Annotated in this window: 32 protein-coding genes (1 of these 32 running past the window's edge); 11 read left to right on the top strand and 21 right to left on the bottom strand. The window is 64.3% G+C overall.

Going from position 1 to position 57,671, the window contains the following annotated elements:
* Nucleotides 1-229: 229 nt before the first annotated feature.
* From F0185_RS26190 to F0185_RS26180, 3 genes are all read right to left on the bottom strand, one after another.
* Nucleotides 230-625 (bottom strand): hypothetical protein, encoded by a 396-nt coding sequence (locus F0185_RS26190; RefSeq protein WP_167229493.1) that lies wholly within the window; start codon nt 623-625, stop codon nt 230-232.
* On the bottom strand, nt 622-18,474 hold the full coding sequence (locus tag F0185_RS26185; protein WP_167229490.1) for a hemagglutinin repeat-containing protein: 17,853 nt from the start codon (nt 18,472-18,474) through the stop codon (nt 622-624). The genes F0185_RS26190 and F0185_RS26185 overlap by 4 nt, the downstream gene beginning before the upstream one ends.
* Before the next feature lie 72 nt (nt 18,475-18,546).
* Nucleotides 18,547-20,334, bottom strand: a complete 1,788-nt coding sequence (locus tag F0185_RS26180; RefSeq protein WP_229477193.1) for a ShlB/FhaC/HecB family hemolysin secretion/activation protein — start codon at nt 20,332-20,334, stop codon at nt 18,547-18,549.
* A 498-nt stretch (nt 20,335-20,832) separates the two neighbouring features.
* Between F0185_RS26180 and F0185_RS26175 the strand changes: the two genes are divergently transcribed.
* Nucleotides 20,833-21,519, top strand: a complete 687-nt coding sequence (locus F0185_RS26175; RefSeq protein ID WP_167229488.1) for a hypothetical protein — start codon at nt 20,833-20,835, stop codon at nt 21,517-21,519.
* 99 nt (nt 21,520-21,618) lie between these two features.
* On the opposite strand, the gene F0185_RS26170 is transcribed toward F0185_RS26175, so the two are convergent.
* From F0185_RS26170 to F0185_RS26135, 8 genes are read right to left on the bottom strand one after another with little or no spacing between them, the layout of a single operon-like run.
* On the bottom strand, nt 21,619-23,019 hold the full coding sequence (locus F0185_RS26170; protein ID WP_167229486.1) for a GH1 family beta-glucosidase: 1,401 nt from the start codon (nt 23,017-23,019) through the stop codon (nt 21,619-21,621).
* The gene (locus F0185_RS26165) at nt 23,016-26,099 is read right to left on the bottom strand and encodes a discoidin domain-containing protein (protein WP_223164582.1); all 3,084 of its coding nucleotides are present in this window, start codon (nt 26,097-26,099) and stop codon (nt 23,016-23,018) included. The genes F0185_RS26170 and F0185_RS26165 overlap by 4 nt, the downstream gene beginning before the upstream one ends.
* On the bottom strand, nt 26,096-26,908 hold the full coding sequence (locus F0185_RS26160; RefSeq protein WP_167229522.1) for a carbohydrate ABC transporter permease: 813 nt from the start codon (nt 26,906-26,908) through the stop codon (nt 26,096-26,098). Before F0185_RS26160 ends, F0185_RS26165 begins: the two co-directional genes overlap by 4 nt.
* Before the next feature lie 17 nt (nt 26,909-26,925).
* Complete coding sequence (locus tag F0185_RS26155) at nt 26,926-27,804, bottom strand: carbohydrate ABC transporter permease (protein WP_167229484.1); 879 nt, start codon at nt 27,802-27,804, stop codon at nt 26,926-26,928.
* Entirely contained in the window at nt 27,801-29,075 is a 1,275-nt protein-coding gene (locus tag F0185_RS26150) for a sugar ABC transporter substrate-binding protein (RefSeq protein WP_167229482.1), read from the bottom strand. The genes F0185_RS26155 and F0185_RS26150 overlap by 4 nt, the downstream gene beginning before the upstream one ends.
* Entirely contained in the window at nt 29,072-30,514 is a 1,443-nt protein-coding gene (locus F0185_RS26145) for a glucoamylase family protein (RefSeq protein WP_167229480.1), read from the bottom strand. Before F0185_RS26145 ends, F0185_RS26150 begins: the two co-directional genes overlap by 4 nt.
* 13 nt (nt 30,515-30,527) lie before the next feature.
* Complete coding sequence (locus F0185_RS26140; RefSeq protein WP_167229478.1) at nt 30,528-33,404, bottom strand: TonB-dependent receptor; 2,877 nt, start codon at nt 33,402-33,404, stop codon at nt 30,528-30,530.
* Between the two features lie 30 nt (nt 33,405-33,434).
* Nucleotides 33,435-34,472 carry a LacI family DNA-binding transcriptional regulator gene (locus F0185_RS26135; protein ID WP_167229476.1) on the bottom strand — a complete coding sequence of 346 codons (1,038 nt, stop codon included), beginning with the start codon at nt 34,470-34,472 and terminating at the stop codon, nt 33,435-33,437.
* Nucleotides 34,473-34,703: 231 nt separating this feature from the next.
* Between F0185_RS26135 and F0185_RS26130 the strand changes: the two genes are divergently transcribed.
* The 5 genes from F0185_RS26130 (at nt 34,704) to F0185_RS26110 (ending at nt 43,597) form a co-directional block, all read left to right on the top strand.
* Nucleotides 34,704-38,486, top strand: coding sequence for a GH36-type glycosyl hydrolase domain-containing protein (locus tag F0185_RS26130; protein WP_167229474.1), 3,783 nt, complete (start codon nt 34,704-34,706; stop codon nt 38,484-38,486).
* A gap of 1 nt (nt 38,487) precedes the next feature.
* Nucleotides 38,488-39,609: an ABC transporter ATP-binding protein gene (locus tag F0185_RS26125; protein WP_167229472.1), complete on the top strand. Its 1,122-nt coding sequence runs from the start codon at nt 38,488-38,490 to the stop codon at nt 39,607-39,609.
* Nucleotides 39,610-39,847: 238 nt separating this feature from the next.
* Complete coding sequence (locus F0185_RS26120; protein WP_167229470.1) at nt 39,848-41,419, top strand: FAD-dependent monooxygenase; 1,572 nt, start codon at nt 39,848-39,850, stop codon at nt 41,417-41,419.
* Nucleotides 41,420-41,639: 220 nt separating this feature from the next.
* Nucleotides 41,640-42,614: a DMT family transporter gene (locus F0185_RS26115; protein WP_167229467.1), complete on the top strand. Its 975-nt coding sequence runs from the start codon at nt 41,640-41,642 to the stop codon at nt 42,612-42,614.
* Nucleotides 42,615-42,637: 23 nt separating this feature from the next.
* On the top strand, nt 42,638-43,597 hold the full coding sequence (locus tag F0185_RS26110; RefSeq protein ID WP_167229464.1) for a beta propeller repeat protein: 960 nt from the start codon (nt 42,638-42,640) through the stop codon (nt 43,595-43,597).
* A gap of 64 nt (nt 43,598-43,661) precedes the next feature.
* Here F0185_RS26110 and F0185_RS26105 read toward each other — a convergent pair whose 3' ends face one another.
* The 5 genes from F0185_RS26105 to F0185_RS26085 form a co-directional block, all read right to left on the bottom strand.
* Nucleotides 43,662-44,399, bottom strand: a complete 738-nt coding sequence (locus tag F0185_RS26105; RefSeq protein WP_167229461.1) for an AIM24 family protein — start codon at nt 44,397-44,399, stop codon at nt 43,662-43,664.
* Nucleotides 44,400-44,402: 3 nt separating this feature from the next.
* The gene (locus F0185_RS26100; protein WP_167229458.1) at nt 44,403-45,044 is read right to left on the bottom strand and encodes an AIM24 family protein; all 642 of its coding nucleotides are present in this window, start codon (nt 45,042-45,044) and stop codon (nt 44,403-44,405) included.
* Between the two features lie 50 nt (nt 45,045-45,094).
* Entirely contained in the window at nt 45,095-45,712 is a 618-nt protein-coding gene (locus tag F0185_RS26095; protein WP_370664068.1) for an AIM24 family protein, read from the bottom strand.
* Nucleotides 45,713-45,828: 116 nt separating this feature from the next.
* The gene (locus tag F0185_RS26090; RefSeq protein WP_167229452.1) at nt 45,829-46,020 is read right to left on the bottom strand and encodes a hypothetical protein; all 192 of its coding nucleotides are present in this window, start codon (nt 46,018-46,020) and stop codon (nt 45,829-45,831) included.
* A gap of 178 nt (nt 46,021-46,198) precedes the next feature.
* Nucleotides 46,199-47,179 (bottom strand): SMP-30/gluconolactonase/LRE family protein, encoded by a 981-nt coding sequence (locus F0185_RS26085; RefSeq protein ID WP_167229450.1) that lies wholly within the window; start codon nt 47,177-47,179, stop codon nt 46,199-46,201.
* 149 nt (nt 47,180-47,328) lie between these two features.
* Between F0185_RS26085 and F0185_RS26080 the strand changes: the two genes are divergently transcribed.
* From F0185_RS26080 to F0185_RS26070, 3 genes are all read left to right on the top strand, one after another.
* Nucleotides 47,329-48,141 (top strand): EcsC family protein, encoded by an 813-nt coding sequence (locus F0185_RS26080; RefSeq protein ID WP_167229447.1) that lies wholly within the window; start codon nt 47,329-47,331, stop codon nt 48,139-48,141.
* A 108-nt stretch (nt 48,142-48,249) separates the two neighbouring features.
* Nucleotides 48,250-49,308, top strand: a complete 1,059-nt coding sequence (locus F0185_RS26075; protein ID WP_229477192.1) for an alpha/beta fold hydrolase — start codon at nt 48,250-48,252, stop codon at nt 49,306-49,308.
* Between the two features lie 48 nt (nt 49,309-49,356).
* Nucleotides 49,357-49,539 carry a hypothetical protein gene (locus F0185_RS26070; RefSeq protein ID WP_167229444.1) on the top strand — a complete coding sequence of 61 codons (183 nt, stop codon included), beginning with the start codon at nt 49,357-49,359 and terminating at the stop codon, nt 49,537-49,539.
* Nucleotides 49,540-49,780: 241 nt separating this feature from the next.
* On the opposite strand, the gene F0185_RS26065 is transcribed toward F0185_RS26070, so the two are convergent.
* Nucleotides 49,781-50,761 carry a chemotaxis protein gene (locus F0185_RS26065; RefSeq protein ID WP_167229516.1) on the bottom strand — a complete coding sequence of 327 codons (981 nt, stop codon included), beginning with the start codon at nt 50,759-50,761 and terminating at the stop codon, nt 49,781-49,783.
* Nucleotides 50,762-51,238: 477 nt separating this feature from the next.
* Here F0185_RS26065 and F0185_RS26060 point away from each other — a divergent pair, with 477 nt between their 5' ends.
* Nucleotides 51,239-53,083, top strand: coding sequence for a sensor domain-containing phosphodiesterase (locus F0185_RS26060; protein WP_223164581.1), 1,845 nt, complete (start codon nt 51,239-51,241; stop codon nt 53,081-53,083).
* Here F0185_RS26060 and F0185_RS26055 read toward each other — a convergent pair.
* Nucleotides 53,040-54,266 (bottom strand): PQQ-dependent sugar dehydrogenase, encoded by a 1,227-nt coding sequence (locus F0185_RS26055; RefSeq protein WP_167229441.1) that lies wholly within the window; start codon nt 54,264-54,266, stop codon nt 53,040-53,042. The genes F0185_RS26060 and F0185_RS26055 overlap by 44 nt on opposite strands.
* A 279-nt stretch (nt 54,267-54,545) precedes the next feature.
* On the opposite strand from F0185_RS26055, the gene F0185_RS26050 reads away from it, so the two are divergent.
* Nucleotides 54,546-56,117, top strand: a complete 1,572-nt coding sequence (locus tag F0185_RS26050; protein WP_167229438.1) for an oleate hydratase — start codon at nt 54,546-54,548, stop codon at nt 56,115-56,117.
* 38 nt (nt 56,118-56,155) lie between these two features.
* Here the strand turns inward: F0185_RS26050 and F0185_RS26045 are convergent, their stop codons facing one another.
* The 3 genes from F0185_RS26045 to F0185_RS26035 form a co-directional block, all read right to left on the bottom strand.
* On the bottom strand, nt 56,156-56,635 hold the full coding sequence (locus tag F0185_RS26045) for a GNAT family N-acetyltransferase (protein ID WP_167229435.1): 480 nt from the start codon (nt 56,633-56,635) through the stop codon (nt 56,156-56,158).
* Between the two features lie 10 nt (nt 56,636-56,645).
* Entirely contained in the window at nt 56,646-56,975 is a 330-nt protein-coding gene (locus F0185_RS26040; RefSeq protein ID WP_167229432.1) for a DHCW motif cupin fold protein, read from the bottom strand.
* 177 nt (nt 56,976-57,152) lie between these two features.
* A protein-coding gene (locus tag F0185_RS26035) for a Crp/Fnr family transcriptional regulator (protein WP_229477191.1) crosses the window boundary here: on the bottom strand, nt 57,153-57,671 show its 3' portion. It continues 300 nt past the right edge of the window; only the last 519 of its 819 coding nucleotides appear in the window; the start codon falls outside the window, past its right edge; its stop codon occupies nt 57,153-57,155.

Genomic DNA, 57,671 nt, shown 5'->3' with positions numbered 1-57,671 from the left:
ATCGAAATGCAAGACCGTTGCTTCGTCGATTGGATGCAAAACGCCAATTCAAGGAATAGAAAAAACGGCCCAGATTTATTTATTAAACGTGTTTATGACCAGGCGAGACATAACACATAAGTTCACTTCCTTTGACAACTTTGTCAAATGGAAGTATCCACGAAACTCAGGTTACCTCACTGCTTCGCTGGTGTACGTTTATCCGCGCTGATCCTATGCGCCGCTCGCCTCAGCAATTCGCGTATTTTCCAAGCTCAAATTTTTGAATGAGCTTGCTTGCTTTTTCTCGTCGCGCTGGGTCACTTTCGCTCTGCCTCATGAGTTCATCGTAAAGTCCTTTTCCAAACTCATCATAGGTGTACAGCGCAGCCTCCTCATCACCCGGCTCACAATCGCGGTAGCTGACAACCACAAAGTCAACTGGCAGATCTTTTCCGTTTGGCAAGAAATCAAATTCGACGCAAGCTTGGTGTCCGGCTGACCGGTTTTTAAAAAGCAGGTCCAGCACCAAATTCATGCCAGGCATCTCAAAGAAATGCAAATCATCCGACACCACAATCGATAGTGAAAAATTTAATAGCTGATGGAGTTTCTCATTTCCATAAGCGTATTTGTAGATTTTCATGGCCATACTGCTCCTCCAATCGGATAGGCTGTTTTCACGTTCAGAACTCCATTTACCCCTGGACTAACGATAACTTTCCATTCTAACCCCCCAACCCTCACCGTGACCGGTCCAGTCACACCTGTAACGGTCGCCTGATTAATGGCAGATTGACTAGCTGAGCGCGCCATGCTTGCCATGTCAGTCGGAGTATAAACCTTGGGATCAAATACAGTTTTGGTAGTCTCGGCTTTCCCAGGAAGATTATATTTCACTTCGTAAATTCCATCGGTACCGGGAACCTTCGTAGAACTAACCTCCGTTCCGCCATTCTTGACCAAGGCATCTTTGAAGGCCGCCATATCATGAGTGCCATAAATGTTCTTTCCTTGAGTTAAGCCACCTTCATCGAGTAAGTGAACATCCACGGAGCTATTTCCTAACCGCATAGTCCCTTGCGCATTAGGTGTGAAACTCGCCGGTGGTGCGTAACCATCATACCCAATTCCTGACGAGCCAGCAGGGCGCGCACCACTTCCTACAGGCGCATCAGGCAGCAGAATGTCAGGAATCGACGTGTTTGCAGTCGAACTAGTAACAGCTCCCCCATTTGCTCCCGTACATTTTTGCGAACAATTATGAACAAACGCACTTTGCTTTCCCGCAAAATAGGTATGGAAATCCGCAACAGTAAAATTATATGTTACTTCAGAACGTCCCACGGTAGTTAGCGACTGCACTGTTAGCTTACCATGCTGAAGACTTTCGAGTTCCATACCCAGTTCGAGATTGATGGCGTCAACCCATCCTTTACCTTTTACCCAGTAAGGATGATTATCAGTGACGTCCATGCTTTCGTTAACGCCACGGGGGTCCTGCGTCACCAGCCTATATAGCGGTTTTGCCTTGGTCACCATCAATTGCGTCACTGGCTTGAGCTCAGTCGCTCCAGTATCGGAATTTCGGGCATAGACCAACTGGCCCACCTTGATCTGCTCGATTGGTACTGTTCCAGACGCAGAAACCACAGGCGTTCCAGCCGGGAAGCAACAACATGCGTCTGCGACCGTCTCACCTGCTTTGCTTCCTGGCCCCAATTTCGTGTCTGCGGTAACAGCGTTAGCAAGTCCCGCTTCTGCCGGAATCGCCACTTCGGCAACGCGAGTAGCAGCGCTTGACGCCTTCCAGAAAGCGGCCAGAGCGCGGGCAGCACGGGCAGCGGCAGCGACAACGCCGAGTACAGTACTGGCAATTTCTATCCGTTTTTCCGCCGCGCGCTCAGCAGCTTCTAGGTATGCCGCTGTTGATGGATCCTGGATTGCGCGGGCGATCGAATCACCTGCAGTACAATTGACGGCTGGACATGTACCCAACAGCGGGTGATACGCCACACCATCAACAGTCATTGTTACGCGAGTTAGTCCTTCTGGCGGAGGGGGCAACGACAATGGGTCGAAATACACCGGTCCAAGTGTTAGCACGTAGGGACTGGCTGCACCTCCTGTATAGGATTTAATAAACGAAATCAGTGCATTGTCAGGACGCGTTGGCGGTGCTTCCATCACAACCGTGTTGTCCATTTTTCGCAAAACGATCGATGGGTCGGCATTTGATACCTGCTGGATCGTTTGGCCATCCTGTATATTCAGACCATTTACAAACGTCTCCTGAAACCCCTCGTACCTGACGAGGACCCCGTTTTGGTCTTTCAAACCGCCATATCGAAGCGCTTCTTGAATTTCCTTTTCGGTATAACGGCCACCGCTGAGTTGGGCCAGTTTTGCAGCAATTTTCTTATCACCAGGATGCAACTGACGGTTATTTGCGTCGATCATTTCAGCGGTGAAACCTCCCTGCAGGCCCGCAAGCAGGGTGCTGTTGCCATCCGCCCCATTCGCCGCCGCTGCTGCGGCCCCCACCAGCGCCCCACCAATCGCCGCGCCAGTTTCCTGATAGGCATTCACAAAGCTAGCCCGTTCCGGCGAGCCCAGGACCAGGCCGAGCTTGTCCGCCGCGGCTTCGCCGCTCGCCTCGCCAACTTGCTGGCCCAGGTTACCGCCAATGACACCAGCGCCATTGCCTAGCGCACCGCTGGCTCCACCCGTGATGCCGCCAACAATTCCCTGGGTCGCCGTGTGCAGGCCGACACGATAGAGTCCGTTGTCGCCCCAGTTCGCCGCCGTTGTCAGCGCGTCATTGGCCTTGGCTGTAAAGGCAGCCGCCGCAACCGGGTCGTTGTTCGCAGTGGCATTGTCTGCCTGTCGCAAGTACTGTCCGGCAAGCGTTTGCGCATCGTCAACCTGTTGCGCTCCGATGTCGCCCACCTTCTTCGCAATCAATGGCGCAACTTGCTTCGCCATATCGGTCAGCGCCTTGGTGATCTCCCGCTCGCTTTGCAGTTGCTTTAGATCGAAGATTTTGTCGATCGTACCGGCGCTGTTCGCCGTGTCCCGATTCAGGCCAGCGACGGTATCGCTCGCGCTCGTCCCGGTCGCTGCCAACTGACCCTTGTCGTCCGTAATGACAACCGTACCTGCACCGATGGCGCTCTTCGTCGTACTTGCGGCATTGTCCCGTTGGGCTGGGGTCAGGTTGCCCGCAATGTTGCTCTTGATCGTGCTGCCGGCGCTCGCACCGCTGCTGTACGACAGATTCAAGCTGTCGCTGTCGTAGCTGGCCGCGTTATTCAGGTCCGACTGCGTCAGCGTGCCCGTGGTCAGCTTGTTCTTGTCGGCGCCGGCGGCACTGGCAATCACCCCACCGACCAGGTTGGTATTTTTCTTGACCGTCACGTCGAAACCCTGCGTACCGGCGTACATGCCGGACTGCTGGTTCACGCCCGCGAACGTGCTGTCGATGGTCGACCTGGCCACGTTCACGCTGCCCGAACTGGACCCCAGGCAGAACGGCGGCACGCAAATGCTCACGCTCGCCCCGCTGCTCGTCTCGCGGCTCTTGTAGTTGTCGATATCCTGCACGCTGACAATGTTCAAGTCGCCGCCGATATTGGCCACCACCTTGTCGCCCTTGACCTGGGCGCCGTCCAGGGTGGTGTCCTTGCCGCTCTTGACGGTCAGGACATTGCTTGCCGTGACGTTCGTATTCTGGTTGGTCGTGGCGTTGCCGTTGGCATTGCCACGCGACTGCCCCGCCGCCAGCTCCAGCGTAAAGCCGTTCTGGGTGCCGCCTAGCCCGAAGCCCACGCCAATGGATGCGTTATGGCTGGCGTTCTTGCTGTCGTTGGCACTGGTGTCCTGCGCGCTGGCCAGCGTGATGTTGCGTGCCGCTTCCAGGGTCACGTCTTTGCCGCCCAATACAGCGCCATGCGCAGTGATGTCGCCGTTCAAGGCCTTGCCATCGGCATCCTTGCTGCCGTCGCCGGTGGCAGTGATGCTCAGGTTCTGCCCCGCGCTGACGCTACTGCCCTTGTTCTGCAAGGCGCTGTTATTCGTCGTGCTGTCGCTGCTGCCGCCGCCAACGCTCACCGTTGCCTTGATGGTCGCCTGGCTCGGCGACGACGCCTGGGTCACCGTGGAGAAAGCCACAACACCGTCCATGCCGGTGCCGGTGCCGGTGCCGGTGCCGGTGCCGGTGCCGGTACCGGTGCCGGTGCCGGTACCGGTGCCGCTGGCACCTGCAGGCGTCGAGCCAGTCATGCCGGTGCCGTTTGCAACGGTAAGGGCCGCCTTCAGCGCGTAAATCCCGGCCAGCTTGTCGTTACCCTGTTGATCGTGCGCGGCAGCAGCCTGCTTGATGGCATTGGCCGCGTCCATCGCATACCCGGACAGCGCCACCGTCACGCCGAACTGGCTGCTCTGGTTGGCCGCCTTGGTGCTGACCTGATCCACGCCCGGGTCCAAAATGACGTTTTTGCCTTTGATGTCCACGTTGCCTTCGGCACGCAAGTCACTGCCGCGCACGGCGACGTCGTCTTTCGCCGTCATGGCCAGGTTGCCGCCCGCAGCAATCCCGCTGCGGATGGTGTTCTGCTGGTCCTTGCGCGTATCGAGCGTGTCGTTGCTGCGCTTGACGCCGACGGTGTTGGCCGAACCATTGCCGCCCAGGTCGCCCAACTGCATGGTGCTGTGCGCTTCCTTGAGCACGGTACCGTCCTGGCCGCTGACGATGTCGATCTTGCCGTCCTTTGCGGTCAGCGCAATATCGCCTTTGGCCGTCACACCACTGCCCTTGACCAGGATATCGCCCTTGTTACTGACCAGTTCAACACTGTTGCCGTTGATCAGGCTGGCTTTCTGCCTGGTGCTTGTTTCATCACCGCTGTCGCTGCTGCGTTTCTGGTTGTATGGCGACATGGTCACGCCACCGTTGTTCGGCCCGCCATTGATCGACCGCGTCAAGTCGCCCAGGCTCGGCCCGGCCAGGCTGAAGCTCGACGAGTTTGCCGTGGCCGCGCTGCTGTCGCGGCTGTGGTCGGTCGAAGCCTCCACCGTCACGTTGCGCTCCGCGCTCAGCTTGACAATGCCGCCGCCGGTGATTGTCGAACCGCTGACCAGAATGTCGCCGTCAAGCGGCTTGCCATTCGCCCCCGCCACACCGTTGCCGGTGGCCGTGAGGCGAATATTGCCGCTTGCGGTCAGGCCGCTGCCGGACTGGGTCTCGGCATCATGTACCGTGCTGCTGCTGGTCTTGCTCTTGCCGAAAGTGACCGCCACTTGCGGCGCGGTCAGGCTGCTGTCGGCCAGTTCGGACAGCGTGCCGTTGACACGGCCGAACTTGCTGTCGTTTTTCTTGATGTCCTTCAGGTTGCGCATCGTATCGAGCGGCGTGCCCACCAGGGCCATGCCGACGCTCTTCGATGCCGTATCGACCGCACTGGTCTGGTGGACCTTGTCCTTCCCGGGAATGATGGCGATGTTCTGCGCCGTGATATCGATGTTCCCGTTGAGCGTGGTGCTAGCGATATCCGGGCGTCCTGCGATCAGGTCGCTACCGGCAATGGTTGCATTCTTCCCAGCAATCAGGGATATGTTGCCGCCGGTGGAGCTGAGCACGCTGCCGGTGTCGCTCTGGTTGACATGCGTGCCGTCTTCACGGGTTTTCACGGTCGACGATCCGGCACTGAAGCCAATGCCGTTCTTCGCGCCAGACAAGCCCGACTGCTTGACCGTTGTCGCCGCGCTGTAGGTACCCGTGCTGGTCGCGGCCAGGACGTTGATGTCCGCGCCCGCCTTGACGCTCAGGTTTTTGTCGGCAAGTACCGACGAGCCGATCACATTCACGTTCCCCACCGCGTCCTTGCCGTTGCCGGCAACGATGGCGATGCTGCTGCCTTCGATACTGCTGCCCTGCGCCTGCTGCGCGCTCGCTGTACTGGAACTGGTCGTCGTCTTGCTCTTGACCATGTTGCCGCTCTTGCTGTAGCTGTCGTTCAGGCTGTCATGCTGGGTCGTGACCGTCTGGATCTTCACATCGTTATTGGCCAGCAGCGTGACCGTGCCTTCCAGCGCTGACACATTGCCCGCGTTCAGGACCAGATTGCCGGTGTCGACCCCGGCGACCGGCTTGCCGTCCTTGTCAATTGCGCCCGTCGGCGTGCCGGTGGCGCTGATGGTGACGTTCTGGTTGGCGCGAACGATACCGCCGCTCAGCGTTTCGTCGTCCGTCATGATGCGGTCATAGCGCTTGCGGCTGGCCGTTTGCGCATCGATGAACGTGCGGTCCTTTACTGCGGAAATGGCAACGTTGGCGCCGCTGATGCCCACATCGTTGGCCGCTTCAACCCTGCTGCCGCTGAGCGTGGCGTCGCCGCCCGCCCTGATGGCGATATTGTTCCCGGCAGTCAGATTGCTGCCGATGTTGGTCACGCTGGCCTCGTTGGTATAACCGGTCCGCCCCTTGGTGTTGCCACCCAGCGGCACGAATAGTGTGTGTTTCTCCGCTACACCGGCAATATCGATGTTCTTGCCGGCCAATACACTCAGATTGGCGCCAACGTCGACCTGCGCAGCGCGGGCCGTGAAATTGCCTTTGGCATCAATCAGCACATTGCCGCCAGCAATCGTCGCAACGCGGTCGATGTTGGTGCGGCTCGAGGTGCTGGTGCCGTTGTTGCCGACGGTATCGATGCTGCGCGTCTGCGTCGTGCTGGCCACGGTAATGTCGCGGCCGGCACTGAGCGTCACGCGGCTGTCATCGGCGGCGCTGCCGTCGACACCCTTGTTGGACAAGCCTGCAATGCGCCCGCCGATATTGGCGATATCGTTGGTCGCCTTGATATTGATCACATTGCCCGCGATCGTGCCGCGATTGGTCACATCCTTGGCGTCGAGCGTAACGGTGCCGTACTTGTCGGTCGGCTTCGCGTTGGCGTAACCGGCCAGGACGGTGCCGCTGTTGCTGATGCCGCCATTCTGGTTGCGGATGGTGACGTTGTCGCCGGCAATCAGCGCGCCGCCGGTCGACAGGTCGCCCTGTTGCGGACGGCGCAGGTAGACCTGCGGCACCAGCGCTATGGTGGTGCTACCGTCCGGCAGGGTGACGGTTTCCTCCTGCAGCCACACGATATCGGTGGTCAGCTGGGCCATCTGCTGTTCGGACAGCGCCACGCCTGGGGTCAACTGGTACTGTTTGGCGTAAGCGACGCCCGAATCCATCAGCGCCGTGAACGCCTTTTCGTTGTTCTCATAGCCCGACAGCTTGTTGCGGCCGGTGATATTCATCAGCTGGTCGGCAAACGCGCGCTGCTCCACGAAGCCGTCGCCGTAGCGCTTCAGGGTGCGCTGCGGATCGAGGCCGAGCTGGGTCAGGAAGTAATCGCTGCCGGTCCACTTGTTCTTGTCGGTAAACAGCGGGTCGGTTTCGACCAGGTAGCCGGCGCCCTCCCCTGGTTTCAGCGAGAACAGATTGCCCGTCGGCGCCTTCCAGTCCGCGTTGCTGGTGAGCGTGACGTTCGGTACCTTCGGATCGATGGCGCGGCCGTTGATATATGTTGGGTCGGAGCCGGCAGCACCGGCGACGGTCTTCGCCGCCACCGTCACGGGACGGGCGGCGGCAAACCTGGCGAACGAGGTCGTCAGGTCGCCGATGGCCGTCTGCTGCGCTGCGCGTGCATTGCCCGCGATGACGCTGCCGGGCAAGGCGTTGCCTGCCACCTGGCCTTGGACCACTGGCTGCGCACCCGTGCCGAGGGTGACGCCCGCTGCGCCGCCGCTGCCGGTCTTCTGCGCGTCGGTAGTGACCGGAGCGGCCCCGCCGCCGGTCCCGGCAACTTGCGGGCCGACCTGGGTGCCGCCAGCGGCGACAGTGGTGTCGATCGAAGGCGCAGCGCCAGCCGTCACCCCCTGCGTGGCGACGCCCTGCACAGGAGCGGCGGTATTGACCGCGCCAACATTGACGCCGCCTACCGTATTGCCCGTCTGGTAGACGACCACGGTACTTGTCTTGATCGCAGCCGCATCGCCCGCCGTGGTATTACCAGTACTCGGGACAAGATTGCCGTTGACACCATATCCGAGGACGCTGACGACCTTTGCAGCTTCTGCAGGAGCAATAACGGTATCCGCTGGGGCGGCTGGTGCCGGTGCCGCTCCACCACTATCGTAGAGCACGCCAGCAACATCGATCGAGATCGTTGCCCCGACATCCTGGAAAACCTGCTCAGGACCATACTTCCGCTTGTGGCCACCACTGATCCCCGAACTCTCCACCGTGGTTGAGTATTTTGTACCTGCGAAAGTGACCTGTTTCGTTCCCTGGGTCGAGATATTGACGCTATCGCCTGGGGTTTTGACCACGCCATTGCCAACTTCCGCACCACCGCCAATACCAACATTTCCACCAGCAACAATCTGGCTATCGATATTGACGGCACTCCCCGCCGAAATATTGCCGGCTGCCGTCACCAGACCCGCATTCGATTTTGTCAGCACCGATGCAACCGTGGTCCTCGTATCAGTCGTCTTCTTGGTGTAGTCCTCTATCTTGCTGTGCAACGCACTCGGATGAATATAGTAGTGCTGATCGTCGGTGTAATACGACAACTGGTTGAGGTCGTACTCATTGTTTGTGTCTTTGGGCGTAATGGTGACGCGGTTGACCGCCTCGACGGTCGTTTGATCCTGGAATCCAATCCCGCCTTCCAAGCCATACGTACCGCAGTCGGATGCGCCCTGTCCATTGCCGCCGCCACCGTTGACGCAGTTCAGGTTTTTCAGCGTACCGGTAATATTGAGATTACCGCCCGATTCAATCCGTGCGCCGGCATTGACCACGCTGCCCAACTGCATATTGCCCAGGCTGATCACGTTCGCGCCCGGCTTGTTGACCAACATTCCGCTCATGGTAAGCGTCTCGCGCGCGCCGATAGTGGCAGTCGCCTCGTTCGACACCGTGCCGCCCATCACGACGTTACCGCCGTAAATGCGCCCGTTATTGACCGTATTGGTCGCGTTGATGGTCGTATTGCCGATCGAATTGACCACCGCCGAGCCGTAGTTGGTAAAGCCACCGACGTTCAGCGTCGTATTGGTCGCGCTGATCGAGCCGTAGTTATTGAACTCATTGGCCGACAAACTCAAATCCTTGGCCGCGCTGATCGTGCCCTTATTCGTGTACTTGCCGTTGTTAAGAACAATCTCCAGATTGTTCTCGGCCGCCACCGTGCCGAGGTTGGTGTAATCGCCATCCATCGCCAGTTTCAGGGTGCCGGTCGAGGCCATCACGCCGTTGGCGCTGAATTTCGCCATGTGCGCCGTCAACACGGTGGTCGCATCGGCGCGCCCGCCCGTGTTGATGAAGTCGGCCGTGTCGATGGTGACCGCTTCTCCACTCAACTGCCCGCCGCTGTTGTCGATGCTGGCCGTGCCAGTGACCTTCAGGTTCTTCAGCGCGACAATCGCGCCGTTCGCGTTGCCCACCGTGGCCGCATTCACTGTCACCGTGTTCGATGCCAGCAAGCCCTTGTCGAACGCGCCGTTGTTGGTGTTGCTATTGTCGACCGCCGCCACATCAAGCACCAGGTTGTTGTTCGCAAAGACCGTGCCGCCAATGTTATTGAGTACCGGCGCCTTGAGCGTGGTATCGAGCGCCGACTTGATATTGCCGTCCTGGTTGTTGATGCCCACCGAGCCCGTCAGGCTCAGCTCTTTCATGGCCAGCATGGTCGAGCCGCCGGTATTGTCGATGCTGCTGCCGTCGATGCTCAGCTTGCCGTCAGCGCCGATATAGCCGGCGTTTTGCTTGACGCTGCCGCCCGAGATCGTGATGTCGCCCTGGCTGACAATTCCGCGCTCGCTGCCGCTGTTGTCGTTGGTGAGCGTCTTGGCCGTGATGACGATGCCGCCCTTGCCCGCTTCGATCACGCCGGCATTGTTGTTGACGCTGTCGGCAGTCACCTTGGTGGACGCCAATCCCGACAGCACGCCGCCGGCATTGTTGACATCCTTGCCCGCCACAATCAGCTTGGTAGCCGAGCTGACCACGCCATCCGTATTGTCCAGCTTGCCCTTCAGGCTGCTCAGCTTGACCTCGCCTTCGCTGGCGATGCGCCCGCCCTGCATGTTCAGCAGGTCGGCGTCGGTCGTGGCTTGCACACCGGTCAGGCCGTAAATGTCGCCCTTCTGGTTCCAGATGCCCTTGGCGGCGTCGATCTCGACGGTCGCCTTGTCGCTCTGGATCGTGCCACCCTGGTTGACCAGGGTGCCGGTGCTGCTGGTCAGCACTACCTTGTCGGCGGCGCCAATCACGCCACCGTTGTTGTTCACGCCATTCTTGGCGATGATGGTTGCGTCAGTGCCCGCGATCAGGCTGCCGCCCTTGTTGCTCACATCCAGGGTGGCGCTGACATCGAGCGCCGTTTTGGCGCTGACCGTGCCGCCATCGTTGTCGAAGGTGCGGACATTGACGGTCACTTTGTCCTTGTTGCTGACGATATTGCCCTTGTTGCTGACCAGGGTGCCGCCGTACAGGCTCACTTCGCCATCAGACACGATGTTGCCGCCGGAATTGTCGGCCAGGCCGATGACCGATACGTTCACCGACTCGGCGGCGGTAATGTTGCCGCCGTTCTTGTTGAGCAGGTCGCTGCCGCTGATGCCGATCTTGCCGTCGGCGCTGGCAATGGTGCCGCCATCGTTGATCAGCGCGCCCGTGCCCGCGTCGAGCGAGACCAGGTGGTCCGCCGCGATCAGGCCGCCGCTGTTGATCATGCCGCTCGCCTTGAATTCGATCACGCCCGTGGCCGACAGGGTGCCGGCGGCATTGTCGAGCACGCCGCTGCCGGCGTTGAAGAACAGGTTGTCGCCGCTGATCGCCACGCCGCCGGTACGAATCCCGATGGCTTGCACCAGCAGGTCGGTGCCGAACTGATAGGTAAAGTCGAGGGTGCTGAAGTCGACTGCCTGGCCCATGCCGAACGAGAGGCGCTTGCCGGCCGCCAGCTTGGCGTTGGAGGTAGCCACCAGGCCGCCGCCGTAGATGGCGGCGTTATTGCCCGCCGCGAACTGCCCGAAGCGGTAGTCGAGCGTATTGACCGCTTGAAGCGAAATATCGCCCTGCGTGCGGATGTCGATGGCAACAGCCTGCACATCGGCGCCGTTGATGTTCACGGCCGTGTTGGCCGCCAGTACCGCCTGGTTCAGGCCGACGTTGACGCCGCCCACGGTAATCGTGTTGCCCGCTTGCAGATTGCTGCCGTTCAGGGCCACATCCGCGCCCGTCATGCTGATGTTCTTGGTGACGGCGATCTTGATGCCGTCGGCGTCCAGGCGCGTGTTGGCGCCCGAGGATTGGATAGCGAAGCTGTCGCCGGCGGCAATCGTGCTGCCGGTCAAAACGGCGTCGCCGGTGAGCAGACTGAGCTCGCCATTGCTGGCAAAGCGTGCGTCCGAGCCGTCGAAACGCGCACCTTGGGTGTTGATGGTCAGCGCTTGCTGGCCGATGACCTCGCCCTTGCGGCCGTCGAAGGCGGCGGTGATGAGGCTGGCGCCACCCTGCGCGCTGATCAGCCCGCCCACATTGTCGAAGGCGCCGGTGCTGGCGACCAGGTTGGCGCCGGTCGTGATCTTGCCGTCGGTATTGTCGAATTTGCCGGCCGCATTGACCTTGGTGTTGCCGCCGCCCGAAATGAGGCCCTTGCGGTTGTCGAAGGCGCCCTTGCCTGCGTTGGCAGTCAGTTCGCCGTTGCTGAGCATGGAACCGTTCACCGACGTGATGCCGTTGGCGACCACGCCCAGCGCGTTCGCGCCGGTCAGTTCGCCATTATTGTTATCCAGCGCGCCGCTGGCCTGGATGCTCAGCTTGTTGGCCGCCAGGATGCTGCCGTCGCGATTGAGCACGGCGCCGTTGGCGACGATGGTCACGTCCTTTTCAGCCGCGATCAGGCCGCCGGCGGCGGGTGTGCCGGAGCCGATGGCGCCATTGCGCACCTCGCCGCCCGTCAGGCCGACACTGCCCTGCGCGCTGCGGATGGTGCCGGCGCTGTTGTCGAGCGTGCCGCTGTTCTCGGTCGCCAGGTTCAGGTCGCCGTTCGAGGCGAGCGTGCCGCCCAGGTTCTGTACGCCGGCGGCGCCAAGCTTGAGCGACTCGCCCGCCAGGATGTTGCCGCCGCTGTTGACCAGGGCGCCGCTGCCGGCCTGCACCGTCAGCGTCTTGCCGGCGCTGATCAGCCCCGCCTTGTTGTCGATGCCCTTGCCCTGCACGGTCGCGTTGGCGCCGGCCGTGATGCGGCCTTGCGCGTTGTTCAGCGCGCCCTGGGCGATCAGCGACAAGTCCTTGCCCGCGCTGATCAGCCCTTTGCCGCTGTCGATCTTGTCGCCGGTAATGGTCAGGTCGGTTGCCGCCACGATGGCGCTGTCCGCGCCTTGGCTGGCGATGTCGCCGGCCTTGATCGCGACCGATGCCTTGGCACTTTGCACGATGCCGTTGCGGTTGTCGAGCAGCGCTTTACCGGTGTCCAGCATCAGTTCCTGGTTGGCGATGAGAATGCCATCCACGTTGCCAACGCCCTTGGCCGCAATGCTGGCCTTGCCGCTGGCCTGGATCTGGCCGCCCGCGTTATCGAGCGCGCCGCCGAGTGTCTTGACATCGACCGTCAGGTCCTTGCCCGTGCTGATCAAGCCTTTTTTGGTGGTCAGCGCAGCGCCGTCGATGCCGAGCGCGCCGTTGGCGATGATCTTGCCGGCATCGTTGTCGATGCCTTTCGTACCCGAGAGCAGCATGTCGCCGCCCGCCTGGATCGCGCCGGCGCGATTGAGCAGCGCGCCTTTGACAGTCAGTCCGATGTCCTTGCCGGCCGCGATATTGCCGCCGCTGTTGTCCAGGTCGCCCGCGCTGGCCAAGGTCATGGCGCCGTCGGTGTTGATCTGGCCCTTGACGTTGCTGATCGCGCCGGCCGGGCCGGCATCGATGGCCAGCGTGCCGCCTGCCGTGATCTGGCTGTCGTTGTTGTTCAATCCCTTGGTGTGCAAGGTCACGTTGCCGTTACTGCCGATCAGCGCCTTGGCGCTGCTGTCGACCTTGCCGGCAGTGAGCTCGACGCCGCTGCCGCCGGCCAGGGTGCCGGCGCGGTTATCGATATCGCCCGCCTTGAGGTTCAGGCTGGTCCCGGCCTGGATCTTGCCGGCCTGGTTGTCGAGCGCTTGCACTTGCATCGTCAGCGCGGTATTGGCCACCATGCTGCCGCCCGCGTTAGCGGCATTGCCGGCCTTGACGTCGAGCGTGCGCAGGGCGCCGATGTTGCCCTTGCTGTTGTCCAGCGTACCGTTGCCGCTGTTGATGACCAGGTCGCCATTGCTGACGATGCTGCCGCCCATGCTGTCCAGGCCATTGCTGACCAGCGTGAGCGCCGGCGCGCTAGCCGCGCTGTCGGTGGCGAGAATGACGCCGCCGCGATTGCTCAGCGCGCCGTTGCCGACGTCGAGCGTGACGTTCTTGCCGATGGCCCGGCCGTGGTCGAGGATCAGGCCCTGCGAGCTGACCGACAACGCCGCGTCCGTCAGGAAGGCGCCGCCCTGCGCGCCCGGCAAGGCGCTCTTGCCCAGGTCGATGCCGCCGGTGCTCACCACCGACAGGTCCTTGAACGCCGAGTACTGGCCGCCCTTGATCGAGGTCGCGCTCACGGCCAGCTTGCCGCCGGCGCCGATCGACCCATCCTGGGCGTTGATTGCCGCGCTGCCGATGACGATGTCGCCGCCGGCCTGGATGCCTGCCTGGCGCGCGTCGAGCGCGGCGCTGGCGATGGTGGTGCCGGCGCCGCTGGAAAGCTTCGCCAGCCCCAGGTTGAGCGCGCCGGTTTTCAGGCTCAGCAGGCCAGAAGCGAGCATGTCCGCACCGCTGGCGTCGACACTGCTGCCCTTGCTGTCGATCAGCAGGTCGCCGCCGGCGGCGCTGAGGGACGCGCCCTGCGCCACGATTTGCTCGGCCGAGATGGTCACGCCCTTTCCGGCGCGCACCTGGGCGCCGCTCAGGTCGATCTGGCGCGCGTTCAGGGTCAAGCCGTTTTCGCTGAGCACGCTGCCCTTGGTGCCGCGCAGGTCGCTGTTGCCGAGGTCGAGCACCAGGTTGTTGCCGCTGGCAATCTTGCCACCGCTATTGTCGATGCTGCCGCTGTTGATGACGGCCCCACCCACGCCCACGATCGAACCGCCTTTGTTGTTCAGGTCGGTGGCGCCGCCGGCCGCGACCTGCTTACCGGCGATGCGGTCCAGGCCGGTGCGGGTTTGCAGCGTCAGTTGTGTACCCGACAGAATGCTGCCGCCGGTGTTGTCGATGCCGCCTTCGCGCGCCACGACCAGCAGTGCGCCGTTGGCCGCGATCGCGCCCTTGGCATTGTCGATGGTCGTGCCGGACAAGGTGGCGCTGCCGCCCGCGGACAGTGCGCCGCCGGCCGTGCTGATGCCCTTGCCGGCGTTGAGCACGATGTTACTGCCCGACGAAACGCTGCTGTTGGACGTGTCGATCACGCCTTTCGCATCGAGCCTGATATCGCCGTTGGCAATGAAACCCTGGTTCAGCGCATGCCCGCCAGCCAGGATATTGTTGGCCTTGACCGTGATGCCGCCCGACTCGCTGCGGTGCACGCTGCCTGCGGCCTGGTAGTCTTCGCCGCGCGTATCGAGCACGATGTCGCCCTTCGATGCCAGGCGTGCGTTGGTGGCGTTGATGCCGGCGCCGTCGATGCGCAGGCGCGCGCCGCTGGTCACGACGCTGTCGGCCAGCTTGATCGCGCCGTCGTCGGCTTGCAGGTTCAGGTCCCCCGCGCTCGACAGGCGGCTGGCGCCGGCGTCGATGCTGGCGGCGCTCACTTGCAACGTCGCGTTGCTCGCCATCTGCGCGCCCGCCAGGCTGGCGCTGTTGCCGGCCTTGACCGTCAGCGCGCCATTGGCGTTGATGTCGGCACCGCCCAGGTTGACGTTGTCGCCCCCGTTGATGGCGATCGCGCCGTTGCTGGTGATGCTGGCGCGGTTCGCCTGCACGCCAGAGGCGGACAGGTCGATGCCGCCGCCGGCCTTGATCTCGCCCTGGTCCAAGTTGATGCCATTGTCAGCGGCAATCACGATCTGCGCTTGCGACGAGATCCGCGCACCGGCCGCGTCCAGGCGCCCGGCGCTGATGCTGATCGGGCCGCCGGCGCGCAAGGCGCCGTTGGTGCTGGTCATGACGCCGCTGACGCTCAGAGATAAATCCTTGCCCGCCGCCACGGTGCCGCCGCTGTTGTCCAGGGTGCCGGCAGCGAGGGTCAGGGCCTGGTTGGCCGCCAGTCTGCCGCCGTTGTTATTCAGTTCGGCTGCCGAGAGGGTCATCGCGCCCTGCGCCTCGACCAGGCCGCGCTCGTTGAGGAAGCGCCTGCCGCTGGCGTCGATGACGATATCCTTGCCCGAGCGTAGCTGGCCGTCGGTATTGTCGACATCATTGTCGCGCATGACGATGCTGTTGCCGACGGCGACGCTGCCGAAACTGTTTTTCAACGCGCCGGAGAGCAAGTCCAAATTGCCGGCCACCACAACATTGCCACCGGTATTGTTAAACACTTGCTTGTTCGCGTCGAACACGGCATTCGCGTCGGACGAGAGTGCACCGCCGCTGTTATCGATGCCATTGCCGCGCACTACCAGCGCCGGCCGGCCTGTGGCGCCGCCGGATTCGGCCACGACCGTCCCCTGTACGTTGCTCAGGCTTTGCAGCCCGGCGTCGAGCAGAATGTGTTTTGCGCCCACTTGCGCCTTGTCGGTGACGATCCCCTGCGCCTGCGCGGCAATATCGCCGCCGGCCAGCATGGCGCCGCCGGCAAGGTCGAGCCGCTGCGCCATGGTGATGTCGATGTCGCCCGCCGCCGACAGTTTTCCGCCCTGCTGGCTCTGGCCGGTGATGCTCAGGTTACCGCCGGAAACGGCGCTGCCGCCCTGCATCAGCAGTTTGCCGGTATCGAGGGTCAAGCCGCGCGCGCCGGACAGCGTTGCGTCGCGCAGGTCGACCAGGCCGGCCTTGACGGCCACGTTGGCGCCGCTTTCCACACGCAGTTGCTGGGCGTTCAGGTTACGGCTGTTGAGATTGATGTTGCCGTTGGCGGCAATCGACGCCTTGTCGAGCGAGGCGTCGCCGCTGGTGACCAGGTCGACGGTGCCAACCGAGGTCAGGCTGGCGCCGGCGGCGGACAGGTTGTTGGCCTTGATGCTCAAGGCCTGCCCGGCTTGCACGGTCGCCGCAGTGGCGACGATGTCGCTGGCCGCCAGCGCCAGGGTGCCGCCGCTGGCAAGTTTGGCACCGGCCAGGTCGAGCGAGGCGCCGGCCAGCGCCAGCTTGCCGCCGGCGTTCATGTCGCCGTTGGCGCCGAGCAGGCGTTGCGCGTCGATGGCAATGTCGCCAACGGCGCCGAGCGTGCCCTTGGTATTGTCGAGACGATCGGCTTTGATGGTGACGCCTGCGGCGGTGCTCTGGATCACACCACCGGCGTTGTCGACCGTGCCGCTGGCATGCAAGCCGACCGCTTTGCCGGCCTGGATGGCGCCGCCGGCGTTATCGAACGCGCTGCCGGCGAAGGTGAAGGCGCCGGTCGTGATCAGCTTGCCTTTGTTGTTGTCGACGGCGCCATCCAATACCAGGTCGCTGGAGGTGGACACGGTGCCGTCGCGGTTGCGGATGCTGCCCACGTCGGCAAACAGCGCCTGGTTCGATGCCACCGTGCCGCCCGTGTTGTCGAGCGCGCCGCCGCCGGCGTTCAGCGCCAGCTTGTCGATCGCCACGATCTTGCCGCGCGTATTGTCGATGCCGCTCGCGCGCACGTCCATGGCCTCGGAGGCGTACAGGACGCCGCCGGTATTATCCAGCTTGCCCTTGCCGGCATCGAGCACGACCGAGGCCGCCGTCACGGTGGCGGCGGCGCTGCGCACGCCCTGGCCGCGCAGTGCGACCGATTTGGTGGCGCTCAGCTTGCTGCCTTGCACGTCGAGCAGGCCCGCGGCGTCCAGCGACAGCGCGCTGCCGGCGGCCAGCACGCCGTTGGTGGCGCGCAGCGCGCCTGCCTTGACCGTGACCGCGTCGTTGGCCGCCCACTGCTGCCGGTCGACCGCGATGCTGTCGGCCGTCACGTTCAGGCCGCGCTCGGCCTGCAACACGCCGCCGGTGCCGTCAATGGTCGCCGCTTGCAGGGTCAGGTCAGTGGCCGAATACATGCTGCCGCTGCTGTTGATGCGTTCGGCCGCCAGCACCAGTGCCTGGCTCGCCGATTTCTGGATCACGCTGCCGCTGTTGTCGATCTGGCGGGTGCTCAGCAGCACGCTTTGTTCGGCGCGCAGCACCCCGCCTTTGGCGATGGCAATGCTGTCGGGCGCGGCGATGCGCACATCCCGCCCGGCGTTGGTCTCGCCGGTCAGGTTGACCTTGCCGGTGCTGGCGAGGACGACGTCTTGTTTACTGTAATTGTCTTTCAGGGTCAGATCGCCCTGCGCGCTCAGCGTCAGGTTGCCGGCCAGCGCGGCAATCCGGCCGGCGCTGTTAACGCCCAGGCCCTTGTCGGTCGCGACCAGGTAGATCTGGTTGGCGTACATGCCACCCAGCTCGGCGATATCGATCGCGAACCTGGGCGCGCTGCCGCTGCCGTTTTGCTGGGTGGCTTTGAGCGTGCCATACAAGACTTTGTTGGCGCCGAGCACCGCTTGTAGGTTCTTGGTCGAAATTTCGCCTTCGATCACGATGCCGCGCGCCAGCAAGTCGAGCTGTTCCATGTTGCTCGCGTTCAGGCCGCCGGCGCCGATGCTGATCACGCCGCGCTGCACGTTCAGGCTGTCCAGCTGACCGGCGCTGTTATACGTCGGCGTGCCGGTGGTCAGGGTGGCGCGCCCTGCGGTGTTGAGAAAGCCGCAGCCGTCGCAACGGATGCCGTTCGGATTGGCGATGACCAGGTCGGCGCGCTGGCCGGCCACTTCGATATAGCCATTCAGGTGCGATGGGTTGCTTGAGGTGACTTCGTTGAGAATGATGCGCGCGCTGGTGGTGCCGAGCTGCATGTTGCCATTCACGATGCCGCCCAGCTGGGTGCCGGTCGCCTCGCGGCTGTTGTTCAGGATCAAACCCTGCTTGCCGACGTTAAACTGGTCATAGCGGTTGTGCGACACACCGGCCGCGCTCGGCGGCGCGATCAGCACGATCGGCACGCCATTGGCGGCGGCATCGACCAGCGGTTTTTGCCCGGTCGGGGCATTGCCGGCGGCCACCACCTGGGCGTTGGCAGGCACCGCTACCAGGGCCGTCTGCAGGATCTGCAACACGATCATCACTTGGGCCACCACCCGCGTCCACGTGCGCCGCGTGCCGCCGGCGCTCTCGATCGGCTCGAGCAACTGCTCCGCGACCAGGCGCTCGGCCGCGGTCAGGGTGGTTTGCTTGCTCAACAGATGGCGGATGGGTGATTTCATGATGGGTCCTTGGGTGCCTGAACGGCGTCAAACGGGTGCTGCAAAGGGGGTACTGATAAAACTGCGGGGTGCTCAGCGCGAATACGTGACCGATACCGATGGGGTGACGGCACGCGTCCTGAAACGCTCCGGTTTACTGACCGGGATAGCCAGGCTGGCGTCGAACACCAACCCCTTCCACCTGCCGCGCACGCCGGCGGCGACGCCGGCCAGGGTGTCGCCGACCAGGCCGGCGGCGCTTGGCCCCGAGACCTTGCCGACGTCGAGCGCCACGAAGGCGCTGCTGTCGATGCCGGCGATGGAGGGCAAGCCGGTCGAGACATCGTTGCGCAAGATCGCGCCGCTTTCGGCCAGCAACACGCTGTCGCCGTCGAAGCCCCGCACGCTGTAGCGCCCGCCGATGCTGATCTGGTCGGCGGACAAGGTCATGTCGCCGGTTTTTTGCAGGCGCAGGCTGGCGCTGTACTGCGCTGCGCGCCCGGCCACCTTGAACGGCTGGCTGTACGAGCCGTTAAAACTAAAGATGCGCGGACGCAGGGTCAGGCCACCTTCGGCCGCGCTCGGGTAATCGTCTTCGGCGCTGCCCAGCCCGATTCCCAAGCGGTAACCGAGGTCGAGCTCGAGCACGCCCTGGCCGAGGTACTGCTTCAGGGTCACCCCGCCTTGGGCGCTGGTGGTGCGGCGGCGCTGCACGACCAGTTCCACATCGTCGAGGAAACTGCGCGCGCGACGGGTCGACAGGGCCGCGTACACGCCGACCTTGGCCGAGGCGCTGCGCCATGTCAGGTAATTCCAGCGGGCCTCGGCCGTGCTGCTGCTGCCGCTGGACAGAAAACGCGCGGTCGTGCCTTGCACAAACTGGGCAAAACGGCTGCTGCTGTGCGAGACGGAAAAGCTGTGGTAATCCCATGGAATGCTGTAATTGGCCGACAGGCTGTAGCTGCGATGGTCGCGCCTTGGCTGCTGGGCGTTAATGTTGCTGCTCAGGCTAAGGATGTCGTTCAGGCCGGCGGCGTTATCGAGCGAGAGCGATCCGGACAACTGTGCGCGACCCAGCGCTTCCGAGCCGGAATTATCGAGCGTCACAGAGCTGCGCGTGCGCTCGAGCAGGCTCGCCGCATTGCGTTCGACCAGCACCACGCTGGTGTCGGCCTCCATGCCGGGCTCGATGCGGGTCGTGACCGTCTGGCTCGGCAAACGCTTCATCTGCTCCACGCCCTGCTCCAGGTCGCGGATGTTGAGCACGTCGCCGGCCGCCAGCGGAAAAGCGTTGGTCCAGGTGCCCCAGTCGGTGTCGGCCACGTCGCCCGGCACGCCGGCCCGGACCATCTTTACGCCGGCCACGCGGCCGATGTGCAGCGCGAACACCAGCTTGCCTTCGCTCAGGTTTTGCTGCGGCAAGCTGACGCGGCTGGTGACGTAGCCCAGCGCGATTAATTTGGCGTCGAGCACGGCGGCGATCTGTCGCACGCCCTGCACGCCGACGCACTGGCCGAGGAAAGGGGCGACCGTGGACGCCAGCGAGCCGAGCTCTTGCTTGTTACCGACAGTAATGCTCTTGATCAAAAAACAAGGGGTCTCGGCCGGCAATTTGCTCAGGTCGGCCACGGGCTGCGCCGCTTGCAGCAGGTCGGCCTTGGTCTGCAATTGCTGTTGCTGCTCGCGCGTGCGCTCTTCCTGCCGGCGGATACCTTCCTGCGCCACCTCGAGCGGGTTGAGCGCAGGCGCGCCCGGCGCGGCGACTTGTTGCGCCGAGGCGGTCGAGGCCGACATGACCAATAGTGCGGCGTGCACCAGGGAGCCCAGCTTGAGCAAGCGCGGCGGAAAACAGAGCGAGGTAGAAGTTTGAGTAAGCAGCATGGCGGGCGCGTCACAGCCCACATACATGGCCTGATCTATTGCACAAATCGTAACGAGCCAAGCATTTTATCAGACATATGTACAATAAAGAAATTGTTTAGGTTCAACATTAAGTACTTTAGTTCATTGATTTCCGTTTATCATGCATATTGCATAAATATATTTATGGCAATTGTTGTAGTCACATAGACAAACCGGCGCCACGAAAGAGCATTGGCCAGCAGAATTTTTTGTTTCCCTTGGTGTCAGTTAAATACAACATCGCGTTGTAACCGATAGTGTGCGAGGCAGGCGCGCCAGCAAAACGCGGCCGGGAGCCCGGGATGGAACGCGTCCTCGCCCGATGGCCGCAGCTGGTACATTATCCTCTTGCCCGATCATCCCCCGAACGCCATGATCTGCTGCGCGTTCCAGGCGGCGTCAGCGGACCAGCGGTCGCCGGCAAAAACGGTCGCAAGGATCTGACAACACTTACCCACGCATGAGGAAGCTTCGTTCATGAACATAGTGGCTTTTGCAGCATGCGCGAGCATGTGCCTGCCGATCTTGCAGGCGCAGGCACATGGACTGGCGCCCGCGCCGGTTGGCTACCGGGTCGCGGACAGCACGCCGACAACAAGCGTGGCGATTCAAACCGTGTCGGTCGACGCGGTCGCCGGCATGCCCCGCAAAGCCGTCGTCCACGTCAATGCCATCTTGAAGGCGGCCGCGGCCGGTTTCGCCAACGAGGCCAAGCAGTGCGGCGCCGCCGCCCAAGGCCGCCCTTGGGGGTACAAATTGGCATTCGACAAGGTACTCGTGTCCCACGCCTACCTGAGCGTCGTGTTTGCCAAGTCGACCGTGTGCGCCGGGTCGCCCGACGAAGAAAAGGAAGCGCGTGTGTTTGCGCTCAAGACCGGCGAACTGGTGCCGGCGCGGGCCTTGTTCAAGCAGATGTTGCCCTCCGCAACAATCATGCCCAGCATTACGAAAAACAAGGAATTGATCCGACTCGACGAGCAAACCGCCGAAACCCTGATCGACGACAGCAAACTGCTATTGAACATCGATGACGAACGCTGCGATTTTTACCTGAAAAACGGCTCGTACCGGATCTGGGTCGAGGGCAAGAACCTGGTATTTTTCCCCGAATTTATTCAGCCATACTCTTTCTGCCAGACAGAGTATCTGATCAAGCCCGAGTAAGCCGCCGACGCGACGAAAGCCGCGAAGGCAGACCAACCAGGGCTCCAGGCAATCTTACGAGGGATATATTTCAGCAAGAAGAAAATTGTCCAACTGACCTCACTCGATCCACATCGCCGCGCCGGTCCACGCCGACGGCCGCGCCGCCACGCCGTCGAGCACAGCGCCATTGGTGGCGATCACCTCGCGGTAAAAATACGCGCTGTCCTTGAGCGTGCGCTCCTGGGTCGCAAAATTCACATGCACGATGCCGAAGCGCTTGGAAAAGCCATGCGCCCATTCCAGGTTGTCCAGCAGCGACCAGGCGCAGTAGCCGCGCACGTCCACGCCCTTCTGTATTACTTCGTGGATGGCGCGCAGGTGTTTCTGGTAATAGTCGATCCGCAGCGGGTCATGCACGCGCCCTCCTTCGGCCACCGGAGGGTCGAAAAAAGCGGCGCCGTTTTCGGTGATGTACAGCGGCGGATTGCCGTAGCGCGCAGCCACCCATTCGAGCGTGTCGCTCAAGCCCCTCGCATACACTTCCCAGCCGGTCTCGGTGTAGGTGGCCAGCGGCTGGCGCACCGCCACCGCGCGCACCGGCAAGGCGCTCGGCTCGTCGCGCGTCACGCTGCGCGTGTAGTAATTGACGCCGATGAAGTCGAGCCGCTGGCGAATCAGCTCGAAGTCTTCCGCCGGCCATTCGGGCCAGGCGTCGCCGTACACGTCCTTCATCTTTTCCGGATAGCGCCCGAAGAACACCGGGTCGAGGAACTGGCCGTTCATGTAGGCGTGGCCACGCGCGGCCGCTTGCTGGTCGGCCGCGCTCTCGCTGGCCGGGTACTTCGGTTCCAGGTTCACCACCAGCCCGATCTCGTGCTTGCCCACCTCGCGGTACACCTTGACCGCCGCGCCATGGGCGCGCAGCAGGTTGTGCGCGGCGATGGGCGCTTCGAAGCGGTTGTGGTGCCCCGGCGCCAGGGTGCCATTCAGGTAACCGCCGTCGGACACCACCCACGGCTCGTTGAGCGTGGCCCACGAGGTGACGCGGTCGTCGAGCCGCTCGAACATCACGCGCGCGTAATCGGCAAACCAGTCGGCGATGTCGCGATTGAGCCAGCCGCCCTGGTTGTCCAGCGTTTCCGGCAAGTCCCAGTGGAACAAGGTGACCATCGGCTTGATGCCCTGCGCCAGCAGGCGGTCCACCAGCTCGTCGTAGAAGCCGATTCCCACGGGGTTGACCGCGCCGCGCCCGGACGGCATGACGCGGCTCCACGAAATGCTGAAGCGGTAAGCCTGCAAGCCGATCTCGCGCATCAGCGCCACGTCTTGCGCGGAGCGGCGGTAATGGTCGCAGGCCACGTCGCCGGTGTCGCCGTCGCGGATATTACCGGGCGAGTGAGCGAAGCGCTGCCAGATGCTCGGTCCCGCGCCATCGGCCAGCGGCGAGCCTTCGATCTGGTAGGCCGAGGTGGAGGCGCCCCACAGGAAGTTCTTGGGAAATTCGATTGCGTTGCTCATGGTTTCCCCTTGGGGTGATCGACTGCGATGAAAACGGTGGCCGGCAGCGCGCCGATGCGCAGTTCACCGCCGCGCCAGTAGGCGCGTTTGCCGTTGATGGTGGTGCGCGCGGCGCGCCAACGCTCGTCCAGGACGCGCAGCAGCACGCCACCCGGCGGCCGACTCATCTTACCGCCGATCGTCATGCCGATGCCGCGCGCTTCGGCCCGGATGGTGTAGTCCAGCGTTCCATACGCCGTGCGCAAACCCCGCACGCCGACACCGGCGCCGTCAAGCCATGCGGCTGGAATGCCGTCCGCGACAATCAAGGACTGGTCGGACTCGCGCTCGTACGCAAACAGGTCGAGCGCGGAGCGGATGTAGTCAGACGAAATCCAGCCGTGCGGCATATCGCCCACGAAGCGCGGCGCGCGCGCGGCGCGCCCCACCACTTCGGCCCACTGGTTCCACGCGACGGGTCGGCGGTCGCGCATGAAAAAATCGAGCAGTTCGTGTGCGCGCCCGCGCCATCCGAGCCGCACGAAAGCGGCCACGTTGCGCAGTTCGTACGGCGTGTAATCGTTCCACTCGCGCCGGCCGTCGCGCCGTGCCACCGCCTCACGCCAGTACCGCTCGAACGTCCCGTGCAGCAGGTCTTGCGGCAGGCGCTGTTGCAGGCCGCCCGGAGACAGTGCGATCGTGGTCGAGGTGGGATCGAAATCGCCCAGTTCCGCCGCCCCGGCAAGGTAGTCGATACCGTGCGTGCTGGCGCTCAGGCGCAGGGACGCCAGCAGTTCGCGTTCGAACTGGTCGCCCTGTGCGCGTAAGGTGGCGGCGTCGGCGGCGCGATTGAGCAGCGCGGCCAGCATGGCGGCGTCGCGATAGCCGCGCAGCCCCCAAAAATTGTCCCAGTTCGAATGCATCGGCTTGGCCGAATAGCCTTCGTGGCTGATCGACGCCGGCAGCAGGCCATACAGCATGCGCCGCTGCGGCGCAAGATTGGCCGCGCTGCGTTCGGACTGGCGCTGCTGCTCCATGTAGGCCGCCGCCGCTTTCACGCGCGGCCACAGACGCGTCACCAGCTCGCGATCGTGGGTGTAGCGCCACAACTGCGCAACCAGGAAAATGAACTCGCCCTGGCTATCGTTTTCGGGCACCGGGTCGGACCCGCGCCGGTCCACGCAGCAGGGAATTTTGCCGTTTGCGAACTGGTATTGGGCGAACCAGTAGGCGTAGTTGCGCGCGACGTTATCGTTCCCGAGCCGCAGCATCGCTTCCGACATCATGGCGCCATCGCGTATCCAGGAGCGGGCGTACGAGCGCGTGCCCGGCATCAGGGCCGCGCCGTCGCGCGTCATCAAAATGTGCGCCAGCGACGAACGCAAGGTATCGACCAGCGGCTGCGCCGCCGCCGGAACGGTGATCGACACGCGGTTCAAGCGCGCGCGCCATTGCTCGGCGACTTCATCCTGCATCGCCGTCAGCCACTGCTCGGGCGTGGCGCCGGCCAGTTGCGGTGCGCCCGGCTGGCCATTCAACGGCAGCGCCAGGCCAAATACCGCCGTCGCTCGCGGCGCCAGCGTAACGTCGTACGCCAGCGCGCCGGAGGCGAAACCGGCTTCGTCGTCCACCCGCCGCAGCGCGCTCCAGCCGTCGCCCGCAAGGCGCGCCGGAATGGCGGCATGGTCGAAGGAGGACACGCCAGCCAGGCCGGGGACGGCAAGGCTCCAGACACGGGTGACGCCATCGACGGCGAAGCTGTCGCCATTCCACGCGAGCGCGCGGATCGGGCTGACGCCGGGCGGGGTATTCAAGAACTGCATCGGCGGATTGACTTGCAGCGGGCGCAGCGCCAACACCAGCCGCAAGGTCAAGGGAAAATCCGAGGTGTTGGCCAGGTCGTAGCGCGCAATCAGTTGCGAGGTGGCCGGCGTACCTTGCGCAAACGCGCTTGTGCGCAACTGCCAGCGCGGCGCCGTCCAGCTGACCGACGGTATCGGTAAATAGCCATCTTGCAGCGACTGTGACATCGTCACATCGGCCCAGGTGGCAAGCTTTCCGCTATCAATGACAAACGGTTCGATCGTAAAGCCGGCGCGCGCCGCTTCGATGGCGCCGTCTTCCGAGATCAGCCCTGTCTCGCGGCCGCCGTCGACACCGAGCACGGTCCAGTAATTCTGTTGTCCCGACATGCCGCGCGGGTAATGACCGCGCGGCGCTTCCTTCGCCAACGCCTGGAAAAAGCTGTTGGCCGAGGCGCCGTACGCCAGGTCCTTGAGTTCGATCCGCTCCAGCTGGTACCGTTGCGCCGGCGCGTCGGGCATCGTCACGCGCACGTAGCGCGCCTCCGATTCGCCCAGCAGCAGCGGATCGGCGCCGCCCGTGCCATCGAGTACCTTGCGCACGGTGCGCCAGGTACTGCCGTCATCGGAAAAAGCGACGTCGTAGCGGGCGGCGTGCAGCCCGTCGGCCCAGTGCAGCACGATGCCGCCAAATTCACGCGGCACGCCGTAATCGACTGTCACCGCGCCTGGTGTTGTTGACATGACGGGTTCGGGCGGCGGTCCCGCCGGTGCAATGGCGCGCATGCGCAGGTCGTCGATCCAGAGCGACCCGCGCCCGCCGTCACGCCCGGCGCTGACCACCAGTTCCATCCGCTCGGTGCGGCGCAAGGTGCGGTCCTTGGCCGGCCCCCAGGCAAAATCGATATGGCGCTTCTTGAAGGCGACCTTCTGCCACTCGCGCGAGATGGCGAAGTTGGGCCGGTTGACCCACCAGACGTTGTCGCCGCTGGCGTCGACCAGTTTCATTTCAAAGTTATTGAGCGCAGCGTCGGCGCGCATCCAGAACGAGATGGCGTAGTCGCCCTCGAAGTCGAGCGGCAACGCGCGCCGCGCGGCGGCGTAGCCGGCGGCGCTGCCGAAATCGAAGTCGAAGCGCATGCCCTGCCCGTCCACGCCGGGCGCGCCCGACGCGCTGGCGGTGACCCCGTCCGACACCACCGCCTTCCACGCGAGGGGCTGTTCGAAGTCGTCGAGGATGCGTTCCTGCGCCTGCGCGCTGATCATGGCGCATAACAGCAGCGGCCACGGCTTCCTCATCCCTTCACGCTACCCACCAGCAGGCCCTGGATGTAATAGCGCTGCAACACCAGGAACAGCAGCAGCACCGGCAGGATGGTGAGCACCGAGCCGGCCATCATCATTTCGTTATCCTGCACGTGCTCGCGCGAGAGCGACGCCAGCGCCACCGGCAGCGTATACAGGTCCTTGTCGGTGAGGACGATCAAGGGCCACATGAAGTCGTTCCAGCTGCCCAAAAAGCTGAAGATCGCCAGCGTGACCAGGATCGGCGCCAGCAGCGGCAGCACGATCGAGCGGAAGATGCGAAACTCGCTGGCGCCATCGAGCCGCGCCGCCTCCAGCAAGGCATCGGGAATGGTCAGCGCATACTGGCGTACCAAAAAAATCCCGAAAATGCTGGCCGCCGCCGGCACCAGCACGCCGATGTAGGTATTGACCAGCCCCATTTGCTTCATGATCAAAAAGAGCGGCAGCATCGCCACCTGCCCTGGAATCACCAGGGCCCCCAGCAGCAGCTTGAAGATGCGGTCGCGCCCCGCGAAGCGCAGCTTGGCAAACGCGTAGCCCGCGCCCACGTTGAACGCCAGCGACAGCAGGGTCGCGGCCACCGCCAGCAACAGGCTGTTCAAAAAATAGCGCCCGATGCCGGCCTGCGCGAACAGCTCCAGGTAATTGGCCAGCGTGGCCTGGCGCGGCAGCAGCGGCGGCGGAAAGTGGCTCGCTTCGCCGTGCGCCATGAACGACACGGACGTCATCCACAGCAGCGGAAACATGGCCAGCAGCGCACACAGGACCAGCAGCGCATTGACCCACACGCGCCGGGGCATGGTCCCGCCGCGCGCGCTCATTCTTCCAGCCCGCGGCCGGCCACGCGCATCTGCAGCATGGTTACGCCGAACATCAGCAGGAACAGGATGAAGGCGACCGCCGTGGCGCTACCCAGGTTCCACCACTTGAAGCCCTGCTCGTACATGAAGTACAACACGCTCACGGTGCTTTGCAGCGGCCCGCCTTCGGTCATCATGTACGGTTCGGCGAACAGCTGGAAGTAACCGGCCATGGTGAGGACGCTGACCATGAACATGGTCGGCGCCAGGGCCGGCAGGGTAATGTGACGCAGCATGGCCACGCTGCGCGCGCCATCGAGTTCGGCGGCCTCGTACAAGTCGCCCGGTATGCTTTGCAGGCCGGCCAGGAAGATGATCATGTTGTACCCAAAGTTTTTCCATACCGCGAACAGGATAATCGAGGGCATCGCAAAACGCGGGTCCCCCAGCCAGTCCACCGGCGCCAGTCCCACCAGATCGAGCCCGTAATTGATGAAGCCATAGCGTGAGTGGTACAGGTAGCGCCAGATGACGGCGACGGCCACCATCGAGGTGACCACCGGCGCAAAGAAGGCGGTGCGAAACAGCGGCTTGAACCAGGCCAGCCGGGAATTGAGCAGCAGCGCCGCGCCGAGCGAGGCGGCAATCGACAGCGGTACGCCGACCAGCACGAAAAACAGCGTATTGCCCAGCGCCTTCCAGAACAGCGGCGTTTGCAGCAGTTCCGCATAATTGGACAGGCCGATGAAACGCAGGTTGTTCAGGTCCGCCAGCGCGTACAGGTCGAAGTCGGTCATGCTCATCGCCAGCGCGGCCAGCACCGGCACGAAGAAAAACACGCCGATCACCAGCAGCGGCGGCCCCACCATCCACCATGCGGCGTGGCCCGTCTTCATGCCCTGCCCCGCTGGTCGAGCATCCAGCGGCGTTTTTCGAGGATGCGGTCGGTGCGCGCGTCAAGCTCCGTCACGGCCTGCTCGATCGTCATGCGGCCCGCCACCAGCGCCTCGGTCACGATGCGCATTTCGGTGCCGATGCGCTCCCATTCGGGCACCTTGGGCGGCGACTTGGCGCGCTCTAACTGCTCGCGAAAGGCCGCCGAATACGGATCGCCCTGCAGCGCCGGGTCGGCCCACGCGCTGCGGCGCGGCGGCAGGTTGCCGGTCATCTGGTAAAAGCGCCGCTGCACTTCCGGTTGCGACAGGTATTCGATCACCTTCCACGCCTCTTCCTTATGCTGCGACGCCTTGAACACGACCAGGCTGGCGCCGCCGGCCACCGAGGCGCCTGGGCCGTGCGGTCCGGGCAGGGGCGCCGTCATCCAGGTGTGCTGCTTGTCGGGCGCCAGGCGGCGCTTGAATTCACCGATATTCCACGGTCCCGAGATATAGAATGCGAAAAAGCCCTTCGCAAATTCATCCCACACGTTCGAAATCGCCGTGGCCGACAAGCGCGGCGCCAGGCCATTTTTGAACAGGTCGAGGTAGAACTGCAGCGTAGCCCGAAAATCGGCATGGCGGAAGTCGCCGAAGCGCCCTCCATCGCGCAGCAGCGGCGCATCCTGCTGCAGCGCCAGCGACAGCAGTTGTTCGTATTCGTTCAGCGGCAGCAGCACGCCATAGTTCTGCGGGCTGCGCTGCTTGATCGCGCGCATGGCGCCCGTCCACTCGGCCCAGCTGGCGGGCGGCGTGGCAAAGCCGGCATCAAGCAGCAAGTCCTTGCGGTAGTAAATCAGGCGCGTGTCGACGTACCAGGGCACGCCGAACAACTGGGCGTCGATCTGGTTCGAGGCCCAGATGCCGGGAAAATAGTCGGCGCTCGTGACGCCGTCGGCATGGTCGATACGATCCCCCAGCGGCTCGATCGCGCCCAGCGCCGCGAACTGGGGTATCCACGTGTTCCCGAGCTGGCACAGGTCAGGCGTGACGTCGCCGGCAAAAGCGGTCAGCAGTTTTTCCTGCGCCGACAGCCACGGCAACTGCTGCACCTTGATGCGGATGCCAGGGTTGAGCTTTTCGAAGTCGGCCAGCAGTTCCTTGACCACTTCGCCCTCGCGCCCCATGGCCCACAGGCGCAGCTCCACCGGGCCGCCGCTGCGCCGTTCGCAGCCCGCCAGCAGCAGCGCCAGCGCCGAACCGGCGACCCAGTGGCGCCGCCGCAAATTCATGGCTTGGCCCCGTTCTCGAGCCAGCCGCCCGAAAAGCCGGCGCGCCGCAAGCCGGTGCGGATCACCGGATTGCCGCGCATGACGCGCCACACCGATTCGTCGCGGTGGTTGGCGATCATCGCCAGGATCGGGCCCTGGTCGATGCCCAGGTAGTCGGTATCGATCCAGCCGAAACCCGGTACGCGCCGCCCGTTGGCCAGCTTGATGCCGAAGTCGAAGCTTGGATTGAAGGCGTCGAGGAAACCGTATTTACCGTAGATCTGCTTGCCGTAACGCGCATGCATGTCGGTCATCGCCGGAATCGCGATCTCCGGCGCGAAGGCGATCGACGCCGCCGCGCCGGTCGGCGCGATGGTGCAGTCATCGTAGTGCTCCTTGCCCATGCCGCGCCCGGCGTAGCTGCGGAACTTGCGCCGCTTGCCGCCGTCGGTAATGGTGGCGTCGGCCGGGCCGTCGCTGGCGGTCACGCCCCACAGATTGGCGCCGTAGCCCTTGCAGCCGAGCGGATTGGCGACTGCGTAGGCCTGCTGCGCGTAGGTGGCGCGCCGGCTGTTTTCAAAGTAATCGATGCCGCGCTTGCGCATGTAGGCATCCTGGATGCCGCGAAAATCGATCCACACGTGCGAATACTGGTGCCCGAAATGGGAGGCAAACCCCAGGTGCTCCTGGCCCCACGAGGTGCCCCAGGTCCTGTCGTAGGTGCTGGTCCACTCGTCCCACGCCTTCGGGTCGACCGGATGCGTGGGCGACGCCAGCGCCAGCACGTACACCAGCATCGCTTCGTTGTAGCCGCGCCAGTCGTAGGGCAGCATGCCGGTTTCGGGATGCCAGCCAAGCACGATGGCCGGCGGGCGCGCCTGCGCCCACTGCCAGTCGACGCGCTCATACAGTTCGTCGGCCAGGCGGCGGATCTCCATCTCCTCTTCGCCAGGGCCGTCGAAATACGACTGCATGTGCAGCACGCCGGCGATCAGGAGGGCCGTGTCCACGGTCGAGAGCTCCGAGTTGGAACTGCGCACGCCGGTTTTCATGTCCAGGAAGTGATAGAAAAAGCCTTTGTAGCCGCTCATGCCCTGCGCCTGCTTGCCCTGCGGCGCATTGCGGAAGAAACGCAGGGTCGCCAGCACGCGCTCGCGCGCCTGCGCGCGCGTGATGTAGCCACGCTCGATGCCGATCGGGTAGGCGGTCAGGCCGAAGCCCACCGCCGCGATGCTGGAGAACGACGGCGACGGATAGCGGTCGGGCACCAGCCCGTTGACCGGATTGGCGGTCTCCCAGAAGAAGCGGAAGGTGCGTTCGGACAGGTCGTCCAGCAGGGCCGCCGCCGGCCCCGCAGCCGGCCCCGCAGCCGCACCCGCAGGTGCTCCATGGGCCGGCGCCAGCGGCATCGTCGCGATGGCGCCAACCAGCGCGGCCATCGGCATCAAGCGTTTTCTCATCGACTTCCTCTATTTAAAATGCATAGCGCACGGTCAGTTTGACTGTGCGCATCGGGCCGGTAATGGCGCCCGCGGTTCCCAGCTTGACGTTGTCGCCGCCAAGGTAATTGGGGTTTTTGGTGGTCGGGCCGCCGCCCCAGGCATCGTAGGCGGCGTAGTTGACCGTGTTGAACACGTTGAGCACATCGAAGCGCACCGACACCTTGCCGAAACCGACGCCGACATCCTTGGCCATGGCCACGTCGACGGTGCGGAACGAGCCGCCGTCGCCCTTGCGCGAGACGCAGTCGTTAAAGCCTTTGGCGCAGTCGGTGATCCGGTACGGCAGGCCGCTGCCGAGCGTCAGTTTGGACGAGAGCATGATCCCATAGGGCAGCAGGCGGTCGCTCATCCCCGCCACCACCAGGCGGTGGCGCTCGACGGTGGTCGACGGATTCCACGAATAGGCGTACCGGCCGTAGGTCCAGTTGAACATGTCGTTGTTCCACTCCTTGTTGGTGGTCTCGCCCTCGGAGTAGGTGTAGGTCGCGGCCAGGCCCCATCCCGAAGCGCTGGAAAACGGCTTGTCGCCTTTCAGGTACGCGGACGAGGTTTTTGCCTGCGAGATGAAGTCGCCCAGGATCAGGGTGCCGTAGCCCGGCACGGAGCTGAACATTGGGTCGATCGGGCTGGCATTGCCCCAGCCGCCGTTGACATCGCGGTTACCGCCGAACCAGTTGAACTGGTTGCGGCTGCGCGACACGGTCGCGCCAAACTCGGTATTCCACGCGCCCAGCGCCTGGCGCACGCCGGCGCTGAACTGGTCGGTGTACGGCAGCTTGTGTTCACTGCGGATCAGCCAGATCTCGCCGCCCGGCTGCGAGTTCTTTTGCAGTTCGTCCAGCGCCACGTTGGCGATGGTGCGGTCGTAGGCGCGTCCGGCGCCGGCAAAAAACACCGTATTGCTGTCGCCGAAAAGGTCGTACGACATGCCCACGCGCGGCTGCCACGCATCCTTGAACGACTTGCGGTTCGAGCCGGTGCTGATGTAGTCGCCGATGGTTACGCCGCCCTTGGCCAGCGACTGCGCATAGGTCTGGCCGCTAGGGGCGCCCGGGCGCGGGTCCTGCTTGCCGAACAGGCCCGCGCGGTCGGCTGGCGTGACGTAGCTGTCGTTGAGCATATTCGTCTCGTAGTCCCAGCGCATGCCCAGGTTCAGTTCGAGCTGCTTCGTCACTTTCCAGTCGTCCTGCAGGTACACGCCGTACTGGCGGTCGGTGTAGCTCACGCCCGTGGGCGCCAGGGCGCGCGATATTTCGAAGACCTGCGGAATGCCGGTCACGTTGTCGATCATCTCGCGCCGGATATCGATGGCGTTCGAGGTGCCGTACAGCTTGAAGTCGACCTTCTTGATCTTGGCCCCGCCCTTGATCGTGTGGCCGGCAAGACCGGTCCAGGTCACGCTCTCGCTCAACGAGAGCCCTTTTTGCATGCGGTCCTGGGCATCCGGCGAGCCGCCGGTAAACAGCACGTCGACCACGTTCTTGGTCTCGTTGCTCGGCGAGACCACGTACTTCACGTACGGCGTCGATTGCAGCGCGCTCGGATTCCAATGAAATTTTTCGTAGCCGATGCGCGCTTCACTGAGGAAGTCGCCGCGTGAAAACTCGTGTTTCAGGTCGAAGCGCGTTTCATCGTTCTTGCGGTCCTTCTCGTTGCCGGGCAACGACAGCTTGAAGTCTTCCGGCACCAGGTCGTTCTCGCGCCGGATGCGGGTGGTCAGCTCGATCAGGTGGTCTTCGCCGATGCGGGTCGTCAGTTTGCCAAGCACCAGGTCTTCCTTGAACTTGGCGGTGGCCGATCCGGCCTGCGCCAGCAGCGACGGCACGATGCCGGCGTTGGGCAGCAAGTCCTGGCGCTGGGCGACGACCTGGCGCGGCGTGTCGATCCGCTTGCCTTCGTACGCGATGAAGTAATGCATCACGTCTTCCTTGATCGGCCCACCGAGCGTGGCTCCGTACTGCTTCTGCGAGTAGCGCGGGCGTTCCACGCCGTCGGCCTTGTTTTTCTTCTGGAACGGATCGTAGGCGGTCAGGTTGGCGCCGGTGCGGTCGAAAAACACATCGCCATGCAGTTGGTTGGTGCCGGACTTGGTGATCGCCGTGATCGCGGTCGAACTGACCTGGTCGAATTCGGCCTTGTAGTTTTGCGAAACCACCTTGTACTCGGCCACCGCCGATTGCGGGAACGGGTTGCCGCGCGAGGAGTCGAGCCCGGACATGCCGCCGCGCAGGATGTAGTTCTTCTGGCCGACGCCGTCGATGAAGACGTTCACGTTATCCTGGTTCTGCGCCCCGCCCTGCAAGGTGCCGTAGCCGGTCTTGGCCTCGACATCGAAGCGCACGCCCGGCGCCAGGTCGGCAAAGGCGAGGAAGTTGCGCGACACCTGCGGCAGGCTGTCGATCTGCGCGCGCGACACGCTGGTGCCGACTTCCGAGGTCTTGACGTTGCGGCGCTGGGCCGAGCCCAGGATCACCACCTGCGCCATGTTGGCCGAATTGGCCGGATCGGCCGCCCCCACCGACAGGTCGAGCGAGGCGGTCTGGCCGATCGACAACGTGACCTTTTCGGTGCTCTGGCCGCCGACCTTGATCGCATACTCGCCCGGCGGCAGGCCGGTGAGCACGTAGCTGCCGTCGGCGCCGGTGCTGGTGCGGTAGTTGTAACCGGTGGCCGTGTTGCTGGCGACGACCGGCGTGGCCGGCGCCGCGGGCGCGCCGCTCTGCGTGATTTGTCCCTTGATGGTGGCGCTGCTTAACTGCGCATGCGCCGGCGCGGCGGCCAGCATGGCCACCGTCGACAGTCCCACCAATGCCCTGCGCAGTTCGCGCACGCCTGCTTTTATCTTCATGCATTTCTCCCGTTGTTTTATAGTTGTTTGCTACCGCTTGCCGTTTTCCGTCACGCCCTGCGCATGTGCGCCGCACGAGCGCCGCACCACCAGTTCGGTTTGCACCACCTGCACGGTTTTTTTCGTCCCCTGCGGGTTTTCAATTTCGAAGGCCAGGCATTCGAGCGCGCGGCTGCCCATTTCGGTGATCCGCACCCGCACGGTGGTCAGCGGCGGCGTGACGAAGCGCGCCGTCGGCACATCGTCGAAGCCGACCAGCGCAATATCGCGCGGGACCACCAGGCCGCCCTCGCCCAGCGCGAACAGGCAGCCGATCGCCATCATGTCGTTGGCGGCGAACACCGCGTCGGGCAGGCGCTTCAAGGCGCGCAGCTGCTGGCCGGCGCGATAGCCCGATTCCTCGCCAAAGTCGCCGCGCAGCACTTGCGGCTCGAACGGCGGCGCGCCGGGCAAGAGGCGCGCCATGGTCTCGCGAAAGCCGCGCAAACGTTCTTCGGCGTCGAAGTTGTCGGCCGGGCCGGCGATCATGACGATGCTGCGGTGCCCCATCTCGACCAGGTGCTGCACCATGTCGGCCGCGCCGCCGTGGTTGTCGACCGCCAGGGCCGAACAATCGTGGCCGGTGGCGCGCGTATTGACTAGGACGATCGGCAGATTGCCCGCCAGGTTGTCGGCCAAAAAACCGGCATCCACGTGCGGCGACATGACGACCAGGCCATCGACCCGGCCGCTCATGGCGCGCATGGCCAGCGCCGCTTCGCCGGCGTCGCCGTGCGAACTCGATACCAGCAAGTGCAGGCCGCGCCGGTGCGCCGCCATGTCGATGCCGCGAATGAGCTCCGAAAAGAACTCGCCATGCAGGTCGGGCAGCACCACGCCGATGGTCTCGGTGCGGCTGGTCGACAGGCTGCGCGCGCCGCTGTGCGGAATGTAGCGCAAACTGCGCGCCGCGGCCAGCACCAACTGGCGCGTTTCGTCGGTGACGGTGTCGCTGCCGTTGAGCGCGCGCGACACCGAGGCGACCGACACATTGGCCGCCCGCGCCACATCCTTGATCGTTACCGCCATAAAAACACCACGCTTTCATTCGTCCCGCATAAAACCCCGGTAACCGATTACATTTTTCCTAATGTACCGCAATCGAGCTCAGCACACCGTGGTTTTTATGTAAATTTTTCACCAAAAAATGCCTGACTTCTGGTCGAAATTTTATTCTTTACACAAAGATGTCATGTAAAATTTAACTGGATGTAACCGCTTACATTGCGCCGACCCTATGCACACCACCGTACCCTGCCCATGACTCCGATCCCCTTCAGTCCCGCCGCCGGCGCCCGCTTCCTCTCCAACGGCCATTTGCGGGTGCTCGTCACGGCTGCCGGGACCGGCGCCACCGACCTCGGCGCACATGCGCTGACGCGCTGGCAGGGCGACCCGGTGGAAGACGGCGACGGTTACTTTATCTACCTGCGCGACATCGACAGCGGCGAGTTCTGGTCGGTCGGCGCCCAGCCCTGCGCGGTTGCCGGCGCCCGCTATGGCTTCGGCAGCGACGATGGCGGCGCGTGGCTGTCGTGCCGTCACCTCGGCATCGAAGCGCGGCTCGACATCGTCGTCGCGCCCGAGACCGACGTCGAACTGCGCACCCTGACCTTGCGTAACACCAGCGCGCGCGCGCGCCGCATCGAAGTGACCAGCTATCTGGAAGTGGTGCTCAACAAGCGCGCCGCCGAAGCCGCGCACCCGGCATTCTCGAAACTGTTCGTGCAGACCGAATCGGTTCCCGCCGCCGGCGCGCTGCTGGCGCGCCGGCGTCCGCGCGGCGCCGACGACGCCTGTATCTGGCTGGTTCATGCCGCCAGCGGCGGCGAAGACGCCGGCATCGAGACCGACCGCAAACGCTTCATCGGGCGTGGCCGCAGCCTGGCCGCCCCAGGCGCGCTGGCCTCAAACGCGCCGCTGTCGGGAACCGCCGGCAACGTGCTCGATCCGTCGTTCAGCCTGCGCCGCAACGTGGTGCTCGAACCGGACGCGAACGCCGTCATCGCCTTTACCCTCGGCGCGGCGCCCGACCGCGACGCCGCGCTGGCCCTGCTGGCCAGCGCGCCAACGCCGGAACTGGCCGCGCGCATGGCGGGCGAACGGCGCGCCGCGCTGCTCACCGCGCTGGCGCTCGATACCGAACAAGGCGCCTACGCCGAAGCGCTGGCCGCCGCCATTTTGTATGGCGAAAGCGCCCTGCGCGCAGCTGGCGACGCGCGCCTGTCCACCGACAGCCTGCCCGACACCCTCGGACTGCCCACGGACCGCGTGCTGTGCGTGGTCAACGCCATCGGTCCGCGCGACCCGCACGCGCAAGCCTTGCTGGACGCGGCGCGTTACTGGGATGCGCTGGCCCTGCCGCTGCACCTGGTGCTGGTCGGCGCGCAAGCCGACTGGCCCGCCTTGCCAGGCCCGGTCACCCTGCTCGACCCGATGCAGGTCGACAGCGCCGACCTGGAACGCGTGGCCGCGCAGGCGCGCATGGTAGTCAAGGGCGAGCTGCCGGCGTTCGGGCCGCGCGCCAGCATCCTGCGCCCTCCGCGCCCACCGCACCGCAAGCACCCGCAAGACGACGCCGAACCGGCGCCGCTGCAGTTCTTTAACGGCGACGGCGGCTTTTCCAGCGACGGCAAGGAATATGTGATCCGCCTGGCCTGGGATGGCGCCGCGGGCCTCTCGCGCCCGCCCCTGCCCTGGACCAATGTGATCGCCAATGAACAGGTGGGCGTGCTGGTGAGCGAAACCGGCGCCGGCTACACCTGGAGCCGCAACAGCCGCGAACACCGGCTCACGCCCTGGTTCAACGACCCGGTGCGCGATCCGCACGGCGAAGCGCTGTATGTGCGCGACGAAGACGACGGCAGCTGGTGGTCGCCCATGCCCGGTCCGGCGCCGGCAGCCGCCAGCTACGAGGCGGTGCACGGCTTCGGCTACACCACCTTCCGCCACGCCAGCTATGGCCTGGAGCAGGAATGCACGGTGTTCGTGCCGCGCCACGACCCGCTCAAGATCGTGCGCATCCGCCTGCGCAATACCGAGGCGCGCAGCCGCACGATATCGCTGTTCTCGTACCAGCAACTGGTGCTGGGCAGCACGCCGGCCGACAGCGCGCGCCATGTATGCACCACCTGGGACACGGGCGTGCTGCTGGCCACCAACCGCATGGCCGGCCCGTTCGCCGACGGCGTCACCTTCGGCGCGCTGATCGCGCCGCCGGCCAGCGCCAGCTTCCACAGCGCCGACCGCGCCGCCTTCATCGGCACCCAGGGCACCACCGCGCGTCCGGCGGCGCTGGGCGAAGCGCGCCTCGACGGGCGCACCGGTCCCGGGCTCGATCCATGCGCCGCGTTCCAGGCGCGCCTGACCATCGCCCCCGGCGAAGAGGTCGAATTTGCCGTACTGCTCGGCGAAACCACCAGCGCCGACGACGCCCAGGCGCTGGTGCGGCGCTATCGCGCCAGCGCGGCGGTGGAGCAAGCGCTGGCCAAAGTACGCCAGTTCTGGCACGACACCGTCGGCGCCATCGAGATCGCCACGCCGGTGCCGGCGATCGACCTGATGGTCAACGGCTGGCTGGCCTATCAGAATTTGAGCTGCCGCATCTGGGGGCGCTCTGCCTTTTACCAGTCGGGCGGCGCGATCGGCTACCGCGACCAGTTGCAGGACGCCAGCGCCCTGATCTACACCCTGCCCGAAATGACGCGCAAGCAGATCTGCCTGCACGCGGCGCACCAGTTCACCGAAGGCGACGTGCTGCATTGGTGGCATCCGGCGCCGCTGGAAAAGGGCTTGCGCACGCGCTTTTCGGACGACCTGCTGTGGCTACCCTACATCACCGCTTTCTACCTCAAGTCCACCGGCGACTGGAGTGTGCTCGATGAAGTCGAGGGCTTTCTCACGGCCCCGCTGCTGGAAGATGGCGAAGACGAAGTCTTCCTGCACCCTGAACCGGCCGGCACCAGCGCCGACGTGTACGAGCATTGCTGCCGCGCGCTGGACCGCTCGCTGACGAAAGGCGCGCACGGCCTGCCGCTGATGGGCACCGGTGACTGGAACGACGGCATGAGCCGGGTCGGGCGCGAGGGCCGCGGCGAGAGCGTGTGGATGGGCTTTTTCCTGTTCCGCATCATCAAGGACTTTTTACCGGTGTGCGAGCGGCGCGGCGACAGCGCGCGCATCGCCGCCTACGGCGCTTACCGCGACCACCTGGCCATGGTGCTCAATGGCGAAGGCTGGGATGGCCAGTGGTACCGGCGCGCGTTTTACGACAACGGCGCGGTGATGGGCTCGAGCGAGAGCGACGAATGCCAGATCGACGCGCTGGCGCAGGCCTGGTCGGTGATCTCCGGCGCGGCGCCGTTTGACCGCGCGGAAATGGCGCTCGATGCCATGGAAGAGCGGCTGGTGTCGGACGCGGATGGCCTGATCCGGCTGCTCACGCCGCCCTTCGTGCACACCGCGCAAGACCCGGGATACATCTTGGGTTACGTGGCCGGCGTGCGCGAAAACGGCGGCCAGTACACGCACGCGGCCTGCTGGGCGGTGCGCGCGGTGGCCGAAGCGGGCCGCAACGAGCGCGCCGCGCAACTGCTCGAAATGCTCAGCCCAATCAGCCACGCCCTGACCCCGGAGGCGGTGGCGCGCTATCAGGTCGAACCGTACGTGATCGCGGCCGATATCTACGGCGCCGATCCGCACGTGGGGCGCGGCGGCTGGACCTGGTACACCGGCTCGGCCGGCTGGGCCTACCGGGTCGCGCTCGAATCGGTGCTCGGCTTCACGCTCGAAGGCGGCGCCGCGATCCGCATGAAGCCGGTGGTGCCGGCCGCATGGCCGCGCTTTAGCATCCGCTACCGCTTGCCGGACGGCGCCACCAGTTATCACATCGAGGTGATCAACGACGCCATCGGCGACGGTTCGCTGGTGGTGGCGGCCTCGCTCGACGGCCAGGAAGCGCCGATCGAGGACGGCGCGGCCATGATCCCGATGAAGGCCGACGGCGCGCAGCACCGCGTGGTCGTCGTGCTGCGCGCGGCCTGAGATGGCAAGGGTCCAGCTGACGGGCATCCGCAAGTCGTATGGCGCGCAGGCGGTGCTGCACGGGATCGATCTCGATATCGGCGATGGCGAATTCATCGTCTTCGTCGGCCCGTCCGGCTGCGGCAAGTCGACCCTGCTGCGCGCCATTTGCGGGCTGGAAGACATCGATGGCGGCGACATCCTGATCGACGGTGCGCGCGTGAACGACGTGCCGCCGGCGCAGCGCGGGCTGGCCATGGTGTTCCAGAGTTACGCGCTGTATCCGCACATGAGCGTGTACGAGAACATGGCGTTCGCGCTGAAACTGGCGGGCAAGCGCAAGTCGCAGATCGACGAGGCGGTGCGCAAGGCCGCCCAGACCTTGCAGATCGAAGCGCTGCTGCAGCGCCGGCCCAAGGAACTGTCCGGCGGCCAGCGCCAGCGCGTGGCGATCGGGCGCGCCATCGTGCGCCAGCCGGCCGTGTTCCTGTTCGACGAGCCGCTGTCGAACCTGGACGCCTCGCTGCGCGTGCAGATGCGCATCGAGCTGGCCAGGCTGCACCGCACCCTGGCCACCACCATGATCTATGTGACGCACGACCAGGTCGAGGCGATGACCCTGGCCGACCGCATCGTGGTGCTGCGCGCCGGCCGCGTGGAACAGGTGGGCGCGCCGCTCGAGCTGTATCACCGGCCCGACAACCTGTTCGTGGCCGGCTTTTTGGGTGCGCCGCCGATGAATTTTTTACGCGGCGAGATCCGCCAGTGGAACGCCGGCCAGGCCGTGGTGGCGCTGGCCGGGGGCGCGCAGCTGATGGTGTGCGTGGCAGAGAAAATGGCGCCGGGCGCGCACGTCACCCTGGGCATGCGCCCGGAGCACATTGCGCCGCATGTCGCCGACGGCATCCCGGCGACCGTGTTTGCGGTCGAACGACTGGGCGAAGGCAGCTATCTGTACGCCACGGTGGTCGGCAGCGCCGAGCAGGTGGTGGTGCGGGCCGACCCGGACGCCAACTGGGAGGTGGGCCAGTACCTGCTGCTCGGGGCGCCGCTGGCGCGCATTCACGTGTTTGGCGAAAACGGCAGGCGCTGTCCGCCTGCGGGCGAGCCCAGGACCGGCGAACTTGCACCTGCTTGCGCATGAGCGATTTTTGATCTAAGCTCGCCCTGTCGAAAATGGTAGACCGGTGTGGTGAGCCCCGGTCAGCCTGCCGCACCCGCGGCGGGCAAACAATCCAGCCCATGGGGGCCGCGGACCGCGACGGAAGGCGGACCTGCGCCGTTTTTCCGTGACGGCGCCGTCTCGACCCGGCTTTTCTCCTCCGTTCGGAATACGCCCTGTCCTTCGCCGTGCCTGCGGCAGCTCACCACAAGGACGTACCATGCAAAACCATTTCCTCTCCCACGACAGCGCCGTCTTGATCATCGGCGGCAGCCTGGTCGGCCTATCAGCCGCCTTGTTCCTGGCGCGCCGCGGCGTCGCCACCATCGTCATCGAAAAACACCACGACAGCGCGCCACATCCGCGTGCGATGGGCTTCACCGAACGCACCATGGAGCACTACCGCGCGGCGGGCATCGGCGAGCGCATTGCGCAAGTGCCGCCCCAGGCCCGCCTGCGCCGCGTGCGGGCCGATTCGCTGACCGGCGCCTGGCGCCAGGAGACCGAATGGACGCCCGGCGAAACGCAGGAGCGGCGCGCCAGCGCGTCTCCCTGCGGCGGCGCGGCCATCGCCCAAGACAGCCTGGAACCGATTTTGCGCAGCGCAGCCACGCAGCAAGGCGCCGACCTCCGGCTGGGGCACGAACTGCTCGCCTTCCAGCAGGACGGGGAAGGCGTGACGGCGCAGGTGCGTGTACGCGCCAGCGGCGCCGTGGTCACGCTGCGCGCCGTTTACCTGATCGGCGCCGACGGCGCGGGCAGTCCGGTCCGTACTGCGCTGGGCATCGAACGCCAGGGCATCGGCCACCTGCGCACGCTGCGCAGCATCCTGTTCCGCTGCCCCGGCGCCGAACCCTACCTGGCGCGCGGCATCACGCAGTTCGACATCGAGCAGCCCGGATTCAAGTGCTTCCTGACCACCTACGGCGACGGCCGCTGGGCGTTGATGTTCGACGAGACGCAGCCCGTCGGCGACGACCTGGTGGAACTGGTGCGGCGCGCGCTCGGCCAGGACCTGGCGGTCGAGGTGCTGGCCACCGGGCGCTGGGAGCTTGCCGGCCGCATCGCCGATCGATTTTCGCAAGGGCGCGTGTTCCTGGCCGGCGACGCCGCCCACCAGCTGCCGCCCACCCGTGGCGGTTTTGGCGCCAATACCGGCATCGACGACGCAGCCAACCTGGCATGGAAGCTGGCCATGGTCGTGCAGGGACACTCGTCGCCCCTGCTGCTCGATACCTACGACGAAGAACGCCGCCCCATCGCCTGGCTGCGCCACCAGCAGACGTTCGCGCGGCCCGACTATGCCCAATGGGCCAAGGGGGCGCCGGAGCACGAAGCGCTGTTCGGCAATGAAGCAATGGAGCTGGGCCAGTTGCAGCGCTCCGCCGCCATCCTCGGCGCCGGAGCCGCGCTGCCAGCGGCCGCGCACCCCGATCAATGGGCCGGCCAGCCGGGAACACGCATCCCCCATGTGTGGGTCGAGGCCGGGGGACGTACGCTGTCCACGCTGGATCTGGCCACGGACGGCTTCACCCTGCTGGCGCGGGACCGCAGCTGGATCGACGCCGCACGCGCGCAGACGGGGCCAGCATGGCCGCTGCGCGCCTTGCAGGTCGGCGTGGATATCGTTTTCCCGGCGGACGCCAGCTTCGAGCATCGCTTCGGCGTCGGTGCGGAGGGGGCTGTGCTGGTGCGCCCGGACGCGCTCATCGCGTGGCGGGCAAGCCGGCTGGCTGCCGATCCGGCCCGGACCCTGGACGACGCGATAAAGCAGGTGGCGATGCTCGCTTAAGCACCATGCGGCCAGGTACAAGAGCGCGCTTGCCTGGCCCAGGTGCTGCCCGGGTTCCGTTTGCAGTTCACCTGCTTCTGGACGAACTTAACAGCCCCGTGACGGACCAGCATGTCTGCGCCGATGGAGAAAGAGACGCTGGCGGGGGCAGCCGCACGCCTGCCGCAACTTCGTGCCACACTGTCAGCTTGGCAACTGATGCGTGACAGGAATATCAACGATGTGGACTGGCGTACTGTGCGGCCTGCTGGCCGGCGCGATGTGGGGCATGGTGTTCATCGTGCCGGAATTATTGGCGGCGTTTTCGCCGGTCGAACTGGCCGTGGGCCGCTACATCGCCTACGGGGCGATTGCCACCGGGCTGATGCTGCCGCGCCTGCGTGGCCTGTTGCAGCGGCTCGACCGCAGCGACTGCGGCGCGCTGGTGCGCCATGCACTGGCCGGCAATATCGTCTATTACATGCTGCTGGCGCTGGGCGTCAAGCTGGCTGGGGTGGCGCCAACCTCGCTCATTATCGGCTTGCTGCCGATCACCCTCACCCTGCTCGGCCGCAAGGATCATGGCGCCATTCCCATGTCGCAACTGGCGCTGCCACTGCTGGTGGTGGGCGCCGGTATCGCCTGTATCAATATCGATGTGTTCCTGCACGCGCGCGCCAGCGGCGCCAGTCTTGGGGCGACCTTGCTCGGGGTGCTGTGCGCGTTCGGCGCCCTGCTGTGCTGGAGCTGGTACGGGCTCGACAATGCGCGTTTCCTCAAGCGCAACGCGCATTTCAGCAGCGCGGAATGGTCGGCCCTGTACGGCATGGCCAGCGGCCTGATCGCGCTGGCGATCGGCGCAGTTGCCTTTGCCATTTGGCATGGCGACGTCACCGGCGCGGCAGGCGCGGCAAGCGGACGCAACTGGACAGTGTTCTGGATCACCAATGCCTTGCTGGCGCTGGGCGCCTCGGTCATCGGCAACCATTTGTGGAATATCGCCAGCCGGCGCGTGCCGGTGACCCTGTCGGGGCAGTTGATCCTGTTCGAAACGCTGTTCGCACTGTGCTACGGCTTCGTGTATCACCGCCAGTTTCCACGGGTGCTGGAAAGCGCGGCGATTATCTTGCTGGTGGCTGGCGTGGTATGGGCCGTGCGGATGCATGCGGTTCAACCCACGGCGACAGTGGGGTATAGTCCCGATCACATTGGGTAGTAAACATGCATAAAGGACCTGAAATGAGCACTCCCGGGCGCAAAAGCGCATCTGCCTTGGCATCACTCGCACTCATGATGCTGATCGCTTCAAGCGCCAACGCGCTGCCGCCACCGACAGTACCGGTCATTAAGTCTGTCGTCGTCGCGCCGGACCGGTCCATCCTGGTGCACATTGCGCTCAGGGGGTATAACAAAAGTACCGACGGCGGCCTGACATGGCGTCACTCCTGGGACAATGAATATGCATGGCAGCGATTCGACCATGAACATGAATTGAAACTCGACAACAAGGGCGCCCTTCCGCTCGGACACGGCACGGCTGCGGTTCCCGCGCCCGGCCCGCATGCGTCGATCGGGGAAATGCATTATTCGTGTTTCAATTCTCATCTTTACCGGAGCTCGAATAGCGGGACGAACTGGGTACGCGCATCAGATCTGCCCGCCGGCGCCTCGCAGTGCAGCAACCTGGTTGAAGATGGAACATACTTTTATTCGATCACGTCCATCGGTATCATCCGCAGGCCGGCCCAGGACGGCGCGTGGAAGTTGCTGAGCGTCCCCGATGTCAAACAGGCAGACAGGCTGATGACGAGTCAAAAAGGAATCGTGGTCGCGAACGTGCACGATATAGATCAGCGCAAGTACAGCTACCTCAGCGAGGACCGTGGCAATACCTGGAAAGAAGTCATTTTCCCTTCAAAAACCCCACACGAAACCTGGTGCGGGGTAGTGGGCATTGCCGGCGAGGAGATCTTTGCCCGTTGCGGGTCAGCGCTTTTCAGCAGCAAGAACAACGGTCGCGACTGGAGCAGCGCCGACGCCGGCTTGCAGACGGACACCACGCCCCCGGGCAGGGCGATCATTATCGAACAGGTACTCGATGGCGGCGACGGCGGGGTGTATGCCAGTTCGCCGAATGCCTTATTCAAACGCATGAACGCTGATTCTACGTGGAAACTCCTGCCGCTAAGAGTCAATTGATAGCGTCCCTACCCTTTCCTGCCGCAGGTTCCGTGGGTGTCGGCGCACACCAACGCGCCGATCGCTAGCGCCGCTGCTGGGTCTGCTGCTGCAGCGACAGGCTCAGCTTGCCCAAGTCTTCCTTGCCCAGCATCGGCAACAGCGAAACCAGATGCGCCAGGGTCGAGCTGCCGCTCAGTTCCAGCTCGGACGACTGCACCAGCACGGTACCGGCGCCGGTAAAGTCGACCTGCTTTTCCTCGCCCGACAGCGTCAAGCCGCTCAGCGCCCCCACCGTCGACACAAATCCGGTGACGTGCGCGTAATCGTAGCGGTACGACGGACTCGGACAATCGGCCCAGCCCAGCACGGCCTGTTCATCCACCCTGCACGGCAGTTCCAGAAAGTGCACCGGGCCGTTGGACGAGGCAATCACCTTGCCGGTCCCGAGCAGGGTGAGGTATCCCGGCAGGGTCGATTCCTGGCAGATGACGTTCTTGGAAAAACCCAGCAGGTTCTTGGCGCGGATCGTCATGTTGGCCGCGTCCAGGTCGTAGCAGGCCAGGTCGTTGCCGTTGTCGCCCAAAATCAGCTGGCCCTGCCCCTGCGCCACCACGAAATTGTGGATGTACTTCGGCGCATTGAACGCGCGGCGGGCCAGCATCTCGACCACGCTGCTGCCCATGGCCTCGAAGCTCAGGTTGCCGTAAAAGGCGATCATCTTGCCTTTGCGGATGAAGATCTGGTCGGTCACGTCCACCACGAAGGCAAACCGGTTCAGGTTATCGTTCCTCGGCAAGTTCGCTGGATTGTAGATTGTCATGACTTACCTCTCGCTCGCTTGGATGTAGACCGTGCCCTGCCCGGTGAATTTGACTTGATACGACTCGCCCGAGGCCTGGCCGACGAAGGTCTTCCAGTTCAGGTCGGTGATGATGGACGAGCTCAACTGCCCGGTATGGCCGATGTAGGCTTGCGGATCGACGCACACAGGCACATCGTGCGTGACCGGCAAACCGATCGCGTTGCCGTCCGACAGGATCGCCACGTCGCCCGTGCCCTGGAAAGTGCTGGTGAACAAGCCCTGCCCCGACACCGCCCCGCGCGCAATGCCCTGGATGCCGCCCTGGTTGCCGAGGAACATGGTCCCAGCGGTCATGCGCGCGTCGAAAGCGAGCACATTCTCGCTTTCCACGTACAGCGTCTCCCCACGCACCGGGATGATGGTGACGAACAGGCCGTCGTAGGCGTAGTAGACCGAGCCGCGGCCCCTGGCCAGCATCAGCGAGTAGCCCTCGTTGGTGGCGGCGCGCATGGCCATGCTCTCGACTCCCTGGCCCGCCAGGAAGGAACTGCTGAAGGCGACCTCGCCCTGGTACGAAATCATCGCCCCCTTCTTGGCGAAGACTTCTTCGTTATTGAGTTTGACCTCAATCATCTTTTCATTGATCTGCTGGTACGCCGGCATGGCATTCTCCCACTAAATTCGATTGTTCAAGAGCGCTGCGCGCCACCCGGTCAGCGCTCAGCGGGCTGGATGAAGACCACGCCCTGCCCGCTGAACTTGTGCTGGTACGATTCGCCCGACGACTGGCCGACCATGGTGCGCCAGTTGACATCGAACACGAATTCCTGGGTGATATTGCCCTTGTAACCCACAAAGGCATCCGGATCGACGCGCAGCGGGTTGGCGGGCGTCACTTCCAGCATGATCAGGTTGCCGCGCGAGATGACGGCGATGCTGCCCTGTCCCTCGACCGTGGTGCTGAACAAGCCCTGGCCCGAGACCGCGCCGCGCAGGCCGGCGAAACTGGTGCCGGTCTTGAGCGAGGTGTCGTAGGCGAGCAGGCTGCTGCTTTCGATGGTCATTTTTTCGCCGGACAAGGGAATGACGGTGATTTCGGCCGCATTCTGGGCGAAGAACACCGTGCCGGTGCCCGAGGCTTGCATCAGCTGCATGCCCTCGTTGGTCACCTTGCGCTTGAGCGCGCCGAAGATGCCCTCGCCGCCAAGAATGGATTTTTCGAATTTGATGGTGCCGGTATAGGCGACCATGGAACCGACAATGGCAAGCACCGTTTCTTTTTGAAGGGTCACTTCCAGCAGGCGATCGGAATTGTTACGGAAACTGGTCACGGCATACTCCTGACAAAGGCGGTCGCGGCGCGCGCGCCGGCAACCAGAACGTTCCATTCTGGTTGGGTCGGGCATGCGTGTCAAGACAGCAATCGGCCAGGCGCGCGCTGCCCGGATCAGTCGTAGCGCGAGCGCGACCGGTGCAGGATGCCGGAATCGCTGCTTTCGCGCGCATCCTTGATGCGGAAATCGGATGCCGGGCTCACGCCCGAGCGCTCGTCGTCGTTCTTGTGGCGCTGGTCGCGCTCGCGCTCGATTTCGCGTTCGATGCGCGACGCTGGCCGGGGATCGGGTTTGGTGGTTTTCATGTCAGACGCTCCGGCACGATGGCGGTGGCGATACGGTCAGGACGCGAAACGGGCAAAGCGCGGTTTTCATGATTTCTTTCGGTTAAAAAGTTACTGCATGAATCCAGTATGCGTACCCGTGCCCGCCGCGTATGTTCGGCTCATAACACAAGAGACCAAAAGTTTTCACCCGCCGATCCTAATAGGGCTTGCCGGGCAGGCCCAGCCGGATCTGCCAGAGCGCGCCGGCGCCCGTCATGAACAAGGTCTTGCCGTCGGCGCCGCCGAACGCGGCGTTGGTGATGTTGGCATCGACCTTGATCACAGCCAGTTCCTTGCCGGCCGGCGAAAACACGCGCAGCCGCTGCGCCGCATGCTCGGTCACGTACAGATTGCCCTGGCAATCGACGCTCATTCCGTCCGGCACCGCCAGGCCGCCGACCAGGTCGCGTCCCTTGCCGGGCACGCCGCGCACCAGGGAATAGGCGCGCAGCACGCCATGCTCGCCGCCGCCGCTGACATACAGCATATCGCCCGCCGGCGACAAAGCAATCCCGTTCGGATTGGCGAGCCCGCCGTCGACCACCGTGACCTTGCCGCCGGGCGCCACCCGGTACACGCGGGTGGCGTCCTGCCCGCCCGGGGCGGCGGCGCGCTGGAAGGAGGGATCGGTGAAATAGATCGTGCCGTCGGCGGCGATAGCGATATCGTTGGGCGAGTTGAAGACCTTGCCCCGGTAGGCGCCGGCGACCAGGCTGCGCTTGCCGCTGATTAGGTCGAAGCGCGATACGCCCTTGAACTTGTGGGTGCCGGCGACGAGGTTGCCGCGCGCGTCGACCGCCAGGCCATTGCTGCCGCTATCAGCGATCGCGGTGCCCAGCGTGCCGTCCGGGCCGAGGCGCAGAATGCGCGAGGGAAAACCGGGGCCGAATGTGAAATGGGAAAAATACAGCGCATCGCCGATCCAGACCGGGCCTTCGTACAGGCCCGCTTCGGCGCCGGCCGGCGTCGTGCCGGGCACGCGCGTGGCGATCAGCTCGCCGCTGGGCGCCACGCCGCTGCAGGCGGGGGGCGCCGCCGACACCTGCGCCAGCGGCGCGCACAGCAGCGCCGCGATCAACAGGCGCAGGGTTGGCGCGGCCGCCCCGCGTGGGGAAAAACAGCGTGGCGTGGTCGGCATCGTCGGTCGTATCCCTGGTAGTGTTAGCGCTATCAATGCGGAAATTGTAGCAGCCTTCCGCGCGCGCGGGCCGGCTCGGCGCGACTCGCCTATACTTCACGCATCGCCCTGTCGCACCGTGCGCAGCGGCACTTGAACAGCGAGGAAATATGGAACGTGTACACCCGGCCGGCGCCGGCGCGAGCTTATCGCAGGAGCACCTGGCCGAATTGAAGCAGGCCAGGCACCTGCTCGAGCATCCCGGCTACGTGGCCCGCATCACCGACGTAATCGGCATGCCGCTGGAAGCGGCGGTCAAGGCCCTGCCCGCTTCCTGGAGCGGCAAGATCGCCTCCGTCACCAACACGTCGCTGACCAAATGCCTGAAAGTGGCCAACGCCACCCTGCGCCCGACCGGAACCTCATCCTTCCCCAAGCTGCACAGCGCGGCGGTGGCCTTGAGCGGCGCGGCCGGCGGCGCGTTCGGCATTGCCGGGCTGGCCGTCGAGTTGCCGGTGTCCACCGTCGTCATGCTGCGCTCGATTGCCGATATCGGCCGCGCGCACGGCGAAGACCTGGCCTCGGGCGAGGCGCAACTGGCTTGCCTGATGGTGTTTTCGCTGGGCGGCAAGACGGCCGACGACGACGCCTCGGATGCCGGTTATTACGCGGCGCGCGTCGCGCTGGCGCAAGCCATGGCGGACGCCACCGCGTACCTGGCCAAGCATGGCATGGCGAGCGAAGCGGCGCCGGCGCTGGTGCGCCTGATTGCGCAGATCGCCACCCGCTTCAACGTGCACGTGTCGCAGAAAGCGGCGGCGATGATGGTGCCGATCATCGGCGCGGCCGGCGGCGCACTGGTCAACACCTTGTTCATCAACCATTTCCAGGACATGGCGCGCGGGCACTTCACGGTGCGCCGGCTGGAACGGCTGTACGGCCCGGAAGCGGTCAGTGCCGCCTACCGGCAACTACAGGACTGATCCGCAGGCAAGGTGCGCGTACTGTTGACTGGCGCACAGACCGGCGCCGACCGCGACAGGCAAAGTACGTCCACGACAGCCATTCATCCACCTGCCGCAGGACACACAATGCCTTACAACCGCACCGCAATGCCGCATCGCATTTCCACCCACACCGAACCGGGCACGCCCGGCTGGGGCAGCATTGCCCTGCTCGCCGCCGCCGCAGGCCTGGCCGCGTCGATGGTCTACGTGCACGCCAAAAAACGCGAAGCCGAACAAGCCAATCCCGCGCAAGGCCAGGTGATCGAGGTCGATGGTGTCCGTTTGCACTACCTGGAACGTGGCGAAGGATCGCCGTTGGTGCTGCTGCACGGGAATGGATTGCATTCGGATGACTTTGCGCTCAGCGGCCTGCTCGACGAGGCGGCCGAATCGCACCGCGTGATCGTATTCGACCGGCCCGGATTCGGCCACAGCGAACGCCCGGGCGACACCAGCTGGACGCCGGAAGCCCAGGCGCGCCTGATCTACAAGGCCTTGCGCGCGCTGGGCGTGGAGCGCCCGGTCATCGTCGGGCATTCCTGGGGCGCCCTGGTGACGCTGGCGCTGGCGCTGGACTACCCGCGCTACGTGCGCGCCATGACGCTGGTATCGGGCTATTACTATCCGACGATGCGCCTGGACGCGCCGCTGGCCGCCGCGCCTGCCCTGCCGCTGCTGGGACATGTGTTAAGAAATACGCTAGCGCCGCTGCTTGGACGGCTGATGTGGCCGGCCCTGGCGCGGCGCATGTTCGGCCCGGCGCCGGTGCCGGAGCGCTTCGCTCGCTTTCCCGCATGGATGTCGCTGCGGCCGGCGCAACTGGGCGCCAGCGCCGCCGAAAGCGGCATGCTGATGTCGGCTGCGGCGCGCCTGTCGCAGCGTTATGGCGAGCTGCGTTTGCCGATTGCGGTGCTGGCCGGTTGCGACGACCAGGTTGTCAGTGCCGAGGCGCACGCGGTGCGTTTTCACAAGGATGTTCCGCACAGCGACCTGCAGCTTGAAGAAGGCTGCGGGCACATGCTGCATTACGCCCATCCGGACGCGATCATGGCTGCGGTAGCCCGGCTTGAAGTCGGGGCACGCGCGGGCTACGCGCATATTCCCGGGTGGGCTCAGCAAGATACGGGGGCGACGCTGCATTAGGCAGCGCCGCGCCGAACAGTTTTTTTCACTGCCACAAGGAGATTTACCATGACCCAATCGAAATCGAGCGGTACGCAGAACAAGCAATCGGGCAGCCCGGAAACCGAAGCGGACCTCAATTCGGCGGCCGGCAAGAAGGATGACAAGAGCAGCCACGATGAAAAAAGCCGTGTAAAAGCGGGTAAGGATGACGGTGCGGGTGGTGGTGCCAAGCAGAAGCAAAACCACTGATATCGGACGATGCCGCCCCGTCGTCCCCGCGCAGGCGGGGACCCAAGTTCGTGCCGAAGCTACCGGCTGATTTACGGACTTGGATCCCCGCCTTCGCGGGGACGACGCGGCGGTGGTTCCCTATCGCGGCGGTGGTTCCCTATCGCGGCGGTGGTTCCCTATCACGGCGGTGGTTCTCTAACGCGGCGGTGGTTCTCGAAGGCGGCGGTGCCCTTGACACCGCGCCGCGACCGTCGTCTTGTCACCCCCGCTTTTGCGGCGTGTTGCTTTTCGCCAGCGTCTTGCGCAGCAAGGCCGCCAGTTCCACCGGCACGAACTTGGCAATATACGCGTCCGCCCCCACCCCATTCACATGATTTTCATTGGCCGCGCCCGACAGCGAGGAATGAATAATCACAGGAATCGTCGAGAAGCGGCTGTCCTGCTTGATATTGCGGGTGAGCGTAAACCCATCCATCTCCGGCATTTCCAGGTCGCTCAACACCAGCGCCACCTTGTCGCGCGCCGTTTTACCCTCTTTCTTGGCGGCGATATCGATCGCTTCGAGCTTGTCCCAGGCCTGCTTGCCGGAATTGGTCATCACATACTTCGCGCCCATCGCCTGCAGCGCGTTTTCAATCAGCGCGCGCGCGATCACGGAATCGTCCGCCGCCAGAATCACCTGCCCCTCGGGCAGATTGATCGGCGCGCCCATGCTGTCGACATCCACATCCGGCTCTTCATTGCTGTGCAACTGGCGCAAAATCGATTCCACATCGAGCACCTGGGCCAGGCGCGTGTTCGGCACGTCCCCATCGACCTTGGCAATGCTGGTCACCAGCGCGCCGCTGGCGGTTTTGTCGCCCGGCAGCACCGAGGTCCACTCCAGCCGCACAATTTCTTCCACCGCCTCCACCGCGAACGCTTGCGTGGTACGGGCAAATTCGGTAATCAACAGCAGCTTGAGCCCGGACGCCGGAATGCATCCCACCACCGCCGGGAGATTGATGACAGGAATAATCTGCTCGCGCAAATTAACAACACCCAACATATGCGGATGAGAATCCGCAATCGGCGTGACGTGCGGCATCGCGACGATTTCACGGATCTTGAACACGTTGATCGCATACAGCTCGGAGTGGTTGCCTTCGGCATCGCCACCCAGGCGAAACAGGAGCAATTCCAGCTTGTTGAGACTGGTGAGATTGCTTCTTTCGTCGATATCCTGTTGAACGTTATTCATTTTTTCCTTTTCCCTGCGCCCGACTGGACGGCGGCCGGCGGCAACTGTGTGAGCGCGTTGTGCTGCGATGACGCGAACCTGGCGTTCTGATGCATCGGCGGGCTTGGGCCGACGGGCGGAGCTGGTCGATCCCGGGGGATGGGGGATCAGGGTGAGAGGTGAAGCATGCAACGCGGGCAAACCGGCGCTCCAGTCCGATCGATTATACGTGTAAATATTCCTCCCGCATCATCGGCGTTCACCCCAAGCGACCCGGTTTGTTGCGCCGTTCGTACGTTTAATGCTTTGAGGCATTAATTTTCTTTCGATGCTACAATTTGTTTCATAAGCCTCGACCCGCTTTTCCCCGGCTTGTGCGGCCCGCCTCACCCTTTTCCCGATGCCCATTTCCTGCATCATTGCTTTGTTAACAGTGACAACGAGCGCGCCGAATGACATAGCGTTCACGATGTGGCCCAGCGCTCCGGGCAAAAAGGCATGACTATGAATACCCGCAATGAAACCGACCGCCTGTTGGCGCTGCGCAAACTCAACCTGCTCGACAGCGCCCCCACGGAAGCGTTCGACCGCATCACGCGCATGGCGGCGCGCGTGTTCGGCTTGCCGATCGCGGCCGTGTCGCTGACCGACAGCGACCGCCAGTGGTTCAAGTCACGGGTCGGGGTGGCCCATGCCTCGATCCCGCGCATCAAGGCGCCCTGCGCCAGCGTGGCCGACAGCGGCGCCATGCTCGTAATTGACGACCTGCATGAAGATGCGTTTTTCCGCGACAGCCACCTGGCCCACAGCGGCGTGCGTTTCTACGCCGGCGCCCCCTTGACCACCAGCGACGGCTTCAACCTCGGTGCGATATGCGTGCTGGGCCTGGAGCCGCGCACCATCAGCGCTACCGAACGCGACGCGCTGACCGACCTGGCGGCCATGGTCATGGCCCAGATCGAGCTGCAGCACACCCTGGGCCGGGTCGATCCGCTCAGCGGCATGCCGAATCGCAAACAATTTATCGAAGACTACGCCGACCTGCAAATGGACCGCCCGCATGGCGAGCAGCGCGTGGCGGTGCTGGTCAACATGGCCAACCAGGAGCAGCTCAACAACGCCGCGCGGGTCATGGGCGCCTCGTATTTTGACAACCTGATGAACGAGGCGATCATTTCCTACCGCGCTGTCATGGGCGACGAGCACAAGGTGTACCAGCTGGCGGCGACCCAGTTCATCACCATCGCCCCGCCCGGCGCCGGCGACGGCGCTTACCGGGCGCGCCTGGCGCACTGGCTGGGCAGCCGCGCCGAATGGAGCACCTCGCGCTTCGTGACCACGCCGGCGATCGGCATCGCGCCCTTCCAGCTGGGCCGCACCGATTGCCTGGACGTGCTGCGCATTGCCCAAAACGCCATGCAGGACGCGCACCAGACCGGCCAGCTGATCGGCACCTATTCCTCCGCCCAGGATGACGCCTACCGCCGCCGCTTCACCCTGCTCAACGCCTTCGACGCGGCGCTGGGCGACACCAGCCAGCTGCGCCTGGTCTACCAGCCACGCATCGACCTCGTCAGCGGCGCCTGCATCGGCGCCGAAGCCCTGTTGCGCTGGCGCCATCCCGAGCTGGGCGACGTTCCCCCCGGCGAATTCATCCCCGTGGTGGAACAGACCTCGATGGTGCGCGCCGCCACCAGTTGGGTGCTGCGCGAGGCCGTGCGCCAGCTGGCCGCCTGGCACGGCGCCGGCTTGCAGTTGCAGATGTCGGTCAACGTTTCGGCCGCCAACCTGCTCGAAGCCGATTTTGTCAGCACCGTGACGACCCTGCTGAACCAGCACCGCATGGCGCCGGGCTGGCTGGAACTGGAAGTGACGGAAAGCGCGATCATGGAAAACCAGGGCACCGCGCTGGCCACCCTGGCCGCGCTCGACCAGGCCGGCGTGCGCCTGGCGATCGACGACTTCGGCACCGGCTACAGCAGCCTGTCGTACCTGCAGAGCATGCCGGCGCACGTGGTCAAGATCGACCAGAGTTTTGTACGCAACATGGCGGGGGGCGAGCGCAACCGCACGCTGGTGAACACCATGATTTCGCTCTCGCACGAGCTGGGCTTTCGCGTGGTGGCGGAAGGCATCGAAACCGATGACGTGCGGCAGTTGCTGCACGACCAGGGCTGCGACGAGGGCCAGGGTTACCTGTTCGCCCGGCCGCTCGCGCCCGACGAGCTGTTCGCCTGGTGCGCCCGGGCACAGGCCAGTGCAGCGGCCAGCGAAGCGACCCCGCGCGCGCCGTGGAAGCCTATTTGCGCGGCGCCGGCGCCGGGGATGCGTACTGCAACCTGACGACCCGTCCGCTGCGGTCCTCGACCAGGTAAATCGCGCCGTCCGGCCCCTGCTTGACATCGACCGGCGCGCCGGGCGACTGCTTCGGCCTGGGGCCCCAGTCGCTGATCAGTTCGATCATTTTGCCCAGCGGCGCGCCCTGCGCATCCGGCAGCAAGGCCACCAGCCGGTGCCCATTCGCACGGTAACCGTGGTAGCCGATGATCAGGCTGTTCTTGTATTGCGCGGGAAACATGTTGGCCGTGTAAAAGGTCATGCCCAGCGGCGCCGCGTGGGCCGGCAGCAGGCGCAGCGGCGCGCGGTAAGCGCCGCACTTGGCGTCCGGATACTCCGGGCTGGCCACATTGTTATCGTAGCAGTAAGGCCAGCCGTAGTTGCCCTTCGCCTCGATCAGGTTCAACTCATCGTGCGGCAAGTCGTTATCGTTCTTCAAGCCCTTCATGGCCGCCTGGATCGCGTCGCGCGAGTTTTCGCCCTGCCACAAGGCTTGCGTGGCCGGGTGGACGGCCAGCGCCATCGAATTGCGCAGCCCGGTCGCGTGGACTTCCCAGCTTTTGACGGTGCCGGCCGGCCATTGCATCCGATACTTGCGCAGCACGCCCAGCGCGTTCGCCCCGCTAGCTTCCGCGCACGGCTTGCCCGCATCCGGCGCCTTGCCATCCTTGCCTTCGCAATGGTCGCTGCCTGAACCGACATTCACATACAAGTCGCCCTTGGCGTCGAAGCGCATCGCGGTCAAAGGATGGCGCCCGATGCCGGGCAGCGCCGGCGTGCCGGAATTGCCGCCGATGACATCCTTGACCGTGCCTTCGGGATCGCGCGGGTCGAAGCGGAAGATGCGCTTGATCGCGCCCACGTACACCAGGCCGTCGGGACCGAGCACGATGCCGTTGGGGCGGTCGATTTTCTTCATCAGCAGGGTTTTCTGGAAACCCGCCGCGCCCGGCTTGAGCAGCCAGACGCTGCCCTGGTTCGGCTGCCAGCCGCCCAGGTCGACCACCAGCACACTGCCGTCGGCCATCGGCTGCACGCCGCGCGCGAACTTGAATCCTTGGCCGATAATGCCCGCGCAAAAACCGGGCGGCGTGGCGACCACTAGGCGGGGCGCGCCGCCGCAGGTGTCGGCGGCGGCGCCGCCGGCCAGCAGGCAAAGAGCGGCGGCCAGCGCCGGGCGAACAAGCATACGGGAGTCAAAAGGCGTCATGCGGCATCCAGTCAGAAAGATGCTGGAATTATAGAGGATTGCATGCACGCGGCATTTCCAGCCGCATTACTTGAGCGCGCCCTCTATTAATGCTTTGGCAATTTTGATGTGCATCAATTTTTTTGGGGCGCGCGCATGCGATTCTGCATGCCTCCGGACGCATGCTGCGTCGCAACAAATTGCCGATGCCAATGTCGTCCGGAACCACTTGTCCGGATCGCACCGGACACCGATGCACCTTTTTTGGACGACTCCCCTATGAACAACAATGTAAAAGCCCACCTGCTCGGCGGCGGTATCGGCTCGCTTTCCGCGGCCGCGTTTATGATCCGCGACGGCAATGTTCCCGGCGCAAACATCCGCATCTACGAAGCGGCTCCCCAGCTCGGCGGCAGCCTGGACGGCGCCGGTTCCCCCGAGCACGGCTACTCGCTGCGCGGCGGCCGCATGTTCACCTTCGATAACTACGAGTGCACCTGGGACCTGTTCAAGTCGATCCCCTCCCTCGCCGACGAAAACAAGAGCGTGTTCGACGAAACCGTCGACTTCAACGAACTGCACAAGTCGCACTCGCAAGCGCGCCTGGTCGACATGCGCCGCGCCATTGTGCCGGTCACCTCGATGGGCTTTTCGATGCACGACCGCGCCCAGTTGCTCAAGCTGAGCCTGGCCAGTGAAGACACGCTCGGCGCCGACGCCATCAGCGACTGGCTCGACCCGGCGTTTTTCGAAACCGAGTTCTGGTTCATGTGGGCCACCACCTTCGCCTTCCAGCCATGGCACAGCGCGGTGGAATTCAAACGCTACCTGCACCGCTTCATGCTGGAGTTTTCGCGCATCGAAACCCTGGGCGGGGTGCGCCGCACGATCTATAACCAGTACGATTCGCTGGTGCGTCCCCTGCAGGCATGGCTGCAACAGCAAGGAGTGCAATTCATCCTCGACTGCAAGGTGACTGACATCGGTCACGCCACGGTCGACGGCAAATTCGTCGTCACCGGCTTCGAGTGCCTGCATGCGGGCAACAGCGAGCACGTGGACGTGCCAGCCGGCGACCTGGTGTTCTTCCAGAACGGTTCGATGACCGATGCGTCCAGCCTGGGCAGCATGACCAGCGCCCCCGAAAAACTCGACAAGACTGACAGCGAAGGCTGGACCTTGTGGGAAAAACTGGCCGCCGCGCAACCCGGCTTCGGCAATCCGGCCGCGTTCAACAGCAGCATCGCCGAATCGTACTGGGAGTCGTTCACGGTGACCTTGCAGGACCCGCGCTTCTTCGACAAGATGCAGGCGTTCAGCGGCAACGAAGCCGGCACCGGCGGCCTGGTCACGTTCAAGGATTCGAACTGGTTCATGTCGATCGTGCTGGCGCACCAGCCGCACTTTGCCAACCAGCCGGCCGGCGTGCAAGTGTTCTGGGGTTATGGGCTGTCGCCGGACCGGATCGGCAATTTTGTCGCCAAGCCGATGTCGGACTGCACCGGCGAAGAAATCCTGCGCGAGCTGTGCGGCCATTTGCGCTTCGATCTCGACGCGGTGGAAACGGCCAATTGCATCCCTTGCCGCATGCCCTACATCACCAGCATGTTCATGCCGCGCGTGCACAGCGACCGTCCGCTGCCGGTGCCGAAGGAATCGAAGAACCTGGCCTTCATCAGCCAGTTCGTCGAGATTGCCGATGACGTGGTGTTCACGGTGGAGTATTCGGTGCGCGCCGCCCAGATGGCGGTGTATGAACTGCTCGACATCCAACGCGAAGTGCCGCCGATTAAGCAGCACGATCACGCATTGAGCACGCAGTTCGAGGCGCTGTTCAAGGCATTGAAGTAATGAAGTACCGCCCCCGGCCGCCGTGCCGGGGGCGCATTCTACCCCGCGCCGGACAGGTGCTTTTCCATCTCAACGCAGTCCAGCGCAACGCCGCTCGGATGCGCATAGACCGCATTGCCCAGCTCGACAAATCCTGCCGCCCTATAAAACGCCACCGCATTGAGCGAGGCCGATAAATGCAAGCGCGTGCAGCCACGCTCGATCGCCATCCGCTCCAGGGCGGCCAGCAGCGCCTTCCCGATTCCCCGTCCGCCCGCCGCCGGGTCGACAAATACCGCATCGACCTCGCCGGTGCTCACATCCAGGATGGCGTAGCCCAGCATCGCACCCTGCTCGTGTGCAATCACGGCGCCGCCGCTGCCCACCAGCCACGGATACGATAGCGGCGCCGGCGCCGCCGACCACGGCCCGATCACCTCGGGCGCATAATGATCGCGACAACCGTGGCGAATCGCGCGGGTGCGCAGCGCCCACATGGCGTCGATATCGGCCAGCTCGGCCGCACGCAATGCCGGCATGGCCCTCGCCTCAATCGACAATGAACAGTTTGGCGCCATGGCGCGTGCTGGACCGATGCGCCTCGGCGTTATCGGCCACCTGGTAACTGACACCGGGTGTGAGGATGAACTTGCGGCCGTCGGCCAGTTCGCTTTCGAGCTCGCCCTCAAGGCATAACAGGATATGGCCCTTGCTGCACCAGTGATCGGCCAGGTAAGCGGCGCTGTACTCGACCATGCGCACGCGGATGGCGCCGAACTGGCGCGTCTGCCACCAGGCCATGCCGGTTTCGCCGCGATGCTCGGTGCGTTCCACGCCGGCCCACTCGGTAATGCCAAAGGAAATATCTGAGATGTTCATGCGCATGCCTTATCGAATGCCGTGAAAGAGGATGGGACGCGGCTTTTTCGCGTCCGTCACGGCATAAAATAGCATGGAGATGGAAATGGCGCTCGGGCGGGCCAGCGACCGGCCGGCCCGCAAAATGAAGATGGCGGCGCGGGCGGTGATGTGCTGTCCGCGCCGCCAGGAGAACAGTTACGCGTTGTTCCAGGCGCTCGCCTGCATCTGCTCGAAACCGATCTTGCCGGCGCGGTAGCAGGTGCCGGCGCACTCTTCCAGGCCGGCGCGGTCGAGAATGGCGACGGTGCCGCGACGATATTGAATCAGGCCGTCAGCTTGCAGCTTGCGCGCGGTCATGGTGATGGTTTCGCGACGCACGCCCAGCATGGTCGCCATGGTGTCTTGGGTGACCTTGATTTCGTCCGTCAGCGAACGGTCGAGGCGGTCCAGCAACCAGCGGCACAGTTTTTGTTCGATGGTGCAGTGGCGCCCGCCCACCACGTTCTGCGCCAGTTGAGCGAACATGGCGAAGGTGTAGCGCATCAGCAGCTGGGCCATGGCGCCGCCGGCGGCGACCAGTTCGCGCAGCACGCTGCTTTTCAGGCGGTAGGCGTAACCGGCGGTCTGCACAACGGCGCTGCAGGTAGCGCGTTCGGCATCGTACATCGCCAGGCCCAGCACGCCTTCACGGCCGACCACGCCGATTTCGGTGGT

This window comes from Massilia rubra, from assembly GCF_011682065.1.
GTDB classification, from domain to species: Bacteria; Pseudomonadota; Gammaproteobacteria; order Burkholderiales; family Burkholderiaceae_D; genus Telluria_A; species Telluria_A rubra.
This window is presented reverse-complemented; position numbering and strand designations above follow the sequence as displayed.

Coding starts and splice junctions, on each gene's coding strand:
- F0185_RS26130 (WP_167229474.1), top strand. CDS start 34,704: ATGACTCCGATCCCCTTCAGTCCCGCCGCCGGCGCCCGCTTCCTCTCC.
- F0185_RS26160 (WP_167229522.1), bottom strand. CDS start 26,908: ATGCCCCGGCGCGTGTGGGTCAATGCGCTGCTGGTCCTGTGTGCGCTG.
- F0185_RS26100 (WP_167229458.1), bottom strand. CDS start 45,044: ATGCCGGCGTACCAGCAGATCAATGAAAAGATGATTGAGGTCAAACTC.
- F0185_RS26155 (WP_167229484.1), bottom strand. CDS start 27,804: ATGAAGACGGGCCACGCCGCATGGTGGATGGTGGGGCCGCCGCTGCTG.
- F0185_RS26180 (WP_229477193.1), bottom strand. CDS start 20,334: ATGCTGCTTACTCAAACTTCTACCTCGCTCTGTTTTCCGCCGCGCTTG.
- F0185_RS26055 (WP_167229441.1), bottom strand. CDS start 54,266: ATGCTTGTTCGCCCGGCGCTGGCCGCCGCTCTTTGCCTGCTGGCCGGC.
- F0185_RS26065 (WP_167229516.1), bottom strand. CDS start 50,761: ATGAATAACGTTCAACAGGATATCGACGAAAGAAGCAATCTCACCAGT.
- F0185_RS26105 (WP_167229461.1), bottom strand. CDS start 44,399: ATGACAATCTACAATCCAGCGAACTTGCCGAGGAACGATAACCTGAAC.
- F0185_RS26070 (WP_167229444.1), top strand. CDS start 49,357: ATGACCCAATCGAAATCGAGCGGTACGCAGAACAAGCAATCGGGCAGC.
- F0185_RS26145 (WP_167229480.1), bottom strand. CDS start 30,514: ATGAGAAAACGCTTGATGCCGATGGCCGCGCTGGTTGGCGCCATCGCG.
- F0185_RS26115 (WP_167229467.1), top strand. CDS start 41,640: ATGTGGACTGGCGTACTGTGCGGCCTGCTGGCCGGCGCGATGTGGGGC.
- F0185_RS26135 (WP_167229476.1), bottom strand. CDS start 34,472: ATGGCGGTAACGATCAAGGATGTGGCGCGGGCGGCCAATGTGTCGGTC.
- F0185_RS26110 (WP_167229464.1), top strand. CDS start 42,638: ATGAGCACTCCCGGGCGCAAAAGCGCATCTGCCTTGGCATCACTCGCA.
- F0185_RS26175 (WP_167229488.1), top strand. CDS start 20,833: ATGAACATAGTGGCTTTTGCAGCATGCGCGAGCATGTGCCTGCCGATC.
- F0185_RS26170 (WP_167229486.1), bottom strand. CDS start 23,019: ATGAGCAACGCAATCGAATTTCCCAAGAACTTCCTGTGGGGCGCCTCC.
- F0185_RS26090 (WP_167229452.1), bottom strand. CDS start 46,020: ATGAAAACCACCAAACCCGATCCCCGGCCAGCGTCGCGCATCGAACGC.
- F0185_RS26120 (WP_167229470.1), top strand. CDS start 39,848: ATGCAAAACCATTTCCTCTCCCACGACAGCGCCGTCTTGATCATCGGC.
- F0185_RS26185 (WP_167229490.1), bottom strand. CDS start 18,474: ATGAAATCACCCATCCGCCATCTGTTGAGCAAGCAAACCACCCTGACC.
- F0185_RS26165 (WP_223164582.1), bottom strand. CDS start 26,099: ATGAGGAAGCCGTGGCCGCTGCTGTTATGCGCCATGATCAGCGCGCAG.
- F0185_RS26125 (WP_167229472.1), top strand. CDS start 38,488: ATGGCAAGGGTCCAGCTGACGGGCATCCGCAAGTCGTATGGCGCGCAG.
- F0185_RS26075 (WP_229477192.1), top strand. CDS start 48,250: ATGCCTTACAACCGCACCGCAATGCCGCATCGCATTTCCACCCACACC.
- F0185_RS26040 (WP_167229432.1), bottom strand. CDS start 56,975: ATGAACATCTCAGATATTTCCTTTGGCATTACCGAGTGGGCCGGCGTG.
- F0185_RS26045 (WP_167229435.1), bottom strand. CDS start 56,635: ATGCCGGCATTGCGTGCGGCCGAGCTGGCCGATATCGACGCCATGTGG.
- F0185_RS26085 (WP_167229450.1), bottom strand. CDS start 47,179: ATGCCGACCACGCCACGCTGTTTTTCCCCACGCGGGGCGGCCGCGCCA.
- F0185_RS26150 (WP_167229482.1), bottom strand. CDS start 29,075: ATGAATTTGCGGCGGCGCCACTGGGTCGCCGGTTCGGCGCTGGCGCTG.
- F0185_RS26050 (WP_167229438.1), top strand. CDS start 54,546: ATGAACAACAATGTAAAAGCCCACCTGCTCGGCGGCGGTATCGGCTCG.
- F0185_RS26140 (WP_167229478.1), bottom strand. CDS start 33,404: ATGAAGATAAAAGCAGGCGTGCGCGAACTGCGCAGGGCATTGGTGGGA.
- F0185_RS26190 (WP_167229493.1), bottom strand. CDS start 625: ATGAAAATCTACAAATACGCTTATGGAAATGAGAAACTCCATCAGCTA.
- F0185_RS26060 (WP_223164581.1), top strand. CDS start 51,239: ATGACTATGAATACCCGCAATGAAACCGACCGCCTGTTGGCGCTGCGC.
- F0185_RS26080 (WP_167229447.1), top strand. CDS start 47,329: ATGGAACGTGTACACCCGGCCGGCGCCGGCGCGAGCTTATCGCAGGAG.